Here is a 57671-nt window from a genome sequence, read left to right on the forward strand (position 1 = left end):
GCAACTCCAGTCAACAGCACCACGAGTGCTGTCATCACACCGCCAGATTTGATGCCCCCAGCGAATCTCGCCATCAACCGGCAAACCCGCCGATTTCCGGGTGAACACCCAACCATTGTAGCCAGCAGGGCACACTAGCCGCAGAGGATCATTATCCTCTTTCAGCGTCAACTCCACGCGAATGCCACCAGGAGCCGACACGGAGATTGCCCTGCCGCCGGCGAAAGGCAGAATGCGCATGGAAACCTTCCCTTTTCTGAACGAGGCTTGGCCATGCTCCGGGTAAGGTTCAATTCGAGTTCCCACTGCCAGAGGGTTCATAAAGCTGTGCTCAAGCATCTGCCCGGATGCAAAATCATAGAGATAGAAAAAGCCGCTTCCCATCAGCTTCAAATCCACCAGAGCCATACCAAACACCCACCCGGGACCGGTGACACTCACAAACTGGAACTGGTTAAACCGCCAGCGCCGGGCGAACCCGGAGCGAGGTTTATCCATTACCGTGCGCAGGTCGTAATCCAGATAGTTTATTTCTTCGACTGGCTGGCTCAGTATGCCGGGTGCAAAGCGCCCCTTGGCATCAATCAGTTTCTTTGTCGTCATAATTGTCGTCAGATCAGGCCAATTTATCGAACTGCTTCACCGGGCAGTAACCTGGTTCACAATCCCCTGCTTCGGGCCCATACTGCCCGCCACCTCGTGATAGACTCTGCCCAATTTTTTCAAGGAAGTGTAGCTTATGAACAAGACCGAAGCCCACGGCTTTAAAGACTGGGCCTCAGTCATCAGCGGTGCAATCTTTGCCCTGCTGGTTTCTGCAATGGCGACCACTACTGTTAGCGCGGCGCTACCGGGAGAAGACAGCGACGTATGGAGCTTGCGCAAGGAATCCGGCGATATCCACATCTACACCATGCGCCAGAGCGATTCCAGCTTTCAGGCATTCAAAGCCGAAGCCCTGATTGATGCCCCGATCGAATCCATTATGGCCGTGATGCAGAACCCCGCATCCTGCATGGAGTGGTTGCTTAACTGCACGGAATCCTATGCTGTGGGCAAAGGTAACTTTCATGAGCGTTACGTCTACTCAGTAAACGACCTGCCTTGGCCGGTAACCGATCGTGACTATGTCCTTAGCGTTCACACACAGGGGAGCAAAGCTTCTGGTGAGATCGTTATGCAAATGAGCGCTGTGCCAGAGATGCGTGCAGAGGTTAGTAATCGCGTAAGGGTTGATCTATCCAACACCCGGTACCGGTTGATTCCCGAGAACGGTAAAACCCGAATGATCTGGCTGCAACATACTGATCCAAAGGGCGCCCTGCCTGGTTGGCTGGTTAACACCCTCCTCGTTGATATACCGGTAAGTTCCCTGGAAGAGCTAGAGCGGGTAGCAAGCAAAGAGCGCTATCAGGGCTTTAGCCTGATCTATGACGAAAGCGGCCAACTGGTTGATGTAAGGCAAACCAGCGGCAACTGAAAAGGTGACGGGCTGGGCGCGAAACGCTAAGCTCTGGTGAAAGGACTTCACAAAGCAGAGATCACTCAATGACAGTGCTCGCACACGAAATAATGACGCCTAGCATCAAGGCGGTGCCACAATCCTGGACAATGGATCGCCTGGCCAGATTCCTGACCGACAATGAAATCACGGGCAGCCCTGTTACGGATGAATCCGGTGAAATTATTGGCATCGCCACCTTAAAGGACATTGCGGAGTTTCGCTGGAACGCCAAGCGGTCTGAGTCCAGTGATGAACTCACCGCTGAAGAACATCAGGAAGCCCGCCGCCTGCGCATGGTGCTTTTTGAGGAGATGGGCAAAGTGCCGGTAGAAGTGCGGGATATCATGACCCCCATTGTATTATCGGTTGATGAAACAACACCGGTGCGCGACATAGCCAATATTATGATGAAAGAGCATCTACACCGGATTTTTGTCACCAAAGACGCCAGGATAACCGGCATCGTAACCACTTATGATATGCTGAAAATCGTCTCGAATGAGGAGCTTACGCAACGCTGTGCCAGTAACAGCTGAACCACCACAGAGGTAGCGCCCCCTATGCCCAGAACACCGGAAAGTGCACCGCAAGCCCGAAGAACCATGTACGTCCTCGACACCAACGTCCTGATCCACGATCCCAACGCCCTCCTCAATTTTGAAGAACACGATGTCATCATCCCGATGACCGTTCTTGAAGAACTCGACGGCCTTAAATCCGGCAAACAAAGTGTCGCTGCCGACTGTCGCCAGGCAATCCGCACCATTGACCGCCTGCTTGGGGATGCCAGCCCGAAAGAGATAGAAAAAGGTGTGCCCATTGTAAGAGCCAAAATGGCTAAACCCTTGGGCACCCTCTCCATACTGATGAGCACCGAGCATGCCAGTGGCCACTCATTACCCGAGCACCTGAACGACAACAAGATTATCAACACCCTTGCCGCGCTTCAGCAACGGCACAAGTCCCGGGATATCATTCTCGTCAGCAAAGACATCAACATGCGGTTGAAGGCCCGTGGCTTTGGTGTTGAAGCCCAGGACTACCAGAATGACCAGTTGGTTGATGACATCGACCTGCTCCCAAAGGGCTACATGGAGTTTCCGAACTCATTCTGGGACACCATTGCCAAAGTAGAAACCTTGCAGCGAGACGGGCTAACCGAACACATCCTCAAGCGGGAAGGTGAGCTGGCCAAACTGAACATCAACGAGTTCGTTCTTGATGAGCAGGGGTTTATAGGCCGGGTGGTCAACATTACCGACACCCAGGTGGTGATCCGGGATCTGCACCAGCACGACTTGATGAACGAAGAAGTCTGGGGCCTGGTGCCACGGGATATTTATCAGGCCATGGCGCTGCACCTGCTGCTCGATCCTGATATCCACCTGGTGAACCTCACCGGTTCAGCCGGCTCCGGTAAAACCATTCTTGCGCTGGCCGCCTGCATCGAAATGACGGTGGCCAGCAAGCTTTATAAACGGATTATTGCCACCCGCTCAACACAAGGCCTGGATGAAGACATTGGCTTCCTGCCCGGTACCGAAGCGGAAAAAATGGAGCCCTGGCTGGGCGCCATTGTGGACAACCTGGAAGCGCTGCACGAAGACGATGAGAACATGACCGCCAGTGTGGACTACATTCTCAGCAAGGTTCCTCTGCACTTCAAATCCATGAACTACATTCGTGGCCGCAGTTTCCAGCACAGCCTGATCATTATTGATGAGTCCCAGAACCTGACTCCGCATCAGATCAAGACCATCATTACCCGTGCAGGTAATGGCTCCAAAGTGATCTGCCTGGGCAACCTGGCACAGATTGACACACCATACCTGAGCGCTTTGAGCTCCGGCCTGACCTACATGACCGAACGCTTCAAAACCTTCAGCCACGGTGGGCACATTCACTTGCAAGGAGTGCCACGCTCACTGCTGGCAGAATTTGCAGAAGCCAACCTGTAAGCGCCTCCCTACCTACACCTTTAGTCCAAGATCTGTGCCGGAATGGCCTCGTTTCGGCACAGATTAGATACACTGCCCCTCACGCCATCCAGGATGTACTCAAACTGCATCCATCCGCGATGGTCTATACTTCGAAACACACCGCTACTCAAACAAATTAGGCAGGTAGGCATCGATGAGCTCTATTATATTGATGGTACTCGGGCTTGGGGGCATGGCACTGGGATTTTTCGTTTACTCGAAATTTCTCGCACACGTTGTTTTCAAACTGAGCGACAGCTTTAAAACCCCGGCTGAAGAATTTGAAGACGGCATCGACTTTGTCCCCACCAATAAATTTGTTCTCTGGGGCCACCACTTCACATCCGTAGCAGGCGCTGCACCCATTGTTGGGCCAGCAATTGCCGTTATCTGGGGCTGGCTGCCCGCCTTTTTGTGGGTCACCCTGGGCACCATCTTCTTCGCAGGCGTTCACGATTTTGGCGCCATCTGGGCCAGTGTACGAAACAAGGCCAAGTCAGTAGGCACCCTCACTGGCGAAGTGGTTGGCGGCCGTGCCAGGGCCATCTTCTCCATTGTGATTTTCCTGGTTCTGCTGATGGTGAACGCGGTATTTGGCGTTGTTATCGCCAAACTGCTGATCAACAACCCTGGCGCAGTCGTTCCTGTTTGGGGCGCCATAGCCGTGGCTCTGGTGATTGGCCAGGCCATCTACCGGGCAAAAATGAGCCTGCCACTGGTTTCAATTGTTGGCGTGATTGCGCTGTATTTCCTGATTTACATTGGCCCTTCCATGCCGGTGTCACTCCCCGACTCCGTTGCCGGGCTGTCACCCAGTGCAGCCTGGATCATTATCCTGTTTGTGTATGCAGCCATCGCATCGCTGTTGCCTGTGTGGGTACTGCTCCAGCCCCGGGATTACATTAACGGCCTGCAGTTGTTCGTAGGGCTGGCTGCACTCTACGCCGCCGTACTGATCGCAAACCCCACTGTGGTCGCGCCCATGATCAACGTTGATGTACCGGCAGGCACACCCTCAATGATTCCGCTACTGTTCGTAACCATTGCCTGTGGTGCTATTTCCGGCTTTCACGGCCTGGTTGCCTCCGGCACCACATCCAAACAACTGGCCAAGGAATCCGACGCCCGTTTTGTGGGCTACTTTGGTGCAACCGGTGAAGGCGCACTGGCGTTGGCCGCCATTATTGCCGCCACAGCCGGCTTTGCTTCCCTCGCGGACTGGCAGGCCATGTATCACTCCTTTGGCCAAGGCGGCGTGCTGGCATTTGTAAACGGCGGTGCAACCATCCTGAGCGCCGGTACCGGCCTCGACATGGCTGTTGCTGCCACCATGCTGACCGTTATGGCTGCCCTCTTTGCAGGCACCACCATGGATACCGGCCTGCGCTTGCAGCGCTATATTTTCCAGGAGTGGGGTGAGATCTATAACATCAAGTGGATGGCCAAGCCATTACCGGCCACACTGCTGTCTGTGGGTACTTGCCTGGCTTTGGCTTTCGGCGCGGGTGGCGCGGATGGCTCCGGCGGACTACTCATATGGCCGCTATTTGGCACCACCAACCAGCTTCTGGCAGGCCTGACCCTTCTGGTTGTCACCGTTATGCTGGTGCGCAAAGGTTCGCCCACGTTCTACACCCTGGCACCATTGGTGTTTGTACTCGCCATGTCGCTCTTTGCCTTGCTGATTCAGCTCAAAGGCTTCTACGACAAGGCAGACTGGTTCCTGTTCACCATGGACCTGGTGGTTCTTGTGGCTGCCATTTTTGTCACCCTGGAGTGCATTGCCGCCCTGAAGCGGGCCAAGGCAGAAATGCGCCTGTCATCGGCAGGCGACTGAGCACTGCGTGAATAGCTGGCCAGGCCTGGCCTGGCCAGTTTCATATCCCGGGAGTCGTTGATGAAAAAGACACTGTCCCGTTTGAAATATCTTTACCAAAAAGCCAGTCAAGCTGGCGCCGAGTACTACAACGCACCCTACAGAGCGGCCATTGCCCGCGCCCGGCGGGACGAAGACGACCTCTTCATGCTACTGGTGTTCAGTGAAATGATGGGCATCCCCAATCCCGCAGGCTGGTACTGCATGGAGCTGCAACCACTCATGCTCGAGCGGTTCCACGACTGGCATACCCGTATGGGCATGGAGCGCTCACCGCTCGACAACTTCCGCTGCTGTTGAGGAAAAAATGCCGCAAGCTCACAACCTGAATATTCTGGAACTTATTACCAGCCGCAAACTTATCATGGTGGGTGGCAAAGGCGGGGTAGGCAAAACCACCACGGCCTCCGCTATTGCAGTTGCTGCGGCTAATCAGGGGCGTCGGGTATTATTGATCTCCACAGACCCGGCCCACAGCCTTGCAGATGCTTTTGACCGGGCCATTGGAGGCCAGGTAACGCGCATGGCGCCCAACCTGGATGCCCTGGAACTGGACCCGGATACAGAAGCTGAAGCTTACATGGACAGGGTTATGCAGCAGATGCGGCGGTTTGCCGGCCCGGACCAGATCAATGAACTGCAGCGACAACTGAGGCTGGGGGCACAATCCCCGGGCGCCCAGGAAGCGGCCATACTGGAGCGCATGGCCACGCTGATAGAAGACAGCGAAAACAACTACGATCTGTTGATCTTCGACACAGCACCCACGGGCCATACCTTGCGGCTGCTGACCCTGCCGGAAATCATGGCTGCCTGGACCGACGGACTACTGAAGCACAACAAACGATCTGAAAAACTGGGCAAGGCGCTGGCGCACCTCACACCAGGGCGCAGTGTCGACAACCCGCTGAAAAGCCCGGAGGAAAACCCGGTTGAAGGCATGGACCAGCGAGGCCAGGAATTAACCGAAACCTTGCTACGCCGCCAGCGGCTGTTTCAACGCACTCGCCGCCGCCTTAACGATACCAACCACACAGCATTCGTGTTCGTGATGACCCCGGAGAAGCTACCTATTCTTGAAACTGGCAGAGCCATAGAGGCACTAGCCAGTGCCAACATCCCGGTTGCCGGGGTGATCGTGAACCGCATCATGCCGGATACCGCAAACAGTCCCTTTTGGCAGGCCCGTGTTGAACGCCAAAGCCGCCATCTGCAGGAAATCGACGATTTGCTGAAGAATCTGCCACAGAAGCGCCTGCCATTAATGGAAGACGATGTTAGTGGGCTTGAGGCGCTCACTCGCTTTGCCAGTCTTATGACCCCGGTTGTCGGCTCCTCATTACTTACACCCGGTAACGACTGACCTGTTCAGACATATCAGTGGCCAGAGCCTTTAGCCGCTGAGCAGCCATGCCTGCCCGATGCGTCCCCTGAGCGGTCTGCTCTGAGATTGCAACAATCTCATGAACATTCTGGTTAATGGTCTCGGAAACACTGGTCTGTTCTTCAGCGGCGCTGGCAATTTGGGTGTTCATATCATTAATAGTACTGACTGCCTGATTAATCTTTTGCAGAGCACCATTCACCTTGCGCGTCTCTGCAACCGTGGCCTCGCTTCGCTCACTGATCGAGCCGATCAGCTTCACTGCGTTGCCTGCACCGGATTGCAGCCGTTCAATGGTTTCCTGGATTTCCTGCGTACTCTTTTGAGTCCTGCTCGCTAGCGTCCGCACTTCATCTGCCACAACCGCGAATCCTCGACCCGCTTCCCCGGCCCGGGCAGCCTCGATAGCCGCATTCAGGGCAAGCAGGTTAGTCTGATCAGCGATCTCCCGGATCACCTCCAGAACCGAGTCGATCTGGCGGGAGTCTGAGCCGAGCTTCTCAATAACACTCACGCCCTGTTCAACCTGTTCAGACAAGCCGCCGATCACCTCAATGGTCTCATGCACCAAACCCTGCGCATCAGATACCTGAACATTGGCGCGATCTGCTGCATCAGAGGCCTCACTGGCATTATTCGCCACTTCCTGAGCTGCCGCGGTCATCTCATTCATGGCCGTTGCCACTTGGTCACTCTCGGATTTTTGGCGCTCCACACCTTGCTCAGCCTCATCCATTATTTCGCTCAACTCTGTAGAGGCCTCATTCAGGGTGCGGGTAGAAGTGAGAACCTGCTCAACCAAACCATGCACCTGGTCTGCAAAGCTATTGAATGCCGTCGCCAACTGCCCCAACTCATCCTTGCTGCCTGCATCCAATCTGCGGGTCAGATCTCCATCACCGCTGGCGATGTCGTTCATTGCAGATACTGCAGTTTTCAGCGGCCGGATAATACTGCGCACAACAATCAATGCCAGCAAAACGATAACCGCCAGCGCAATCACGGAGGTTGTTATTGAGCCGACAACCGCATTGCTCAATGCATTAGCAACATTGCTGTCCATTGTAGCCACCTGCGCCTCCAGACCATCTATCCAAAACCCCGTGCCAATCATGATATTCCACTCAGGTATCATTTCGGCGTAACCCAGTTTTGGGGCTACCTGCCCGGTGCTCTCGTTTTCCCACTCGTAGGGGACATAGCCTCCTCCGTTACGAGCCACCTGAACGAGCTCACGAATCAGAAATTTTCCGGTGGGGTCTTTAAAGCCCCATAGGTTCTTGCCTTCCAGGGCTGGCTTTACGCCATGCATGACACTTACACCGCTGGTGTCGTAGGCAAACATGTAGCCCGGGCTGCCGGAGTCATCAAACCTGAGCTGGCGCAGAATATTCCAGGCTTGCTCCTTAATTTCAGGGTCATTGGCAGAGCCAGGCTGCTTATAAAGGTGAGCTATCGAGGTGCGGGCAAGCTCAATATAGTTCTTAAGCTCTTGGCGCTTGCTTGCCTCCATATCCGCGGAAAAGCCCGCAACCGCTTCATCGCCTATGCCTTGGGCCTGTTTAAGATTGTAAGTCGTCAGGAATGCTGTGAGCACAATCACTGGTACAAGCGCCAATAAAAGCACCCGTGTCTGAATGGTCAGATTTTTCATAACTAATAAGTCTTGTGTCTGCTGGGAGGAATGGGCGGAAGACTCAACCCGTTATTAAAGGTGGCAGAATGCTACAGAATAACCATCAAAATTATCATTGAGGGTACTGCGTAGTTTGTATCCCCCATGTAAATATTCGTGCGCCTGCGTATCAGCCGCCGGGCTCAATCTTTAAACTGCGCCTTGTCCAGACCGTGCTTCTTCATTTTGTCGTAGAGGGTTTTGCGGGCTACTCCCAACTGCACCATGGTGTCTTTAATGCTCCCCTGACAAGCATTCAAGGCACTGGTCAGCACTGAATGCTCAAAGCTGTCCATCATTTCTGTCAGGGTACGTCGCCCGCTCACATCCGCCTTGGCCGCTGGTTCACTATCATCAAGTGCCGCCGGACCCAGCAGCACATACCGCTCGGCAAGGTTACGCAATTCACGGACATTTCCCGGCCAGCTGTGATGCATAAGCCGCGCAGCCTGGCTCGCATCCAGAGGAATACTCTCCCGGTCGTAACGGGCTGCGGCAATCAGAACAAAGTGATGAAACAGCATGGGAATATCTTCTTTGCGCTCCCGCAAGGGCGGAATATCCACCTTCACCACGTTCAACCGATAGTATAGGTCGGCACGAAAACTCCCTTCATCACTGAGCGCCTTCAGGTCCGCTTTGGTGGCGGCAATAATGCGCACATCCACCTCCTGCACCTGATTGCTGCCCAAGCGCTCCACCTTCTGTTCTTCAAGTACACGCAGCAGCTTGATCTGCAGTGGCATGGGCATACTTTCCACTTCATCCAGAAACAGAGTGCCCCGATGTGCGTGTTCGATCTTACCTATGCGGCGTTTGTCTGCGCCGGTAAAGGCGCCTGCCTCGTGCCCGAACAACTCGCTTTCAATGAGGTTTTCCGGCACGGCTCCGCAGTTGATCGCGACAAAGTTATGAGCGCCCCGCGGGCTGTTCTCGTGAATATAGCGAGCCAGGGCATCCTTACCGGAACCTGTCTCGCCAAACAGCAGGGTGTTGGCAGAAATATCGAGAATCGGCGTGATGGTATCCATCACTTTTTGCATGCTTGGCGTGTCACCAAGGATTCTGGGGCCTGGCCGGGCCAGATGGCGCAACTGGGCCTTGAGCCGACGGTTTTCCAGCGCAAGATTGCGTTTCTCCAGAGCGTGCCGAAGAAGCTCAATCAGTTCATCGTGATTGAAGGGCTTTTCTATAAAATCGTAGGCGCCTTGCTGCATGGCGGAAACTGCCGTGCTGATGTCACCCTGACCGGTCAGAATAATCACCGGAATGGCTTTATCCAGTGCCTGGACGGCGCTTAGCATCTCCAGCCCATCCATTCCCGGCATGTTGTAATCGCACAACACTACACCACTGTAATCCGGCGTAACGGCCTCAAGCCCTGCCTCGGCGCTTTCAAAACATTGCACAGGCAAGTCTTCCAGAGTCAGCGTTTGGGCAATTGATTTCCGTATGTGCGGATCATCATCAACAAAAATTACCGAGGGTTCTGTCATTCCGTTGCCTCCCGTTTTTGCAGTGTAAATTCAAACTCCGCTCCCGGCGCGTCGCTACGATTGCGCCCCGTAAGCCGGCCACCCAAAGCATCCGCAATTTGCCTTGATATTGACAATCCCAGCCCAAGCCCCTGTTTAACAGACTTGGTAGTAAAGAAGGGTTCAAAAATCTGTTCGGTATTTGCTGGCAGCCCGGTTCCGTTATCCCGCACAAGGCAGCGCCAGCACTCTCCCTGCTCCTCAACATCAATTGTAATAACTGGCTGCCCCTGGCTTTCAACAGCCTGAACCGCATTGGCGAGCAAGTTAACCATAACCTGCTCAATCCGGATCAGGTCGCCGTGACATAGCACAGGCTGCTCAGGGCGATTCCACCGGATATCAATACCCACACTGCTTTTCTGCGCCACGATAATCTTCAGGGAGGCATCCACAGACAAGCGAAAATCCACAATGGTTGGTGGCCCTTCAGATTTGCGGGCAAATACCTTGAACTGGCGGGTCAACTCGGCCATTTTGTCGCACAGAAGCACAATTTCACTAAGGTTCTCATCCACCATATCGGCGGCACCTTTTTCCAGAAACCGTCGGCTGTTTCTGGCATAAGTCTGGATTGCAGTAAGTGGCTGGCTCATTTCGTGATTAAGCCCAGCCGACATCTGGCCCAACACCGCCAGCTTGGCGGCCTGAATCAGCTCCTGCTGGGTTTCCCGTAATTCACTCTGGGTGCGCTCACGCTCTCGAATTTCGTCCATGAGTTTGCGATTGGATTGCTCCAGGTCGGCCGTTCGCTCGGCAACGCTAAGCTCCAACTGCTCCCCTCTCAGCGCCAATTCCGCCTCACGACGATAGCGCTCACGTAAATACAGCCATGCCAGCAGAACACCAAAATAGATAGCTATGCCACCCAGCACGAACCCGAGACGGGTCCATACTACCGAACGCGTACTGACCATTACCCGCAACGTCCAGTCCAGCCTCGGCAGCGGTGTTGTAACGCTCAGGTATTCATGGGCACGGCCATCTTCCCGAATGCGCAAGGTCTCGGATGCCCCGGACAAGCCGAAAGGCTTACCCAGATACTGCAGAGATACAGGCCTGAGATCCCGATCCGGGTAGCGTTGGCGAGATGCCTCACCAGGTGCTTGTTCAGCACTGCCAGTAAAGTCGCGATACAACCACTCCGGCTTACTGGCCAGGAAACTGACACCGGCTTCATCCAGCACCACCATTTCGGCCTCACGCACAGAAGCCGGCCTGTGCCATTGGGATTCCAGCTCATGTACCAAAACTTTCACGACCACCACACCCAGTAACTGGCCTTGCTCAGCACGCACCGGATGAGAAAAATACAGCCCCCGAACCCGAGAGGTGGAACCCAGTGCGAAATAGATGGCAGACCTGCCGGATGTTATAGCTTCATAGAAATAGGGGCGAAAACTGAAATTGCGACCAACAAAACTGCCGGCCTGCTGGTAGTTATTGGCAGCAATTGTCAGCCCGGTTGTGTCCATCAAGTACACATCCGAGCTGCCAACGATGGTCGCCATACGCTGCATTTCTTCATTGGCCTGATGAACAACGGCAGGATTGCCTGGTGCGCTCAGGGCTGCCGCAAGCAAAGGATGCTCGGCCATCAACTCCGGAATAGGCAGGTAGCGGTTAAGCTCATTACCCACAAGTTGACGGTAGCGGAACGACTCTTCCAGGCTATCCCGCTCAACCTGCTGGTAACCAGCCCAACCGCCCAACATCCAGGACACAGCAAGGGTGATCACAAATACAACAAATGCGCCTATCCGGTAGGACATATTCCGGCTCCCGCCACACCGTTAGAGGCCGCCAGAGTATCGCCCGCCCCCCTGAGGAACAAAGGCCGGGCGATGAGGCAAACTCAGGCAGCAGCGAGACGACCTTTGCGCTGGCGCTGCATCAAAAACGCCGCCGCCGCAAGGGCAACGCCCACCAGATCGGACACCAATCCCCCTTCAATCATCATCAGGGCGGCACCGATCAGCAATATACGGACGATCCAGGATGCAGTGACATTGCCGAACCAGCCCAGCACACCTCCAGAAAGCAGATACACACCAAAGAGTGCTGTAACCAGTGCCCGTGCAATATCGAACCAGCCTGCCTCCATCAACAGCGCGCCGTTGTAGAAGAACATGAAGGGCACGATAAATGCTGCAATACCAATTCTGAAAGAAGCCACAGAGGTTTCCATTGCATTGGCACCAGAGATACCTGCCGCCGCATAAGACGCCAATGCAACCGGCGGAGTAATGGCCGAAACCACCGCAAAGTAGAACACGAAGAAGTGCGCCGTCAGCGGCTCAATACCCAGCTGTACAAGGCCTGGCGCAACCACTGAGGCAGCGACTGCATAAGCCGCTGTTGTAGGCATTCCCATGCCCAGAAGAATGGAAATAAACATGGCAAAAATCAGCGCCAGCAACTGGCTTGCCTCCGCCACATCGAGCAGCAATACCGAAAAGCGTGCACCGACACCGGTCAGGGAAATAACACCCACAATAACGCCCGCTGCGGCACACACCACAATGATCTGTATGGCCATGTAGGAAGCGGTTTCCAGTGCGTGCAATATCTGCCGAATGCCCATTTTGTTAGGCGAGAACCAACTGACTACGGCCGCAGAAACCATCGCCAGAGTACCGGCACGAATGACAGAGTAGCCCATAAACAGGGCCACTATGAGAATAATAATGGGCAAGAACAGGTAGCACTGCTTCACCATGGTGCGCAGCTTTGGCAGCTCATCTTCCCGCATACCACGCATACCGGTTTTAGCGGCTTCAAAATCCACCATAAAGTACACAGAGGCGAAGTAGAGTATTGCGGGAATAATGGCGGCAATGGCGATTTCGGTATAAGGGATACCGGTAATCTCGGCCATGATGAAGGCACCTGCCCCCATAATCGGTGGCATGATCTGGCCACCGGTAGATGCAGCGGCTTCCACAGCGCCTGCCGATTTTTTGCTGTAACCCACCTTCTTCATCAACGGAATCGTCAGTGATCCTGTGGATACCACGTTACCTGCACTGGTACCGTTGATCATACCCATAAGGCCAGAGGCAAAAATAGACACCTTGGCAGGACCACCCCGCGAGCGCCCGGCGGCTGCAAACGCAAAGTTTACAAAGTAATCACCCACTTTGGACGACTGCAAAAACGCGGCAAAAATAATGAACAGAATAATGTAGGTAGACGACACAGCGGTGGTGGGCCCAAGAATACCGGCATCGGTATATACCTGGCTAAAGAAACGCTGAACAGACAGCCCTGGATAGCCCAAAAAGCCCGGCAGGTATGGCCCGGCAAACACATATACAAGAAACACCAGCCCGATAATCACCAGGGCCAGGCCGGCAACCCGGCGAGTCAGCTCCATAATCAACGCCGTGCCTGCCACAGCGGCAAAGGATATGCCCACCGGAGCAAAGGAGGTGCCCGTAGACATGCGCATGGAGCTGTTATAAGCCACAAGAAAGTATGCTGCGACAGCAATTGAACACACACACAGCACCAGATCCGGCAAACTAAAGCGCGAACGTTCACGCTGATGGAACCAACTCAGCACAATACCTACGCCCGTTACCGCCAATAAAGGCCAGCCAAAATGCCAGGTTTCCAGGTCAACGGGAATTCGCATGGCGCCGTTCTGAACCATCTGCCAGAACGAATAAGTCTGGTATAGCACGTAAAATGCAGGGACTAGCGCTACCGCGCTGATCCACGTTGTCCAACGGTGGCGCGCAGAGCCCTCTTCGGCTGAAACAAAACGGGCACCGGCGAACAAAACAAACCCGATAACAAGCGCACCGGCAATATGCACAATCCGGAACGACCAGGTTTCCAAAGGCGCAATATTCAGCGAATAGAGATGGAAAGAGGAATAGGCAATCGCGAGCAATGTCACAAACTTCAGCATGCCGCCTTCAAACAGCCTGCGATTTGCCTCTACAGGCTCCTTGTCCACATCATGGGCAAGCACGTGGTCTTCGCCCACCTCTATGTCAGAAAAGTCTTTGGGGTGTCGTTCAAGTGTCATCGGGTGTCCTGCCTGAAGGCAAATCGGAGCCGGCAATCTGCCGGCTATTATTCAGGGGCCTTGCGGCCCCCTTTCATTCAGCCATTCAAAACAACAGCGTTATTTGATCTTGCTGGCTTCGATGGTGTAACCGTTCTCGTTGAACCAACGAGCTGCACCGGAATGCCAAGGCAATACGTTGTTCTTGTTGTAGTTCTCGGGAATCGAATTACGAGCTGCCTTGTGGATAGAAACCATCCGCTCGTTCTGCTCCATGGTCAGCTTGGTAATCTCATACACAAAGCTTTCCGGAACATCGCAATTCACCATGGCAAAGTTCCACATGGAAACCACACGCGAGGGCTCATTCAGAGACTGATAAGTGCTTGCCGGAATAATGAATTCAGATACCGGGAAGTTGTCCGTCACCTTCTTGGCTTCTGCATCGGTCATTCCAATAATGTTTACATTGGTTTGAACCTCCAACTGACTAACAGCCGGAATAGGAATACCTGCAGCAAAGGCAACAACATCAATCAGACCATCCTGAAGCTGGCCACCAAGATCCGACCAACTGCCATTACGGCGTTTGAAGTTCACCCCCAGGGTTTCCATCATGCGTGGGAAATAAGTATCGGAGGTTGAGCCAGCGGGGCCGAAACCGATGGTGGCACCGTCGGGGATATCAGAAATGGACTTGATTCCGGAACTGCTCAGCGCCGTTACCGAAAAAGGCGTCTCGTACATGGGGAACATGGCGCATACGTTGTCCATCTTCATGCCGGGCGCCAGCGGGCTGTTGCCCTCCATGGATTCACGAGCCGGGCCCATCGTAGTAAGGCCGAACTTGAGATCACCAGTGTGCACCAGAGCCATGTTCTGCATAGGCCCGCCAGTGATTTCGGCGCCCCCGGAAACGCCCAGGCTCTCTGCAACAAAGTTAGCCCAGCCAGAACCATAGGCGAAATAGGTGCCGCCCTGACTGGCCGTACCCACAGTAAAGTTATCCGGCCAACCGGCCCGATCCTGGGCAACAACGGGACTGGCAACAACAAGAGTAGAGGCGAATGCCGCCGCGATAATGGCTTGGTTCTTCATAGAGACTGCTCCCTGATTCATTTTATTTGTTGGGTGCTCGACGGAGCCCGGTAGGGCTGCGATAACTTATTGAAGATAGCAAATAGTGGGCCATTTAAAAGAAACACATACAAAACAGACGCCCGCAAAACTACTGCACTTAAGCGCCTTGAAAACTGGGTACCATTCCACCCATCCCTGAGCCACATTGGGTGAACTCCCACCACATTCATCAAGAAGGGCGGAATGAAAAATCAGTCTTTGGCGTACCGTTCGACTCTGGATTCATTTATGCTTCTCAAAGAACTTGAAGCCACGTCTTCGCATGTTTTTCGGCTGCGCTTACGCAGCAGGGAAAGTATTTAGAACACAGCGCTACGCGGAGCTAGCATGTTTGTTTCATCGGAGAGAACAGACCTTACCAGCAGGATGACAGGGCAAAGGCAGTTCCTCCGGAATGCGCTATTTTTTGTACTGTCGTTTTGGCTTCTGAATCAGGTAGTCTATCTCTTTGAGGTAGCCGAAGGTGTTAGCATCTTTTACCCGCCCTCCGGGTTTGCAATGCTTTTGATTTATCTTTTTGGAGCCAAGTACCTGCCCGTATTCTTTTTTGCCATACTCGTTGGCGGCCTGCCACAGCGTGATGTTTTCAACTACAACCTCGAAATGCTGATCCCTGACGTGAGAATGTTTTTCATTTACGGCACAGCGGGGTTGATTCTGGCAAAGCTGAATCCCGAAAAGAAAAAACTGAGCGCTACCTTTTACTACACCCTAATGTTAATAATCATCGCAACGGCACTTCTAGCGTCTGCGGTTTTTGTCATGGTCGCAATTGACACAGACAGCACCTTGAGTACACGCTGGCGGGATCAAGTCCCTTTGTTTTTTGTCGGCAATCTGACTGGCGCCTTGACCGCACTTCCGATTTTCACCTTCTACCTATACGTTAAATCCAACGGCTGGAAGCGCTTAAAACTGACCATTACCGATGTGATTCTGAAGCCTGACAAACTAACTGCGTTTCTTATCATTATCTCGCTTTCTTTCTTCGTAGTGTTTCTGGGCAAGTACAGTGAAAACTACTCAAGCTACTATTACCTGATCCTGGTCCCCATCATCTGGACCTCCGTAAAGTGGGGGCTAGGTATTGGGTTGATGTGTGCGTTTATCGGCAACCTGTTCACGCTTTCCTTTTATGTTTTATTTGGCTACTCCTATTACGGGATGCTGGAAGTTTAGTTGATCTTCGCCATGTCGATCATCGCTACAGTGCTCATTGGGTTGGTGCATGAGCAAAAAGATATCTTCTATGAAGAGTCCATTTATGACGAGCTGACAGGGCTCGCCAATATGAGGCTGTTCAAAAAGCTAAGCTCCTCCATGATCGCCAATCCCAGGAGAAATGGAGAGACCGTCGCACTGCTGTTTGTCGACATTGACGGATTCAAAGTACTTAACGACACTTTCGGCCACAAGGCCGGCGATCAAGCGTTTTGTAGTGGTCAAGTGTTTTAGGCCACCGTCTTTTGAGCTTTCCAGTAGGCCTGCTCAGCCACATTCGGCGGCAGTCCTTCGTTATGCTTATGCGGGCGAAGGGCGCTGTAATAACCGATCATGTAGTCCATTATTGACTGCTTCGCCGAGGCAAAACACGGATACCCGGTTTCCGGCACCCACTCTGTTTTCAGGCTCCTGAAGAAGCGCTCTGTTGGGGCGTATCCCAGCAATTTCCCCGGCGACTGAGGCTCTGTTTCATCTGGTACTGCCAGAGCAACTGTCGGAAACCCAGGCTGGTGTACTGGCAGCCCTGATCCGAATGAAACATGACTTCCGACGGCTCTCCGCGTGATTCGTAGGCAATCGTCAAAGCATTTTTTACCAGCTCCGTATTGGGCGATAAAGACATTGCCCAGCCTACCGGTTTACGAGAGAACAAATCGATGACCACCGCCAGATAAGCCCAGTGTGCACCTGTCCAGATATAGGTAATATCGCTTGTCCAAACCTGATTGGGCTCCTTCACATCGAACTCCCGATCCAGAAGGTTCGGGATATCCAGGTGCGGCTGATCCGCTTTCTTGTAAGCGTGACTTGGCGGTTGCGTGCTCGCCAATCCCAACTGCTTCATCCGTCTGCTGGCACGGTAACGGCTCAGCGGCATTCCGGCCTGCGTAACCATTTGGGCAATACTACGAGCGCCAGCCGAACCGTTACTGGCCTCGTGCGCTTCGACAATCTGATCCAGCAGTTCCTGTTCCGTTTCGCAGGGCCTGCTGTCCCGGCTGCGCCAGGCCCGGTAGCTACTGCGATGCACCCCAAACACCTGACACAGATGCTGCACCGCATGGCTCTCTTCAAGTCGCTCGATTATCGAGAATTGCTGAGGGAGTCCGACATCAAGAGAGAGGTAGCCTTTTTTAATATCTCCTTCTCTTCCTCCACCCGCCGCAGCTTGCGCTTCAGTTCCTGAATCTCACGCTGCTCCGGGGTCAGCGCCTCACCTTTCTGTGGAGCCTTGCCGGATCGCTCCGCTCGGAGTCGGCCCACCCAGTACTCCATCGTGGATTTACCGACACCCATTGCCTCACAGGCTGCCTTCAGGGTGTAACCCTGGTCTACCACAAGCTGGGCGGCTTCCAAGCGGAATTCCGGGCTGTATCTTCTATTCTTCGTCATCGTCTGCACCTGACTTTCTGTGTGAGTGATCATACACTCAAAGTCAGGTGGCCAGATTCACTATGCCACTACACTAGAAGAGTTCCGTTTCTAAGCCGCCTGCATGGCGGCGAACTCAAAGCTGCAAGTCTTTTCGGTCGCTACAAATTTCTAAGCCGCCTGCATGGCGGCGAACCACCCTCTTTGACCTGCCGAGCGGTCGCACCTTTTCTAAGCCGCCTGCATGGCGGCGAACTGGTTAATCCAAAAAAACGCTTCCCACTGTAATTTCTAAGCCGCCTGCATGGCGGCGAACCGGGGGGCTTCGTGCCCTGGGTCGGCTGGCAGTTTCTAAGCCGCCTGCATGGCGGCGAACAGGCTATCGAAGAGCAAGCCCGAGCGCAGCAATTTCTAAGCCGCCTGCATGGCGGCGAACTCCAGTTGGTTGATTGGCAGCGGCCTACCATCTTTCTAAGCCGCCTGCATGGCGGCGAACTCCAGTTGGTTGATTGGCAGCGGCCTACCATCTTTCTAAGCCGCCTGCATGGCGGCGAACGCTTCCACAGATCGGCGCAGGCCATCTATTAGTTTCTAAGCCGCCTGCATGGCGGCGAACGGGGCGTGGTTGGCTGGAACGGTATTGGGATCTTTCTAAGCCGCCTGCATGGCGGCGAACGATGCCCCGGCTTCCGTCCTGATTCCGGGGCTTTTCTAAGCCGCCTGCATGGCGGCGAACGCCGGAGAGAAGGCTGCATCGCCCGCCCAACTTTTCTAAGCCGCCTGCATGGCGGCGAACACCCACTCCGGCACTCCGGCGCTAGGTGGGCGTTTCTAAGCCGCCTGCATGGCGGCGAACTAAAGATCGCCCAACTTAAAAGCCAGCAATTCTTTCTAAGCCGCCTGCATGGCGGCGAACGTAGTGGTGGCGATGTGATCGACCGTAAACTTTTTCTAAGCCGCCTGCATGGCGGCGAACATTTTTGCGATCCAGGTTTTGGGCGCCATCTGTTTCTAAGCCGCCTGCATGGCGGCGAACCTTTGCAGTATGCGCAGAAAGACTTGCAGAAATTTCTAAGCCGCCTGCATGGCGGCGAACGATGACGCAGAAATAGTATCACTGAGCAACGGTTTCTAAGCCGCCTGCATGGCGGCGAACGATGGCACAGAGGAAAACTGCAAACACCTGTGTTTCTAAGCCGCCTGCATGGCGGCGAACAAGGGGGCATCATTCTAGAGGGCTCAATAGAATTTCTAAGCCGCCTGCATGGCGGCGAACTGTAAATGCCGTCAGGTATGCAGCTCTCGAAATTTCTAAGCCGCCTGCATGGCGGCGAACGTCCAGGTGATCCTTTATCGATCTGGCAATCTTTTCTAAGCCGCCTGCATGGCGGCGAACCCGGCAGTGCTTTCGCGGCTACTCCTTCGATGTTTCTAAGCCGCCTGCATGGCGGCGAACTGCGCCTGGCTCACTCTTTGCCGCTTCAATCGTTTCTAAGCCGCCTGCATGGCGGCGAACTTGCTGGCTCCACGCCCCGTTGTTTGGTGTTGTTTCTAAGCCGCCTGCATGGCGGCGAACCAAGCGCGGATGGACCAGAACAACGCCCGGTTTTTCTAAGCCGCCTGCATGGCGGCGAACTTATTGCCCGATCCAGATACAACGTGCGGCCTTTTCTAAGCCGCCTGCATGGCGGCGAACGAGGCTGGCAATCGCATGTTCTCCGCCAAAGATTTCTAAGCCGCCTGCATGGCGGCGAACCAGATCATAAACACGACAAACGCAAAGAAGCCTTTCTAAGCCGCCTGCATGGCGGCGAACGCGTATGACCGCTTTTACCGAGGCAGAACCAATTTCTAAGCCGCCTGCATGGCGGCGAACTCCACGCTGGGCATCGTTAAGCAGCCGGACAATTTCTAAGCCGCCTGCATGGCGGCGAACCTGCCATAGCGTAATCGACGGTCGCGCCAAATTTTCTAAGCCGCCTGCATGGCGGCGAACAGGTGCCCGATGGGTGACGATTGCACCGGAGATTTCTAAGCCGCCTGCATGGCGGCGAACCAAAAAGCGGTCGTGCGGGCCGCGCAAACAATTTTCTAAGCCGCCTGCATGGCGGCGAACCGGACGTTTGAAAGAGTGCGGCAAATCATCCATTTCTAAGCCGCCTGCATGGCGGCGAACTCGCAGGCACAAGCGCGGCAATGTCGGTGTTTTTTCTAAGCCGCCTGCATGGCGGCGAACAAATACATAACGAGCAACATATTGAGCCTATATTTCTAAGCCGCCTGCATGGCGGCGAACATGCCGGTTCGGGACATGGGCGAAGCGAAGCGTTTCTAAGCCGCCTGCATGGCGGCGAACTTGATGGGCACGGGCTGGAACAGGACTTGTACTTTCTAAGCCGCCTGCATGGCGGCGAACGTGGCCCGGTTGTGTCGGAAGCATGGCGAAATTTTCTAAGCCGCCTGCATGGCGGCGAACATCTCACTCCACAGAAAGCGCTGTCTTGTAATTTTCTAAGCCGCCTGCATGGCGGCGAACGCCAATCGTCAGGCTGCTGTCGCCCTCAATCTTTTCTAAGCCGCCTGCATGGCGGCGAACTTGATGAAACAACGGCAGTAGACCCGGAGTATTTTCTAAGCCGCCTGCATGGCGGCGAACAGTAGCATCCGAATAAAAAAATAGGTCACATCAAGCAGTTAACAGAAAAAAGCAACTTTACCCCTTCCAAACCGCCTTCATGTATCCCATTGAATTAAAGATATTTTTTTAAAGAGCTGATTTTTAGGTATTTCCTTAAAAGACAGGTAAAGCTACTGGCTTGCCGGGATGACTCAACCCATAACAGGTTAGAAGTCCCTTATGAACTTCAGACTGTTCGCTTTTTTTAATAAACATAGGAAACTTTTGTGCCTGGCCTCCCTCACGTTTTTTCGTTTCCTGGCTCTCAATCCACAGAAAAGGAAGCCCAGAAGCTGGCTCCGGGCGTGTTTTATCCAGTTCGGCCAAGCAATCTTCCAAGGGTTTACCGGACTTGAGCATCCACCGTCGGGCTTTCTCCTGATGGTCTTTTTCTATGCGTGCCGCCCCTTTAGCGTGGTAGCGCATAAAGCTGGCGTAAACCGTGGTTTCCGGAACAGGCTGAATCGATTTCAGGTGTGCATAATCGCTCAACCTGCTCAGGTAGCTTTCTATATTAAGACGTTCCAGCTGTACTCTTTCGGGGGCGAACAGGCGCAGTTTACGGCCTAACGGAAAGCCTTTAGCGCCGTACCCCGGGAACCCAACTGCCACGTGGCTCTGGTTGTCCGCCACTTTATGCTCCACTAACGCAATGTGTATCTGCTGGTAGAGCTTCTGCCAGAGAAAGCCGAGCGATATATCGGCCTCTGGCAGCAGGGTAATCTCCTGATAAACCTGCATGGGGCTCTCCTTATTTGTCGCTTTCGCCGAAAACACCACCCCTTACCAAAACCGCCATTACATAGTGCTGGTCGTTAGTGTTCAGCTCACCGCCCCGGGCCCAGGCGTCGAAGTGCGTATAAAAGTCCTGCTTATCTTTTGGTGTGCGGTAGGCTTTACCTAAATTGGTAACTGCTCCGTAAGGCTCTATAGCAATGGCACCAGCACTTTCTTCCGCACTGTCATATGCAGGGTACCAGGTGTCGATGGAACGCAGAGCATTACCGATCTTCTGGGAGTGCATGGCTGCATGGCCTTTCACTTGGTAGAGCACTTTACTCTTTTTGCTTTTGCCTTTATCCAGCACCAGTTCCTCAGATGGATAAACTTCCTGAGCTTTACCTAGCTGTGAATAGGTGGTGATCTCCAACATCAGGGCAGCGTCACCACTAGCCAGGGCAGCAGCGATTTTTTCTCCTAACTGATTCACTTGGCCATCCTGATCATCAAAGCTTCGGATGCTGTAATTCAGGGCATCAAACGTCCACTGCTGCTCCTGACTCTTGTTCAGCACTTTCACCTGCACTTCAATTTGTTCGGCACCCACTCTGTTACGCCACAAAAAACGGGCGTTGGCGATATTCTGGGCATAGCGCCGGCCAAGCTCCCTGAAGCCCTCCTGCTCAATATAATTACGTGCGGCCTGGTAATAGCTTTGTTTGAACAGTGCGTTGTTACAGGCGGAAGGGTGCTCCACGCCGCCAAGTACCTTGAGCGTAAACTGGTGTTTTAGAGTGTCCTGATCGGTTCCCAGAGCGCAGGCATCCACTGTTTGTAGGTTGGGCTTTTCGACTTCTGCGTTGAGCTTGGCCGGATCATTTTTTACTGCTGTCTTGAGGCGGTTCGAGATGGTGCCCCGAACGGACTTTTCCTGCAGTTCCAGCGCCGTTGCCTCAGATCTGTTGTCCCAGCGGGTGCCGTAAAAATAGCCGTCTGATGGCACCAGTTTTTTCTCGAAGGCCAGTACCGAAGCGGTATCGTTATTTTTAGCCATGTTGTATCTCCTTTTTAATATTATCTTTATTTAGAAACGACCATCGTTGTACGTTTCTGGCTGTGTCTGTTGGCACAAGTACAGGTTGTTTGGCAGATCGGTGTGGTACTGCCAAACAATGTCCTCTAGCGCGCTAATTCTATGCAGCATTCGGAATTCACCCAGGGTAACCACGCTTTCGGCAAAGCGATGGGGCGTATCCGGGTCGCGCTGATTTTTTGCTTGCCCGAGGGGACTGATGCCTTGAAAGCCGGTGGCAACAGGCACTATCCATCCAGGCTTGCTGCCCTCCTGCCCTGTTTTACGCTGGCTATGCCAGCTAACATTGCCTTCCTCATCCTGCTCGCACTGGTGATGCACAGTCAGGTATTCGAGCAATGCATCCAGCGCGTCTGCTCCTTGATCCATAGCGTTCTGCATAAGCTCACGCCGCTCAACAAGTGCAAAACCGGGCATCAGACCAAGCAGCAGCTTGCGGACTTCTTTCTCGTTGCTGTCATCCAATACTGTGAATCTGGGCCGGTTGAGGTGCTGAAGGTCGCCCCCTGCAACTTTCATCGTGATTAACAGTTGCTCTAGCTGCTCGGCGAATTCTGGTTGTTCAATTCGGTCGAGATCCTCTTCTTGGGCACGGCATTCAATCAGAAGGCTTACATCCAGGTGACACCGGGCTTCTTCAATAAACGCTGAGCGTTTGCCATCTTTGTCCAGAGGGTTTGCAGTACCAATGATTGAATGGACGAAGTCGCCGGGCCCTCGATAGGTTTGCAGATCACATTGATGGCTGATCACGCCCGTTGCGGATAGCCCGAGGGTTGGATAACCACCTGCCTTTAGTTTGCGCTCCAATGCGTGAACAAAGCCAAGCCAGGCAGTCATGGCCGGAAAACCAATGGTAAAGGGGCTGGAAAGTGCGTTGGCGTTATGAATTTTGAGGTGGGGCAGCACCAAAATACGGCGGGTGCTCATAGTAGTGCCTCCTTGCTTTGTTCGACGATGCGGTTAAATGCACCAAGTTCGTCATCGCCCAACTGGATCGCGGCCTTGCCCAACACTTTTTCGTAACTGTTGATGAAGTGTCGTGCTACTTCATCAACCAATGTTGTCAGCCACTGCCCCTCTTCCATTCGATCTGGTTCATGCTCAGGGAACAGCCAGATCTTCTGGTAGCCGGGCAGGCTTTCGGGGCGGCTGTGGGGCTGCGCCTCAAACGCTTTACGCACCTGCCACATTTTGAAAATAACCTGGTCAATATATTCCTGAATCCTGTGGTTGCGCCCTTCGCGGATGCGCATGTTATTATGGTCTGCAATTAAAAGGCGGTGGAAGCCTTGAAAGGTTTCCTGGAGTTGCCTGGCATAAAGCGTATCGCCAAAGAAGTTGCGTGTCGGGAGCCGGGTGGCTCTGGGGGAGAGCTCCGGTGGCATGGATAACAACAAGTGGGCTTTGCCCGCATTTTGGTTGTTCAAGACACTGATATTCGCGGGTTTAGTCCCACCAAACCCGATTGTGGTGATGTTATAGATCTCTTTGAAGCCAAGCTCAGAGTGCTTATTTTGTCTCTTCAGGTCGCGCTGCTGCTTGGCTTGCTCTGAAAAACGAATTACGTCTATCCGCTTCCTCAGCTCAAATACATACGCTGAATTTGTCAGCAATGAGAGTTGATGATAGCCCTCCCCGTAAACTGGAAAGAAAATCTGTTTGATTCTGGAGTTAGTCACAACGCCTTCAGAAGTCTTTTTTATAACTAGGAGCTGCCTTCTCAGTTCTGAAACCGAATGTCCTTCAATTGACAACAGTTTCTGGGCCAACTCGCTCTCTTTCTCTATATGATCAAGTAAACGGTAACCGTCGCACATCCGGAGCATGAGGAACTCCTCAACATCCAACTCTCCCGCATTCCCGACAGAATCAATAACATCGCATGCAACGTTGCCCGTTTTGAGAAACCCATCTTTTTCATGCTTGCCCTGAAACAGCACTGGAGTGACGTATGTTCCGTTCTTTTGGTTTTTCTTGCCAACACCAGTGCTGGGGTGGGTAAACTTGCTTGGGTGCGTCGTTAACGCACGACTTTCAATTCTGTGCGCCGCATTAGGTAGCCAATTCTTTAATGCAAACATGCTCTCGCATTCCTGCTCCTTTGATCGCACATCAACCTCTAACATTGCAGTTGTGAGGTTTTTCTTTAGCCAAGCTTCTTTGCGTTCGGCAAAAAAGCCTTCTATCGCTGCATCGACCATGATCTGTTCCTTTTTGTTCTAACTTGAAGCAAGGTTAAGTGCCCTTCACAGGAAACTCAACCACTATATGTTTTTTATTAAAATCCCCGAATTTATGGGAGTTCAAGGTTCAGGCTGGTAACATTATTTACCCGCCAAACAGGCGGCTTAGAAAACTATGTGTTTTTTATTTACTTTACTGCCACGCAGGCAGCACGGTAGCTGGCCTCATGGTCAGCTACCTTAATCCTCCTTAACTAACCCGATCTGGTCGTTATACCGGTAGCGGTCGCCATCATTGTGAAAACTTAAAGTGACTTCTCCCAACTGCTGAGAAGTTTTCGTTAAATCGGTCGAACGGCGCTGGCTTTGTTCCGCCACCAAGGCCTCATAATCCCGTTGTAGCCAGAGCCTGGCGGTGCGCTCCGAGCTGAGAGGCTGGTGTTGAATACCAAACCTTTGCTCAATTCGTACCCAGCCACTGCGCCGATCATAGACCCAGAAGGCGGTTTTGCCTTTCTCATCGATCACCCGATAAAGACTGATGCCACGGGCGCTGTCTCGAAACCGGTTAAGCTGCTGCGGCAAGGCTGTCATCCACCAGTAGTCATCGGTGTAACCCCAGAGGTTTTTAGGGCTTTGTGCCGGTGTATCCGTTTGAATCTTTTCTTCTTTTAGATAGTTGCAGCCCAAAGTACGACCGATTGCATGGTGTTCCAATGCCGCCAACTGGATCTTGGAGTCTCTCAAAATGCGGGGCGCAGCATCTACGCTTCGCATCAATGCTTTTTCATCAATCAAATCCACCAAGTTGCGTGAAAACAACTGCCAAGTTTCATGCTTGCCGCCTGTTTGCTCATAACCTGGCCTGCTGAAGACATTCTTCTTATCTCCCCGATAGCCTTTAAGGTTGTATTGCAGCAGCCCCATATTGGGCACCGTGTTGTCGGGGTCGGCACTGCGGTGACGGCGCACCCGCCCGGCAAGCTGAACGATAGACCGGTATGACGAAGGCTCAACCACCGCCCAATCAAAATCGTGATCCCGGCCTACCTCTTCCACAGGCGTAGCAACCAGCACAAATATCAAGTCCCGACTTGTGCCTGTGTCCAGATGCTGACGGATTACGGGGTTTTGAAAGGCACCTCCGGGCTCGTTGACAGGGATTTTCCGCTTAAGTACCTGATCAAGGTGCTGCTCCTGAGCGTGGCGCAGCAGTAATACTTGCTGGCTGTGGTAGGCCATAACCCGCACTTCAATATCTTCAGGCCATTCTGCATCCAGCAGATACTCCGTTAACTCGACGCAGGGCAGAATGTTGGCGCAGCGCACAACACCGAAAGATACGTTGCGGCCTGAAATGGCATCTTGCTCAGGGTGCTGGTGATGGCGGTTAATGATGTCATTCTGGATAGCGGAGAAAAAAGCCGCCTTAAAGGTCTGGCCTTCAACCGGGGCTGGTAAGGGAACAATGGCGGCCCGGCGTTTCACCGACTCGGTGCGCAGTTTTGCGATGCGCTTCTCTACAAACGCCTGGTGGGCTGCCTGATAGCTAACAATTGCGGTTTCACCTTGGCTGACGGTTGCAAGGTGGGTTTTAAATTCATCTGCCCAACCACAAGCTACCTGACTGTTCTGGTAGCGACTGGCTGCAAACAAGGCCCAACCTTTTTGGTAAGCAGTAAAATACCCAAGCGCAAGATCGGGCGAAATGGTGGCGGAAGAGATCATCACCTTGCGCCCCAACATGCCTGCAAGGTGGATGAGCCGCCCGATTGCCACCAGGTCTTTGCCAGTGAAATCGTCCACCTCATCAATCACCAAGTCCGATGACATCAGGCGCAGGCTGGGCAGTATAAAGCGCCCACCGCGGGTGGTTTCGGTTGCAGCCACGATGTGGTCAATGGTGCATGCAAGAACCGGGGCGTAAAGCAAGGCGCGCTCTTTTTGTCCAGTCAGCACCGTGGTCAGTTCCTCTTCAGGCAATAGATTCTGCCAGCGCTCATCATCAGCAAAGCCAACAACTTGCTCATGTTCGCCCAGCAATGCTTCAACGGACTCTGAGCCAGAATCTTCAGTCTCCAGTGGCTGATCTTCTTTCTCTACTGACGTGTTGGACTCCCGGTGCAGTTCAAGTACTGCCCGGGAACCGATCAGCACAGCCAGTTCTTCGTCGCTCAGGCCGATGCGATCACGATACTCGTCGCCGGTTTGCAGGGTGAGAGTTCTCAACCCCAGCGCGAGGATAAAGCGCAGGCTTTGCTGATCTTCCGACAAGGCCTGCATGATTTTGGCATTGGCCAGAGTTTTGCCCCGCCCGGTACTGGCCATGTTGACGACGAAATAGCCTTTAACCTTGTCGTCGTTTTCTTCACGGTAGCTTTTTATGGCGGTGACAGCTTTATCCTGCCAACCGAACTGCTTTTTGATTTCCGGGGGCATCGTTCTGGCCGGTTTCAGTTTCTCGATGTCTTTTGCCACCGGCGTATCACGTTCAAAATGAGGCAGTATTTTGCAGGCCCGCACCGCCACCTGTGACACTTTCACCAAGTGCTCATCCAGCCGCTGTTTAAATTGCCCCTTTTGAGGGCCTTCAGGGTGGGTGTTCGCAAACAAACCGACACTAACCGGCCAGTTTGCGTCTTGCGACTGCGAGGAATAATAGTGATCACCCAGCATCAGGCACAGGCGGGCATGATGGGCGATGGTTCGCCAACTGCCATCCTTGGTGGCTTGGGTATAAAGTGAAAGATGCTCTTGCAACTGGCGGGCGCGAAAACTGAGTTCTTTTAGCCAGTGTGAAGATGCAGACAGCAAGCCTTCAGGAAAGACAAAGCAGTCCGGTAAGCGTTTTTCAAACTCCATTTTATCAAATTTGTTTTCATAGCCCCATTGCTGGGTAACTCGCTTCAGTAGTTGCTGCGGTGTGTCGTTGGTCGCATCACCAAATGCACTTTTATTTTCAGCCTTGGGCAGGCGATGGTGAGACAGCACCAGCCAGAGAAGCAGGCAGGCGGCGTCAGGCATATCCGCTAGCGGCCTTCGGCTCCCATGCAAGGCTGGCAGCGCATCCAATAGCTGCTGCTCGTTAATGGCCTGACTCAGTAAAGGCGCAAGCCAGCTTTCATCCTGACCGGGATTTTTTCCAGACTTGATCAGTGCCATCAATAGCAAGCTGGAGATCCACTCATGGCGCAGCGGGTCGCCTTGAAACTTATTTTTCGACTGTGGGTTGAGCTTGTCTTGAAACAGTTTGGTTGCCTTGCCCCAGTCGTGGAGCAAGGCGGCAAGCCCGGCAAAGGCTTTAATCAGTGGCAAGTATTTCCAGTTGTGTTCAGCGTCACTGAGAGGCAGATCCAGTTCGGTGCTGTTTACAGGCACGATGCCTTCTGCGTTAAATTTTCGCCGATTGCCAATAATCCATAGCAACTGACTGCGAGCCCGTGAGCGTATCCAGTGACAACTTACAGCGGTGCTTTTACTGGCAGTGTGGCGCAGCATCTTTTGTACTGTTTGCAAACCATCTTCAGTAATCAGGGTTTGCCAGGTGTTGTCCCCAATGCGATTGGCGAAGGCATCCAGTACCCGCCGGGTTCTGGGCAGCGCTTTCTTTTCACATTGGGAGACAAAGATCACCATCATAAATCCGGCTCCTCATTCGCTTCGGGAGTGGATGCCTGCAAGGCGATGGCTTTGACGGTGCCAAACATGAATTCCAGCGCTTTGTGATCGGTGAAGGCTTGTAATACCTGTTGACGAAAATCCTGCTCCGTTGCACCTTCCTTGGCACAGATAAACGCCCAAGGTAATACCAGGGCGTCTTTGATCAGGTCGGCCACATCAAACACCAACGCACCCCGGCGGGTTTTACCGTGCATGACGGCAAAACCATGGGGGATACCCAACACCCACAAACAGCAAGCTGCCAATCCATAAGCTAAATAGTTGCCGTGATTGAGAAAGTTATTGGCCTTATCTACAGACTGGTGTTGCCGGGTGAAACCGCCCTGCCCTGTTGCTTCAGCAGCATATTTGTAGAGTGTTTTGGTCAGTTGCGCTTCGGTGAGCAGAAGGTCTGAGGGTTTCTCTGCTGCATCTGTGCGTGTGTTGAAGGTATCCAGTGCTTTCTGGATCAGATCATCGTGTACACCAAAGCCTTCCAGTTTGAGCTCGCGATCTTTCTGCCAAACCTCCAGCAAAAAACGGATTCGCGCCTGCTGAAATTGCTGCGCCGCTTTAAGGCGATGGCCATCATCGAACCAGAATCCCAACCAACCTTGCAGGTACTCGGTGGGCCGGTATTCACTTTGCGGGGTTAACCATTCGACTTCGTTACCCATATACAGCGGTGTCCCGCCGCCACCGCAAAAACCCACAAGAACGCCTGCCTGCGCCAACATGCGCATGGCTGCCTGAGTAATAAAAGTACCATTGCCCAATAGCAGTACCGTGGTATTGGCAATGGGTATGTTGTAGTAGAGGTTCTCTTTTTCCGCTTCTGTCAGATAAAGCACACGGCCATCTTTTTGCATTACCCGGCAGTATTCCAGATAGTACAAGTTGGCCCTTTTGGAGTGCAGAATTGCTTTCAGGTCTGAGGGGGACAGGTCATCCATTAGCGTTTACCAGCAGTTGTCCACAGCCAACGCAGAGCTCAGCAGGATTCATACAGAATCCAGATAGCTCGCAAGCCAGGGTGTTGGGAGAATTGCAGACAATGTCGTGAGTTTTATAAATGCGATCAAAACGGCTCAAACAACCACCTTCCCTGACAGTTCAAAAACAACCACATAAAAGCCTAGCTATCTATTCACCATTATCCAGTGATGCAGGTCAGTTTACGGTGAACCGACGTTTAGGCCAGAGGGGGGATCTGAATAACTTACCGAAATCAGCAATAATACGGCTCGTCTATTGGGGGGGTGTTGTAGTTTTTGATTGTCAGTCTATTTTTTACTCCATTGGGCAGCCGTCCGAGCGCCTGATGTGTATCAAGTCCATGGACACTCACTCGGTATTCGCAACTTTTATGGCCATTACATGACTGAACCGACCCCAGAGCAGAGTACCACCACCGATAGCATCAGCGACTCCGTCCGTTGGCGTGTTCTTTTGGTATTGCTCATGGCAATTTTCATGTCGCTGATGAGTGTCAGTGTGATTAACGTGGCCCTGGCCTCGATCCAGCAAGGGCTGGATGCCAGCCAGTCTGATATCCAGTGGGTGCTGTCCGGTTATGCACTCACCTTTGGCGTGGTGCTGGTAAGTGCGGGCCGCGCCGGGGATCTGATGGGGCGCGGCGGCTTTTTTATTCTTGGCGTTGCCATATTCACCCTCGCCTCGGTTGCCGCAGGTCTGGCACCGGATGCGGACTGGCTTAACGCGGCGCGTTTTGTTCAGGGTGTTGGTTCGGGGTTCCTGAACCCCCAGGGCATTGGCATGATCCAACAGTATTTCCGGGGCCCTGACCGCGCTCGCGCTTTTGGTTTTTTTGGCACCACAGTGGGTGTATCTGTTGCCATTGGCCCGGTTCTTGGTGGCATTCTGATTCACCTGGGTGGCCCGGAGATTGGCTGGCGCCTGACGTTCCTTATTAACGTTCCGGTAGGCTTGCTAACCATAGCGCTGGCGTTTTTGTGGTTTCCAAGGCCGTTGATACACAAGCCCAAGCTAATGGCACATAAAGGCCTGAGATCGCTGGACCCCATGGGCGCTTTGCGACTGGGTTTGGGTGTTTTGGCCGTGCTCTACCCCTTTGTTGAATCCCGCTCGAACGGGCTGATGTGGCTGCTGCTTCCCGCAGGGCTTCTGCTGTTTTACCTCTGGGTGCATTGGGAGCGCTGGTACACCCGGCGCGGATACAGCCCCATGGTGGATCTTAAAATCTTTGCCACCTCCAGCTACCGTAATGGCAGTGTCATAATGTTTCTGTATTTCTTGGGCATGACCAGTGTCTGGGTACTGATCCCCTTGTACGCACAGCAGGGTGTTGGCTTTTCAGCATTTGAAGCCGGCATGATCGGCATCCCCTCGGCACTGCTCTCTGCCTGGTCCTCCAACTGGGCCGGAAAGCGAGTCAACCACTACGGTCGCAAGGTTGTCATTGGCGGATTGATGTTTGCTGTTTTCGGATTGCTGTCCAGTATCGCGGTGGTGCTATTGCATCAGCATCTGGGCGTGAGTATCTGGTGGTTGCTGTTGTCGCTGGCCTTTTTTGGCCTTGGCCAGGGCTCGGTGATCAGCCCAAACCAAACGCTCACCCTTGCTGAGGTGCCGCTCGCCTATGCAGGCAGCTCCGGAGCCATCATGCAAACAGGGCAACGTATCGGCACCTCTGTAGGGATTGCGATCATTACAGCCATTGTGTTCGCCCTGCGCCCTTACAGCTCATGGCACAGGGCAGTGAGCCTTGGGTTGCTGACGATCACGTTGATCACTCTGCTAGCATTAGCCATGGCTTTTAAGGACTTACGCGACCGGCGCGCGCAGAACTAGCGGTTGGCCGCAACTGCCGCAGCAGGCACTCTAAAGACAGTCAAACAACTCTGAGGCATGTCGTGACACTATCCAGTGATGATGATTTTATTGTAGTGACCACCCCTGAAGCGGCAGTTGATCGCCTTGCCGCCCTGTACGAACAAGCCACAAGCGCACTGCGCTCGGCGCTGCAGCAGTACCTTGTTGACCGCCAGCTTCCGCAGGACTCCCACTGCGCCTTTCGTTATCCCGAACTGCGACTGACTTATCGAGCTCAAGGCGAGGCACCCAGCAGCATACGTGCTTACGCGCGGCTGCAAGAGCCCGGCGTTTACAGCATTACGGTGACTCAGCCAGAGGCCTTCAGGCGTTATCTGGAGAGCCAACTGAACCATATTATGAGGGACTTCACTGTTGTTCTGGAGGTGGGTTGGAGCCAGGTCAACATTCCCTACCCTTATGTTGTTGAGCAAGGCGACGAGCTGGGCTCTTCGGGCATCACTGCCCGCGAACTTTCCCAGGTATTTCCGAGTACCGATTTGTCCGCCACCAGCGATGGCACCGCCGACGGCCTGCACGACTGGCAAGCGCTTGAGCAATTGCCGTTATCCCTGTTTGATGCCGCGCGAACGGATTTTTCATTACGCCGGCTTGTGCATTACACGGGCAGCGACTGGAAGCATGTGCAGCCATGGATATTGCTGACCAACTACCATCGTTATGTTGACCAGTTTATTCGCCATGGGCTGGATATGCTGCAGGGCAACTCACGCTTTCAGAGCATGGTATTGCCCGGAAATGTGGTGATTAAACGGGGTATGCCCGCAGATGAAATGCAGGCGCTTGTGGACTCAGTGGTCTGGCACAGGTTCCAGATGCCAGCCTACCATCTGAAGGCGGCCGAGCCCGGCCAGGGTATTACCTTGGTAAACATTGGCGTGGGGCCTTCCAACGCCAAAAACATTACCGATCACCTCGCTGTAACGCGCCCGCACTGCTGGCTGATGATTGGCCATTGCGGTGGACTGCGGCAGTCGCAGGTCATTGGTGACTATGTGCTGGCCCATGCCTATATGCGCCGCGACGGTATTCTTGACCGGGTACTGCCTCCGAATATTCCTCTACCTGCGTTAGCCGAAGTGCAGCAAGTGTTGCAGCAGGCCGCGGCAGAGATAACCGGAGACGAAGGTGACACCCTCCGGCGCCGACTGCGTACCGGTACGGTATTAACCTACGATGACCGAAACTGGGAACTGCGCTGGGCCCAGGAGCGCTCACAGATCAACCTGGCCCGCGCTATCGCGGTCGACATGGAGAGCGGCACCATCGCTGCGCAGGGTTATCGGTTCCGCGTACCTTACGGCACCTTGCTATGTGTCAGTGACAAGCCACTGCACAGCGAGATCAAGTTACCCGGGGCAGCCGGAGCTTTCTACGAGAGTGCGGTTACCCAACATTTGCATATCGGCATCCGCGCTCTGGAACTGATGCGCAGTGAGCGTTACACACTGCACTCGCGCAAGCTGCGTAGCTTTGACGAGCCACCGTTCCGGTAAATACGAGTCGCGGCTACCAGCGCCCCTGCAGCGTAGCCACAATCCGACGGCCATCGGCTTTATCTCTGTGCTCACAGAGATACAGCCCCTGCCAGGTTCCCAGCGCCAGACGCCCATGGTTAACCGGTAAGGTGAGTGATGGGCCAATAAGAACGTTCTTTATATGAGCCGGCATGTCGTCCGGCCCTTCCAGCACGTGTTCATAGTGAGGCGCCCGCTCGGGCACCATCACGTTGAAGTGGCGCTCCAGATCTCCGCGCACGTCCGGGTCAGCGTTTTCGCTTACCGCCAGCGAAGCCGATGTGTGCTGGATAAACAGGTGCAGCAGCCCCACTTCGCAGTTGGTCATGTCCGGTGCCTGCGCGAGGATTTCATTAGTTACCAGATGAAACCCTCTGGGCAAAGGCGCCAGGTCAACGAATGTCTGATGCCAGATCATGGCAGCTCCTTCGGTTTATTTCTGCAGTTCATCCCATGGGTGCATGGGCACAACTGCTTCACTCACTTCCGTCTCAAATGAGCTGCGGAAGTAATCCATAGCCTTCTCTGCTTCGTTAAGCTCGTCAAATCGGGCTATGTGATAAATGGCTTCACCTTCGTTAACCAACGGCAAATTGTTTACACAAATAACAATGCCTGAGCAAGGTGACACAATCGCCGTTTCGGATTCGCCAAAGGGATCCGCCACCATGGCCAGCTTCTGGCCTTTGCGCACTTTCTGGCCAAGCTTTGCCACCGGCCGCATGATGCCATCAATCTCTGCCCTCACCCATTGGGAGCTAGCCGCAATTTCCGAGCGTTTTTTCAATGTTGCGCGCCCCTTCCGTGGCGGAACCATTTCGAGTTCGCGCATCACTCGCATCACACCTTTTACACCACTACCGATAACCACATCGTCAAAGCGCAAGGCTTCGCCGCCTTCATAGGTAATAACGGGGATATCCAGCGAGTCAGCATAAGCACGCAAACTGCCTTCCCGGAGGCCTGCATCAATAATCACCGGTGCCGCAAATGCTTCCGCCATGCGTGCAGTTTCGGGGTTCTTCAGTTCAGCCCGCACCTGCGGCAGGTTGAAGCGGTGGATAGCGCCCGTGTGTAAATCGATAATATGTGTCACGTGCTCCATTATTTGTGTGCGCAGAAGGTAAGCAATACGACCGCCAAGGGAGCCTCTTTCGCTACCTGGAAAGCAGCGGTTCAGGTCGCGCCTGTCAGGCAGGTAACGGGTACGGTGCACAAATCCAAAGATGTTCACGATGGGCACGGCGATCAAGGTTCCGCGCAAATTGCGAAGCGCCGAATTGGTGAGCACACGGCGCACAATTTCCACACCAGCGATCTCATCACCATGTATGGCGCCACACACCATGAGTACCGGGCCATCGCGGCGCCCATGTACAATTTCCACGGGTATATGCAAAGGCGTGTGGGTATAAAGCTTCGCAATTGGAATTTCCACTTGTTGCCGGGTACCAGGCTTTACCTGCACTCCAGCCATCTCAAAGGGCGCTCGCGCCATCGATTATCCTCTGCCTTTGGTTTTGGTGCGCCAGGGCGCTTGGTTTTTTTCAATCCAGTTCAGAATCATGCCCGCTACGTTTTTGCCGGTAGCGTTTTCTATGCCTTCCAATCCCGGTGAGGAGTTAACTTCCATCACCAGCGGCCCACGGCTTGAACGCAGCAAATCCACACCCGCCACGTTCAGGCCCATGGCTTTTGCGGCGGTAATGGCCGTTTTGCGCTCCTCCGGCGTGATACGAACCAAAGAGGCACTGCCCCCACGATGCAAATTGGAGCGGAACTCACCCTCGGCACCCTGGCGCTTCATAGCGGCAATAACCTTGTCGCCAATCACGAAGCAGCGAATATCTGCACCGCCAGCTTCCTTGATAAACTCTTGCACAAGGATGTCGGCCTTGAGGCCCATGAAGGCTTCAATCACACTTTCCGCCGCGGTGCGGGTTTCCGCCAGCACAACACCAATACCCTGAGTGCCCTGCAAAAGTTTGATCACCACGGGCGCACCACCCACCATTTTCAGCAGTTCGGGCACGTTGTCCGGCTTGTTGGCAAAACCGGTTATGGGCATACCCACGCCTTTACGGGCCAGCAGCTGAAGAGAGCGCAACTTGTCTCGCGAACGAGTGATGGCAACCGACTCGTTCACCGGGAAGGTTCCCATCATTTCAAACTGGCGCAGAACCGCTGTGCCATAGAAGGTAACGGATGCCCCGATTCGGGGAATAATCACGTCGAAATTTTCCAGCACTTCTTCGTGATAGTGAATTTTCGGGTTGGCAGATGTGATGTTCATGGAACAGTGCAGGCAATCAATCACCTTCACTTCATGGCCACGGTTAACGCCTTCTTCCACCAGACGACGGGTTGAATACAAATGCCGGTTACGGGACAGAACTGCAATTTTCATTTTTCAGGCCTTAAAGCCGGTTCCCCGGCGAGATAGGAAGCTTCAGGATATATCATGGATCGGCCCTCCATCGCGGTGCGTCCAATCAGCATACGAAACCGCATGGTATCCCGGTTCGTGAGCGTCATTTCAACGGGCCAGCTTTGGCCACCAATCACCAATGTAGTTTCAATCACCAGTCGCAGCTCTTTATGGCCGCCGGAATCCGTTACTTCACGCTCATCAAGCACACGAGCGTCGCATTCCACAACCTGGTGCATATCGTTCTGAACCGGGTGCACCCAAAACCGCACTCGACGCTCGCCATCCTGTGTGTAGGGCTCCGTCCGAAAAGTATGGAGGCACGAGGTGCGCGCACCCGTATCCACTTTTGCCTTGATGCGGTTAATATCCAGATCAGGTAGCGCCACCCACTCCCGCCACCCCAGGCTGATTTTATTTTCAGCAGGTATCGGCTCCACGGTTTTGAGGGCTTCAACTGTCTTTTTGGACATCCAATTGTTCCTTTTCAGTGACTTTTTCCGGCGCCATTAATTGCACCCGGAACGGCTCGGAGTGGCTGCCAGCATAGATGCTGGTATGAGGGAAGGGTATCTCTATACCCGCCTTATCCAGCGTTTTCTTTATAGCAACGAGCATACCGCTTTTACCTTCAAGCACCTTGTCTTTGGGTACCCAGAAAGAAAACTGCAAATCTATCGAGGACGGGCCAAATGCGGTAACCAGCACCAGGGCTTTGGGCTCCTCCAGACAAACAGGATTCTTTTCTGCCAGCTCCAGAAGTAGCTTTTCTACCTTCTCAGCATCTTCAGCATAGGCAATACCCACCTGAAGGTCGATTCTGCGAATAGGGAAACGTGAGCGGTTAACAACAGGTGTCTTGATCAAGGTTTCATTGGGAATACGCACATAAAGGTTATCCCGGGTGCGCAGTTTTACACTCAGCATATCGATTCCCACCACTTCACCCATGGTTTTTTCCACCTCAATGAAATCGCCAATTTCAAAGGGCTTTTCAACAAGCAGGAACAAACCGCTGATCATGTTTGAGGCAGACGTTTGCGATGCAAAACCAATGGCCACAGTCAGAATACCGGCCGCGCCCAATACCACATCCAGCGAGAACCCAGCCTCCCTGAGCGCCGCAACGCCAAACAATAAAAAGATAACGTAGAACACCAGCCGCCGAACCATAACGGTGTGGTGCCGGGAAGTGCGCTTGGCCATCACCTTTGACACACTGCGCGCTGCCAACGATGCGAGAACAATACCCAGCAACATCAAAAAGCCAGCGCTGATCCACTGCCCCCAAGCTATATCGGTAAACACACTCATTGCCCCTGTTTTCAGCTCTTCAGTCACAGCTGTTACCCCGTTGAATGCGCATCAGCCAAACACCCGATCAATAGCTCGTACCAGCCGCCCTTTGGCTGGTTTCTCCCGGGCTGGAGCCACTTTCACGCACGGCCCGGCCGCCACGAGCAAAGCTTCATCCACATGCAGACTTGCAGAGTTCATATCCGTTGCCACTTCCACTACCACACCGGGTGTCCATAACTGGCCTCGCTCATTCAGATGCAATGACAGCAATGGCGTAGGCAAGCTGAAGCGCTCCAATACCAAAGGCTCTGTTCTGCGGTTAATGATGGTAACCGGAGTAGTTGCTCGCCACGGCCGTTTCGGCAAGGCATCCAACACCAACCGACCAAAACTTGACGACGAATAGCACAGTTCACCTTCCATCGTATTCCTGCCCACCCAGGTAAATGAGGGTGCCGCCAGCGGTACTTCAGTAAGGAGAGTCTGGCTCGCGCCGGCGCATATTTTCATCCAGACAACGGTTCCCACGTAAATAGTACAGCGTGCGCCGCCAGGGATGGTTAGCGGATGATAGGGGCGAATGACGGTTGGAAGGTTAGCCACCGCAGGTATAAAAGTGACCACTGACGAATCTCCTTGCCTGATAAATCGCTGCAGAGATACGCTTGTTTGCGGCAGTTGGTGGCCTATGGATTCTGTCCAGCCCACCGGGTCAGTCTCGGGCGCCCGGGTTTCAGACCGTACTTGCCACTCCTGATCCAGAAGTGTGACCCACAGCCGAACGTGCCCAAGCTTGTGATGCTGGGTTTGGCCAGAGGCCAGCTCATAAGGCTGAGCCCATACGCCGTCGCGCCGGCTGTCAGTTTGTGTGCTCATGAACGCTACAATTCTCCCACAAATACGACCACGAAAGTTGTGACGACTATAATCCAATCAGGGGCCTCGGGCGAATATCTAACTAAGTGATTTTATTGCCTCAGTGCGATGTAATTACCCCTACTCTAAATGCTGGAACCCGAAACGGAATAACCCATGACACAACTGGTATGGTTCAGGAACGACCTGCGAATTGCCGACAACCCAGCCCTTACCGCTGCCTGCAAAGACTCTGGCAAAACGGAAGGCCATTCAAACGTTCGCGCCTGCTTCATCCTCACACCGGTTCAATGGCAGGAACACGACTGGTCGCCTGCACGGGTACAGTTTGTTGTTGCACATGCAAACGCACTGGCTGAGGAGCTGGCAAGACTTGGCATACCTCTTGATTTTATTTACGCGGAGCGTTTCTCTGACAGCATTACTGCGCTAGTAGATCACTGCCGTGAACAGGGCGTGCGCCAACTCCACTTCAATGAAGAGTATGGCATCAATGAGCGCAAGCGCGATAAAGCTGTGAAGCAACGCTTTGATGAGCAGGGCATAGCCACCTGCAAGTATCGAGACCAGACCGTCGCGCCAGTAGGCGAAATATTGACCGGCCAGGGTGAACCCTACTCTGTATTCACCCCCTTCTCCCGCCGCTGGCGCACCTGGATTGATGAAACCCAACCGACACTGTACTCGGCCCCCAAGGCACGGGGCGACGCCATACAGCCTGAGCGTATCGCAAGCATTCCCGAGGGCTTTGAAGATGCCCCGCCAGCCTTGGTAGAAACCGGCGAAGACGCCGCGCACTCTCAACTGGAGCGCTTCCTGAGTGAACAGGGCGGCGCGTATAAAGACCAACGAGACTTCCCTGCCCTTGATGGCACCAGCCAGCTCTCCCCTTATTTAGCTAACGGCGTACTATCTGGCCGCCAGTGCCTGATCGCCGCAAAACAGGCACAAGGCATGGGGGGCAATCAGGAAGGCTTCCTGACCTGGATAAACGAAATTGCCTGGCGGGATTTTTATATTCATACGCTGTACCACTGCCCCCGAGTGAGCATGCACCGCGCATTCAAACCAGAAACTGAAGCACTGGAATGGAACGACCCAGGTGAGCACTTCGAGGCATGGAAATCCGGCAACACCGGCATTCCTCTCGTTGATGCCGCCATGCGCCAGCTCAATCAAACCGGCTGGATGCACAACCGCCTGCGCATGGTGACCGCCATGTTCCTGACCAAAAACCTGTTTATCGACTGGCGGCTGGGAGAGGCCTATTTCATGTCAAAACTGGTGGATGGTTTCCTCGCCTCCAACAACGGCGGCTGGCAATGGAGCGCATCTACCGGCACCGATGCCGCGCCCTACTTCCGGGTGTTCAACCCGGTGACTCAGAGTGAGCGTTTTGATCCGAAGGGGGAGTTTATTCGCGAGTGGGTGTCTGAGCTGGCAAAGCTGGATAACAAACGCATCCACGATCCTTCAAAAGGTGGAGTAATACCGGGCGGATACCAAAGGCCAATTGTTGATCTGAAAGAGAGTAGAAAAGAGGCAATAGCGAAGTTTCAGGCGCTGAAAGACTAGACCAGAAAGCCATTGTAGAAGCGGGCGTGTGAACACTCTCCAAAACCGTGCGGAGCCATGGATGGCGGAGCCGAGCGTACAGGGAAGTATTAACAGCGTGTTTTGGAGAGTGTTCACACGCCCGCTTCGGTTAGGCAAGCAAGTTCAAGACTTACTCAGCCCCACAAACCGGACAATCAGGATCCCTTGCAAGCTTCATTTCTCGCCACTGCATTTCCCAAGCATCCAGAATCAGCAGCCTGCCCACAAGCGGTGTACCCACACCTGAAAGCACTTTAATGGCCTCCATCGCTTGAACAGAGCCAATCATGCCAACGAGCGGCGCAATTACACCGGCTTCAGAACAAGTCAGATCTTCATTACCCTGCTCAGGGTATAAACAGTGGTAACAAGGAGATTCGGGATTCCGGCTATCATATACGCTGACCTGGCCTTCTCCGCGAATCGCCGCCCCTGAGATCAATGGAACACCCGCCGCCACACAAGCACGGTTAAGAGCAAACCTCGTGGCAAAATTATCCGAGCAGTCCAAAGCCAGGTTGGCTCCGGCCACTTCTTGTGCAAAACCGTCCAGATCAAGACGACGATTCACCACAGAAATAGACACGGCCGGATTAATACCACGCACTCGAGCGGCCAGCGTCTCTGCTTTGGACTCGCCAATCTGTGCGGTTTCAAACGCTATCTGCCGCTGCAGGTTAGGCAACTCAATAACATCGTCATCTACCAGCGTTAAATGGCCAACACCTGCCGAGCCCAAATAAAGCGCAACCGGGCAACCAAGGCCGCCCGATCCAACGATCACAACGCGGGCAGACTTTAGTGCCTGCTGACCCGCAATATCAAAACGGGGCATCAATATTTGGCGACTGAAACGCAGGAGTTCTTCATCACTGAGCATGGTGTGCTCCATATCGGGGCCATTGCCCCAGTGTCATGCGGTCGTTGCCGCCATAGTCTTTCCGGCTCTCCACCTTAGCAAACCCACGGCTGGCGAGCAGCCCTTGAACAGCTTCAGCCTGATCATATCCGTGTTCCAGAAGCAGCCAACCCCCGGCATTCAGCCAGGCAGGCGCTTCCGCAACGATCAGGCGAATATCATCAAGGCCGTCCGCTCCGGATACCAGCGCAGAGGCAGGCTCAAAGCGAACATCGCCTTCATTCAGATGGTGGTCGCTGGAAGCAATGTAAGGAGGGTTCGAAACAATCAGGTCAAAAGCGCCGGCAGGCAATCCGGCAAACCACCGGCTCTGGAAAACTTCTATCGGCAACTTCAGGTCGCGGGCATTTGCCTGTGCCAATGCCACGGCCTCGCCCATCAGATCGCAGGCGCTGACCACCCACCCCGGCCGCTCACTGGCCAGCGCCAGAGCTATGGCACCAGTGCCGGTACCAAGATCAACCACTCGGGCATCATCCGGTAGGGGCAACTCCAGCGCTTGCTCAACCAGGCATTCGGTATCCGGACGTGGAATAAGAGTGCTCTGACTTACGCTTAGCGGGAGGGACCAGAACTCCTGGTGGCCCAACAGGTAGGCCACTGGCATTCCCTGCACACGCTGGCGCACAAGATCGTCGAATTCAGCTGCGAGGCGGGGCTCGATTTCACGCTCGGGAAAAGCACGAAAGCCAGAACGGCCAACACCCGTTACGTGATCAAGAAGCAACTCGGCATCAAGCCGGGGCGTATCTCCGGCGATGCGGCGCGCTGCATCGCTCAGCAACGCTTCGCAGGTTAGTGAAGGCTTACTAGTCATCGGAAAGCGAGGCCAGAAGCTCCGCCTGATGCTCTTGCTGTAGAGGCACAACCACGGAATCCAGATCCCCGGCAATCACATCATCAAGCTTGTATAGCGTGAGGTTGATGCGATGGTCAGTTACCCGGCCTTGGGGGAAGTTGTAGGTGCGTATACGCTCGGAACGATCCCCGCTGCCAACCAGGCTTTTGCGGGTTTCTGCCATGGATTGCTGGTGGCGCTCAGTTTCGACGTTCTGCAGCCTTGAGGCCAGCAGACTCATAGCCTTGGCACGGTTTTTATGCTGCGAACGCTCTTCCTGGCACTCCACCACTATGCCGCTGGGCAAGTGCGTAATCCGGATGGCCGAGTCGGTTTTGTTTACGTGCTGACCGCCAGCGCCCGAGGCACGGAAGGTGTCCACGCGCAGGTCGCCCTTGTTAATCTCAACGGCTTCAGCCTCATCGGCTTCCGGCATAACTGCAACGGTACAGGCAGAGGTATGAATACGGCCCTGGGATTCGGTTTCCGGCACCCGCTGAACCCGGTGCGCACCCGATTCAAACTTCAGTGCGCCGTAAACAGCGTCGCCGGCAACCCGGGCAATTATTTCCTTGTAACCGCCATGCTCACCTTCATTCTGGCTCAGCACTTCAATCTGCCAGCGGCGACCCTCAGCATAGCGGCTGTACATGCGAAACAGGTCACCGGCAAAAATGGCTGCTTCATCACCACCCGTTCCCGCGCGGATTTCCAGAAACACGTTTTTACCATCGTTTGGATCTTTTGGCAGCATCAGGCGCTGCAGCTCCTGATCCAGCTCTTCGGTTTTCTGCTCGGCAAGCTCAAGTTCTTCTGCGGCCATCTCCCGCATGTCGGCATCGCCGTCTTTCGCCAGTTCTTTTGCCTCATTTATGTCGTCCAGTGAGCGCCTCCACGCCTGAAAGCACTGCACTACAGGCTCAATCTCGGAATACTCCCGCGATAATTCCCGAAATTTGTCCTGTTTGGCGATGGTTGCAGGATCGCTGAGCAAAGCGCTCACCTCCTCGTAGCGTTCGACTAGCTGCTCGAGGCGGGACTGTATGGATGGTTTCATATTTTTTCCGAGGTGGTCGTCGCGTCTACTTCCAACACATCAAGCTGGTGCAGCTCTCTAAGCCATTCAGTCACCTCGGTTCGCCCTTCGGTGGTGGCCTTGCGAACCTGTATCGAAGGTTCGTGCAGGAGTTTGTTTGTAAGGCCTCGCGCCAGGCTGCGCAATGCTGTTTCGGGATCACCGCCATTACGCAGGGCGCGCAGGGCCTTTTCCGTTTCTATGTCTCGCAACAGTTCCGCACGCTGGCGGAACTGTTTCAGTGTGGAGACCGCATCCAGTGCCCGGAGTTGACTGAGAAACTCCTGCACACCGTCAGCAATAAGGTTTTCCGCTTCACGGGCAGCGCCCTCCCGGGTACGGATGTTCTCTTCGATTACCTGGCGCAGGTCATCAACGGTGTAGAGATACACATCCGCCAAAGATGCCACTTCCGGCTCGATATCCCTCGGTACGGCAATATCTACCATAAAGAATGGCCGGTGCTTGCGCTTTTTCAACGAACGCTCCACCGCACCCTTACCAAGAATCGGCAGAGGGCTGGCAGTGGATGAAATAATAATATCTACGTCTGCCAGGTAGTCAGGAATTTCAGAAAGCACAATGCCACGACCACCTCTGGTTTCTGCCAGCGCCTGAGCCCGTTCAAGAGTGCGGTTAGCCACAATAAAGTTTTTAACGCCCGCATCTGCAAGGTGTCGTGCAACCAGCTCGATGGTTTGACCCGCACCGATCAGCAATGCCTTGTTTTTAGACATGTCAGCAAAAATGCGATTCGCCATGCTCACTGCAGCATACGCAACTGAAACAGGGTTTTCGCCAATTGCCGTTTGTGTGCGAACACGCTTTGCTACGGTGAACGTTTGCTCAAACATGCGAGAAAGAAAAGAACCGCTACCGCCGTGTTCCCGGGCCAGCGCATAGGCATCCTTTAATTGGCCAAAAATCTGCGGTTCACCCAGAACCATGGAATCCAATCCGGCAGCAACTCGCATCATATGCCGCACGGCATCCGCGTCGCGGTGGATATACAGAACCTCTTCCAGCTCCGCAGCATCCAGATCGTGAAAGCCCGCCAGCCAGCGCAAAACCAGAGGCGCGCAGTCGTCGTCACCTGCCAGATATAACTCGGTGCGGTTGCAGGTAGAAAGAATGGCAGCCTCGCTGGCGCCTGATGCCGCCCGCAGCTCTGCAAACGCCTCTGACATACGCTCAGGCGTAAACGCGACTCGCTCCCTTAACTCAACGGGGGCGGTGCGGTGATTGATTCCCAGCGTTAGCAATGCCATTTCTTGGTTCTACAATCCTCTACCAATAAACTGTGTGCATGAGCACCACTGTGAATGCATTTTAGCGGTCTGAGCCTTCAGCTGCCACCCATAACCACTAACGCTTCGGGAAGTGCGGACAGGTTGGGCAAGAACAGGAGCTTATGCCATTATAGGGAATCGGCGCACACCGGTCCCGACTCAGCTCAAAAAAGAGAGTGTTCCGGGCTATTCAGGGCGCGTAGTCAATAACTCACAGGAAGTTGCATGTACAAATCCGCACCGCTTTTGGTTACCTGCCTGCTTGGCCTCTCACTGGCAGGTTGCGCCAGCATAACCGGTTCCGGCCACTCATCCGTTGCTGATGAAAAGACTCCCACGCAGGAAGATTCCAGAAAGGCCAGTAGCGAGCCGCCTCTAGAGTACGCAGACTTTGAGCCGGAAACACTGTATTTACTGCTTTCAGCTGAAATCGCAGCGCAGCGGGGTCGGTACGACGTTACTTTGGTCAACTACCTCCGGGCAGCCAAACAGTCCAGAGACACCAATGTGATTGAGCGTGCCATGCGCATTGCGCAGTCGCTCAATGGCGACAACGCGCAGAAGCAGCTCGCAGAACTCTGGCTCGAGATAGACCCAAACAATCTGCAAGCACTTCGAGTCTCTGCCATTCAGGCGGTTAAACGGAATGAGCTCGAATCCGCACTGGGTTACATGGAACAAATCCTGAACCAGGGCGAAGATGCAGACTTCGACAGCCTTGCAGCCATGGCTGGTAACCTGCCACCGGAGCAACAGCAAGAGCTGATTGCTCTCTACAATGAACTGGCAAACCGTCATCCCGGCACGCCTGAGCTGGAGTACAGCATCGCCCTGCTGCTGAAAATTGTCGGCAACCCGCAGGCAGCCCTTAGTCGCCTCGAACCCCTGCTAAAGGAAGAACCCAACTTTCTACCGGCCATCATCCTCAAGGGCGACCTTCTGTACCAGAGCGACAGAGAAACAGAAGCGCTTGAACACCTTATGGTTAACACTCGCCGCTTCCCGGCCAGCCGTCAAATGGGCACCTTGTATGGGCGCATGCTGATCAGTGAAGGGGAGCTGCAAGCCGCCCAGGACGAGTTCAACCGCCTGGTAACACGCTATCCGGACAACCCTGGCCTGCGCTTGTCGCACGCACTTGTCGCACTGGAGAACGGTCAACTGGAGCTGGCGCAAGAAGAGTTGAACCTGCTAGCCGATCAGGGGCACCACACCAGCGAAGCCAACTACTATCTGGGCAGAATAGAGGACGAAGCAGGGAATACGGAACAGGCTATCGGCTATTACCAAAGCGTGGATGAAGGCAACTACTACTTCCCAGCCATTGCGCGCGCCAGTGCCCTGTTAACCGCGGAGGGCAGGCTAAACGAAGCACTGGAAGACATCCGTTCCATGCGCAGCGCCAACCCGGCACAAGCTGAAAATTTCTGGCTACTTGAGGTCAACCTGCTGCTTGACCAAAAACTTCAAGAAGAAGCGATAGAGGCCGCCACCAGCGCACTTGAAGACTACCCGGAAAACCTCCAGATTCGCTACGCCCGAGCCATGCTTTTCGATGCCCTGAGCCAGCCCGAAAAGGCAGAAGGTGATCTCAAGCTGATTATTGAAAACGATCCCGAAAACGCAGTCGCGCTTAATGCGCTTGGCTACATTCTGGCCACCCGCACTGACCGCCTCAGCGAAGCCCGTGGCTATATTGAACAAGCCCTGGAACTGGACCCGGAAAACCCGGCCATTCTCGACAGCATGGGCTGGGTTCTGTTTCAGGAAGGCCAGATTGAGCCCGCACTCGAATATCTATCCCGCGCCTGGGAAGCATTTCCTGACCCGGAAGTTGCTGCCCACTACGGCGAAGCATTGTGGATGAGTGGTGCTGAAGAGCAGGCACAAATAATATGGAAAGAAGCGCTTGAGCAGGACATGCAGCACGATGTGCTGAGGGAAACCATCGATCGGCTGACCAACACTGGTGAGCAGTAATGCGTCAGGCATTTCGCTCATGGGTAGCCATACTGTTTATGGCGGGCCTAAGCGCCTGTAGCACCATCCAGCTGGAGCCACTACCGGAGGGGATGACAGACCAGCCTCCACCCGACTGGCAAGACCGCTCAGCGAAACTGGTGCAGTTTGATCACTGGCAACTATCAGGCAAACTGGCAGTGCGCCAGCCAACAGACAGTGGCACAGCTATCATTAACCACTGGATCCAGGAAGGCGAGGCATACGACCTGGCCCTGTCGTCCTCGTTCCTGGGAATGGGCAGCACACAGCTTAAGGGCGTTCCGGGTTTTATCGAGCTCACCCTCTCCAACGGAGAAACCTACCGCTCCGGAGATCCGGATTCGCTACTGGAGGCAGCCACGGGGTGGCAACTGCCACTTGAAAGCCTGGCTTGGTGGATACGCGGCCTGCCAGCGCCAGCAGGTGATTTCCGCCTACTGTTCGATGCCCGTGGTGAGTTGGCCATAATTCGCCAGGACGGCTGGGAAATACGCTACGATCGCTGGCACGAACTGCAAGACGACACACCCGCCCTACCCGCCAGAATCACAGCACTCAAAGACAGCAAACGCGTGCGGCTTGTTGTCAGCGACTGGCAGGACCTGAACCCGTGACCAGATCAATCACCCTTCCATCCCCAGCCAAACTGAACCTCTTTCTGCACATTGTCGGCCGGCGCGAGGATGGCTATCACGAGCTTGAAACACTGTTTCAATTCCTCGACTACGGCGACGACATTACCCTCCGCCTGACATCTGGGCAGCCAGGAATCCGCCTTGAGAATCCGATCCCCGGCGTTCCGGACGAAGACAACCTGATCATAAGGGCTGCCCGCGCCCTTGCAACAAAGGCGCCAGGCGAGCTACCAGGCGTTAGCATCAGCATTAACAAACGTCTGCCCATGGGCGGGGGCCTCGGCGGAGGGAGTTCTAACGCAGCTACCACTCTGTTGGGGTTAAACCGTCTCTGGGAACTGCAACTGGACCTCGATGAGCTTGCGGAAATCGGTCTTGCCCTCGGCGCAGACGTGCCCGTTTTCGTTCGCGGCCATGCCGCTTTCGGCGAAGGCGTCGGAGAAAAGCTAACTCCTGTTTTCCCGCCAGAAGACTGGTTTTTGGTTCTGAAGCCGGCCTGCGACATCAACACCGGAAAGATATTTTCAGAACAAGGGTTGACAAGGAACACCCCGAAGATGACAATAGCGCCCGCTTTTGAGGGAGACGCCTCGAGGTACCGAAATGACTGTGAAGATGTGGTTAAAAAACTATATCCTGAAGTCAAGCAGAGCATGGACTGGCTCACAAAATTCGGACCTGCAAGATTAACCGGAACCGGGGCTTGCATATTTGGACGTTTCCCTACAGAATCCGCAGCCCGGATCATCTGGGAAAGCAAACCTTCCGGCATCACCGGGTTCGTAGCTAAAGGGGTGAACATATCACCACTCCACCAAAAGCTGACAGAGCTAGAATGATGCCGAAAAAGCACGATACTGGGGTGTCGCCAAGTGGTAAGGCAACGGGTTTTGATCCCGTCATGCGCAGGTTCGAATCCTGCCACCCCAGCCACCTTTCTCCCGCTTCTTCTGACTCAACCTCCGAAAACGAGAAGGATGCCGTCGTGTCCAAATTGATGATTTTCACTGGCAATGCCAACCCCGAGCTTTCTCACGCTATCGCTAAAAAACTCCACATTCCGATGGGAGAAGCCACTGTAGGCTGCTTCAGCGATGGCGAAACTACCGTCGAGATCAACGAAAACGTTCGTGGTCACGACGTATTCATTATCCAGCCCACGTGCTACCCAACCAATGACAACCTGATGGAACTGATCATGATGGCCGACGCCCTGCGCCGCGCCTCTGCATCACGCATCACGGCAGTTATTCCTTATTACGGGTATGCTCGCCAGGATCGCCGGGTACGTTCCAGCCGCGTTGCCATCAGCGCCAAAGTTGTTGCAGACATGATCTCCAGCATCGGCGTCGATCGCGTATTGACGGTAGACCTGCACGCTGACCAGATTCAGGGCTTCTTCGATGTGCCGGTAGATAACATCTACGCCACACCCGTTCTGCTCGATGACATCGAAAAGCAACGGTTCGAGAATTTTGTTGTAGTATCACCAGACGTAGGTGGCGTTGTGCGTGCCCGGGCTATTGCCAAGCTACTGGATGATGCCGACCTGGCCATTATTGACAAGCGTCGCCCCAAGGCCAACGTTTCTCAGGTAATGCACATTATCGGTGATGTTGCAGACAAGACCTGCATCCTTGTGGACGACATTGTCGATACCGCAGGCACCCTGTGCAAAGCTGCAAACGCATTGAAAGAGCGCGGTGCAACCCGTGTGGTGGCTTATATTACCCATCCTGTTCTCTCTGGCCCCGCAATCGAAAACATCAACGCGTCAGTAATTGACGAAGTTGTTGTATGCGACACTATCCCGCTGGGTGACAAAGCGAAGAACTGTGCTAAAATCCGCCCCCTCAGCATGGCCGGACTGCTCGCAGAATCCATTCGTCGCGTAAGCAACGAAGAGTCGATCAGCGCGCTGTTTGAGAACGCCTGAGTAGATTGCTTGCGGTAACACGCTGATATAACGCAAGTTACCGACAGCCTTCATCAAGATACCGAGTCGGGAGCCCCACAAGGCTCCCGACTCTTTTAGTCAGCCGGAAAACCCGGCTTTTCGAAAATATCATCTGTCCAAACGCCTGGTCGCGGGCAGTTCAGATGACGATTGAGGTAAAAACCATGTCTCAGGACTTTGTTATTGAAGCATTTCCTCGTGACGACAAGGGGAAAGGTGCGAGCCGCCGCCTGCGTCGCGAAGAGCGTAAAATCCCAGCCATCATTTACGGTGCTGGCAAAGAAGCTACTCCGATTTCCATCTGGCACAACGAGCTGAAAAAAGCTCTGGAAAACGAAGCCTTCTTCTCTCACATTCTGACCATTGAACTGAATGGCAAGAAAGAAAGCGTCATCATCAAAGACCTTCAGCGGCACCCGTACAAGCTGCTGCTCTCTCACGCCGATTTCCAGCGCGTTGAGAAAGACCAGGAGATTTTTGTTCACGTTCCTCTGCACCTGTTGAACGAAGATACAGCTCCTGCGATCAAGACCTTTGGTGGCGTTGCCTTCCGTCTGATGACCGAAGTTGAGGTAGCTTGTCTGCCGCAAAACCTGCCTGAATTCATCGCCATCGATATGACCGATGTCGAGATGGACCAGGTTATTCACATGAGCGACCTGAAACTGCCAGAAGGCGTTCGTATCCCGGCGCTGCAGCACGGCGCAGAGCACGACCAGGCTGTTGTGTCTGTCAGCAAGCCGAAAGGCGTCAAGTCTGACGATGCCGAAGACGAAGCAGCAGAAGGCGAAGAAGGCGAAGATAAGGAGTAATTACTCCGGAGGCGTTGGCAGATGGCACAGGATATTGTCTTGGTGGTTGGGCTGGGTAACCCCGGTCCGGACTACGAGAATACCCGCCATAATGCCGGCGCCCTCTTCGTTGAAGCACTGGCCCGCGAAGCGGGTCAGTCGCTCCGCCCCGAAAAGAAATACCACGGGCACTATGCCCGCATTCAGTGGCAAGGCCTTGAGCTCCACCTGCTGAATCCCGCTACTTTCATGAATCGCAGCGGCCTTTCTGTAAAAGCACTCGCAGACTTTTTCAAAATCTCTCCCGGTCAGATACTGATTGCTCACGACGAGCTGGATCTCCCTCCCGGCACCGCCAAGCTTAAAAAAGGCGGAGGACACGGTGGCCACAACGGTTTGAGAGACACTATAGCCCATCTGGGCACCAACGAATTTCAAAGACTGCGAATTGGAATCGGCCACCCTGGCGATAGCCGCAAGGTTACCGGTTACGTTCTTGGCCGTTTAGGCAAGCGTGAAACGGAAGACCTGAACGAGGTGTTCAATGAAACCATGCGGGTGTTACCCGATGCAGTTTCTGGCAACCTCGCAGCCGCCATGAACCGCTTACACAGCTTCAAACCAACTACCGCCTGAGTCTGCCAGAGACCACTTCAGGCTAATCTACCAGCCCTGATTTCCCTCACTCGCACCCTTTGGCGTACACCGGTATAATCCGGCCAAACTTTCCAGTACCAGCAGAGGCATTCCATGGGTTTTAACTGCGGCATCGTCGGCCTACCTAACGTCGGCAAATCCACCCTGTTCAACGCACTGACCAAAGCAGGCATTGGCGCGGAAAACTTCCCGTTTTGCACCATTGAGCCTAACGCTGGCGTCGTCGCCATGCCCGACCCCCGGCTCGACAAATTGGCGGAGATCGTTAAGCCCCAGCGCACCGTACCCACAACCATGGAGTTTGTGGACATAGCCGGCCTGGTTGAGGGCGCCTCCAAAGGTGAAGGCCTGGGCAACCAGTTCCTTGCCAACATACGCCAGACCGAAGCCATTGCACACGTAGTACGTTGCTTTGACGACCCCAACGTCATTCACGTCGCCAACAAAATCGATCCGGCGGCTGACATCGAGATCATCAATACCGAGCTTGCCCTGGCCGACATGGACACCGTTGAAAAAGCCATCAAGCGTGTTCAGCGCATTGCTAAAGGCGGCGACAAAGAGGCCAAGGCTCAGATTGAAATCTTTGAACGCCTTCTGCCTGTGTTGAACGAAGGCAAGCCAGTGCGCGGCATGGGGCTGAACAAAGACGAACTCCTGCTGATCCGCGAACTGTGTCTTCTCACAATCAAGCCAACCATGTATATCGCCAACGTGAGCGAAGACGGCTTCGAGAACAACCCGTACCTCGATACAGTGCGTGCAATCGCGGCAGAAGAAAACGCCGTTGTAGTGCCGATCTGCAATAAAATTGAAGCAGAAATCTCAGAACTGGAAGATGACGAAAAGAGTATGTTCCTGGGTGAGATGGGAATGGAAGAGCCAGGTCTTGACCGAGTTATCCGTGCCGGCTACAGCCTGTTAGGCCTGCAGACCTACTTTACGGCAGGTGTGAAGGAAGTACGGGCCTGGACCGTTAGAATCGGCGCTACGGCCCCACAAGCCGCTGCAGTGATTCATACAGACTTTGAGCGAGGCTTTATCCGCGCCGAAATCATCGGCTATGAAGATTTCGTGAAATACAACGGCGAAGCCGGGGCAAAAGAAGCCGGAAAATGGCGCCTGGAGGGCAAGGAATACATTGTTCAGGACGGCGACGTCATTCACTTCCGCTTTAACGTTTAATCCTGGCCGGGCTGTCAAACTGGTGTTTGGCAGCCCTGACACCCAAACGGCTCAACTCTTCTTCCGTTAACGGCCTGCTACTCCCCTCAGCAAGCTGTTCCCCTTCACCTTCGAGGGTGATACTCCCCACAGAAACCCGGTGAAGCGCCAATACCTGATTCCGAAAATGACCAAACATCCGCTTAACCTGGTGGTACTTGCCTTCAACCAGCGTAAGCCTGGCCGTGTGCTCTGACAGTATTTTCAAACTTGCAGGTCGCGTTGTGATGCCTTCATAAGCGAAGTAAATACCTTCCCGAAACGCAGCCACATATTCTTCACTGAGTGGCTTGGAAAGCGTCACCTCATAGGTCTTTTCCAGTTTCGTTTCAGGCAAACTTATCTTTCGCGACCATGCCCCATCGTTGGTCAACAGCACCAACCCCGTCGTATTAAGGTCGAGACGCCCAACAATGTGCAACTCACTCTTCCGAGGGTGTTCAATAAGGTCCAGAACAGTCGAGTGCTCAAGGTCTTTCGTCGCGCTGACAACCCCTCTGGGCTTATTCAGCATCAGGTAAACGGGTTTGCTGTCGTTCAGGCATTGGCCATCCAGTACAACGTGGGTGAACTCAGTCACTCGCTGCTGCACTGAACTGGCCAAACAACCATCCAGAATTATTCGCTTTTGGGCAACCAACAGGCGGGTATCCGAAATCGAGAACTCGCTATTCCGGCTAATATAGCGATCCAACCGGTAAGTCTTCGACTTCACGACAATCCCTTATAAAGGGTTTGCTGAAGGCAGGTTACCGCCCAGCATATTCTCAACCACGGCCGCATTATAGAAAGCTTCAACCGTGTGGATTTTGTCACCTTCAACACGGAACCAGACCGCAAGCCGTACATCGCCAATCGGTTGGAAATGAGTTTGGTAGTCCAGGATTGCAAACACGTGTTCACCGTCAGCACTGAGTTGGCGAACAATCAAGTCCTTCTGGATGGCAGCCATTCCGAACTGGTAGGAAAGCATGTCATCACGATTAAGGAATCGCATGTTTGGCCCCACATATTCAAACCCCTCGGGAGCCAGCAAGCTCTTAGCCTCATCAAAACGCTGAGCCTGGATATAAGCAATAAACTGCGCCACTAGTTCTTTTGGTTGCATAGTTAGGTTCCACTTCTGAGATGAGGTCGTCCGACAATCACCTAATAATACACGTTATTTTGCATATTCACCTGAATCCCGGCCCACAGATAATATTCAGATGTGGTTTTGCACACATAAAACCCTCAGGCCATTGTTTTACAATGCCTAAAACCCAATCCCCTCCCACAAAAAAGCAGTTATTGATCGGGATTTGCCTGTTAGCTCTTGACACTTCGCCTCTGCATACATAACATACGCGCCGCTTCCATTGGTGAAGTGATGGCAAGGTAGCTCAGTTGGTTAGAGCACAGCACTCATAATGCTGGGGTCGGCGGTTCAACTCCGCCCCTTGCTACCAGTATTCGAAAAAGGCCGCGATTAACGTCGCGGCCTTTTTTTATTTCCGGGCAATATAAGCACCCAGCTTCTGTGGAGATTCATCATGAGAACCACTGGCGACAGAATCCGGCAAGCTGTTTCTTTTGAAGTCATCGGGCTGCTCATTTCCGTTCCCCTCGCAGCCTTTGCCTTCGGTTACTCCCTTGAAAAAACCGGCGTGCTCGGCCTTATCGGGGCAACGCTTGCCACCATATGGAACTACATCTTTAACCTGGGCTTTGACCACGCACTCAAGCGGTTTACTGGCTCAACACATAAATCCCTGAAGCATCGCCTCATTCATGCGGTTTGTTTTGAATCAGGCCTGTTGATCGCTTTCCTGCCAATTATCGCCTGGTGGATGGGTATAGGCCTGCTGGAAGCGCTTCTTGTTGACGTCTCTTTTGCACTGTTTTATCTGGTGTATGCCTTCGTTTTTACCTGGTGCTACGACACCATTTTCCCCGATACGGATGCAGAGACGCCTCCCGGTCAGTGAACTCCTGTCCGGGACAGAACATTCAACACAAACACACCAGAGATAATCAGCCCCATACCAACCAGTCCCCAGGCATCCAGCTTTTCTCCGAACACTATCCAGCCCACAGCCGCAATAAGCACGATGCCAAGCCCCGCCCAAATCGCGTAGGCGATACCGACCGGAATCGTGCGCAAAGCCAGCGAAAGCAGATAAAACGCCAACCCGTAGCCGAAAACAACGATTAAAGACGGCGCCAGCCGGGAAAACCCCTCACTCGCTCTAAGCGCAGAGGTGGCCACAACCTCCGCCACTATAGCCACCCCCAGCAGAACCCAACTATTCATCAGCCATACCCTTCACTCTCAATGGTTTATCGCCCTGTCGGGCCTGCATATTATGTTCAGGCATGCCACGATTGCATACCGTTATAAACCCCGCCAAATCTATATGGCATACTGACGCCCTAAACCAACAACGCCAACCATCCATTCGCAAGGAAGTTACTATGAAATTCGAGACGATTGCCCTTCACGCCGGATTCAAAGGCGATCCGACCACAAAAGCCGCAACCACACCGATCTACCAGACTACGTCCTACACGTTCGACGACACCCAGCATGGTGCAGATCTGTTCAACCTGAAGGTTGCCGGCAATATATACACCCGAATCATGAACCCGACCAACTCGGTACTTGAAGAGCGCATGACTGCTCTTGAAGGCGGCGTAGGCTCTCTTGCAGTTGCCTCTGGCATGTCTGCCATCACCTACGCCCTGCAAACCATCTGCCGGGTTGGCAACAACATAGTAAGCACCAGCCAGCTGTATGGCGGCACCTACAACCTGTTTGCACACTCACTGCCGAACCAGGGCATTGAATGCCGTATGGTTGCCCACGACGACTTTGATGCAGTTGAAAAAGCCATTGATGACCAGACCCGCGCACTGTTCTGCGAGTCCATCGGCAACCCTGCTGGCAACGTGGTAGATATTGCACGCTGGGCCGAAATCGCTCACAAACACGGCATTCCTCTGATTGTAGATAATACCGTAGCAACGCCCTATATCTGCCGCCCTTTCGAGCATGGCGCAGATATCGTTGTGCACTCCCTCACCAAGTACATCGGTGGTCACGGCACAACCGTAGCCGGCATTATTGTGGATTCTGGCAAGTTTGACTGGAAGGCCAACGGTGCCAAGTTCCCGATGATGAACGAACCAGACCCCTCCTATCACGGTGTGGTTTACACCGAAGCCTTGGGTGCTGCTGCGTTTATCGGCCGCTGCCGCGTTGTGCCACTGCGCAACACCGGCTCTGCACTTTCCCCATTTAACTCCTTCCTGATCATGCAGGGCTTGGAAACGCTGGGCCTACGCATGGAGCGCCACTGCGAGAACGCTGAGAAGGTTGCCAACTTCTTGCAAAATCACCCTGCTGTTGAATGGGTAAACTACGCTGCGCTGGAAAACAGCCCCTATAAAGCCACCTGCGACAAGATCTGTGGCGGCAAAGCGTCCGGCATTGTGAGCTTCGGCATCAAAGGTGGGCGTGAAGCAGGTGCAAAGTTTATTGATGCGTTGGATCTGATCTACCGTCTGGTGAACATTGGTGATGCCAAGTCACTGGCTTGCCACCCGGCCACCACTACTCACCGCCAGCTAAACGCCGAAGAGCTCAAAAATGCGGGTGTAAGCGAAGACTTGGTGCGCTTATCTATCGGCATTGAGCACATTGATGACATTCTCGCGGATGTTACCCAGGCACTGGAAAAAGCCCAGGCTTAATCAGATTCAACCAAATGCCTCCAACCGGGTACGACGAAAGTCGTGCCCGGTATGCCCTCTTTACACCCCGTGATTGCCCTTACCTGCCTTGTAACTGCCCTGCCAGCGGATTATTCTCTAAGGATACCCAAGCCTTAACCAAGAGTTCGGTTGCAATGAGCGAAAGCGCTAAGCCCCGCGTCACCAGTGGTTCCAAATTCCGTAATGAGCATGGCTTTTCGGCTATCAAAGATGGCCAGAAGCGCTCGGCAAACCAGGAGCCCATGTCAGTTGAGCGCAAGCCCAGCTGGCTGAGAGCCAAAATGCCTGGAGGGGAACGTTTTGAAGCTGTGCGAAAAAACGTCACTGAAAACCGGCTTAGCACTGTATGCCAGGAGTCCCACTGCCCCAACATAGGCGAATGCTGGACCGCCGGCACGGCAACTATCATGGTGATGGGGTCTGTGTGCACTCGCGCCTGTCGCTTCTGTGCTGTAGACACCGGCAACCCCAACGGCTGGCTGGACAAAGACGAGCCGGAAAACACTGCCAAGTCTGTTGAGCTCATGGGCCTGCGTTACATTGTACTGACCTCTGTAGACCGAGACGACCTGGATGATGGAGGTGCTGCCCACTACGCTGCCTGTGTTTCGGCCATCAAAAAACGCACACCGGAAGTCGCTGTAGAGGCGTTAACGCCGGACTTCGATGCGGTAATGACTGATGTAGAGAAGGTACTGGACTCCGGCCTTGAGGTGTTTGCGCAGAACGTAGAAACCGTAGAACGGCTGACACGCCGGGTGCGCGACCCTCGTGCAGGCTATGAGAAGACGCTCAGTGTGCTGGCCCATGCCAAGCAATACCGGCCAGACGTGCTCACCAAAACCAGCCTGATGCTCGGCTTGGGCGAGACCCACGAAGAAATCCTGGCCACCATGGACGACCTGCGTGAGATTGGCGTAGATATCCTGACTCTGGGCCAGTACCTGCGCCCAACGCCAAACCATCTGCCCGTAGAGCGCTATGTGACTCCGGAAGAGTTTAATCAGTACCGAGACATAGGCCTGGAGAAAGGGTTTATGGAAGTACCCTCAGGCCCCATGGTGCGCTCCAGCTACCGGGCCGACAGGGTGTTCGACAAAAACAATCTGGGGCTTGCAGTCCCGGAGGTGCCTGCAGCCTCAAATGCACTGCAGATTCCTGTCAAACACGTCGAATAACGCATTAACCGAAAGAAAGCACTACGCAAGCAATGCACACGGCCTTCTTGCCTTACCTATCGGGAAAGACAAGAAGGCAGCAAGGCTTGTATTACTGACCCTGCTGCATCATCTGGCGCTGCTGCATTTGCTGACGCATTTCCTGCATTTTCTTGTCAAGCTCATCACGCTGCTCTTGAGTGAACACTCTATCCACCTTGGCCTGCATGAGTGCTGAAAGCGTAGCGATCTCACCGGTCACGTCGCCCAAGCTTTCTCCCTGCTCGCGGATAGCAGCTTCATTGTAATCTGCCTTGATCTCAGCCTGCATCTGCTCTTGCAGGGCACGAGCCTCTTCGCGCAAGGAACCGATCTCGCCCTGCATTTTTTCAAGAATGCCACGAATTTCTTTTTGCTGATCCTCGGACAGCCCTACCATCTGGGCCAACTGGTCAACCTGATCCGGCTGCCCACCTGCTTGCTGAGCCAGTACTGGTGCAGAAAGGCTCAATGCCACAAGAGCAGTACCGAACAGTTTTGCGAGCTTCATAAACATCTCCGTTAACAATTTGGTTTGGTTAATCGACTGGTTTCACAGCCTAAAGCATCCCGACCTCGCTTTTCACCCCAACACCCCTTCTTTTTGTACAGGTTGTGAGCCAGGCCCGCTCAAAAGCCGCCACACCAGCGCATTGAAACAAATGTGAAAGTTTGGTCATTCCCCTTCATAATGGCGCCATTCACATACTTACGGAGCGTAACCGATGGCCATTAACTGGTTTCCAGGGCACATGCACAAAGCCCGCAAGGAGATCAAAAAGATCATGCCTCAGATGGACCTCATCATTGAGGTACTGGACGCCCGCATCCCCTTCAGCAGCGAAAACCCTCTGGTGCCCGCCTTGCGCGGCGATACACCGCTGCTAAGAGTCCTTAACAAGCGTGACCTCGCTGACCCGGCAATCACAGCTCAATGGCAAACCTGGCTTGAAAGAGAGCGGGGCGTAAGAACCATCACCCTCACCCACAATCAACGGGGCGAAGCGCTGGATATACTCCGGCTAGCCGGGGAAATGACCCCTAACCACGATCGCCAGATAAGCGCTTTGCGGGTAATGATTCTGGGCATACCCAACGTCGGCAAATCCACGCTGATCAACACCCTCGCGGGCCGTCCGGTTGCCAAAACCGGTAATGAGCCAGCGGTTACCAAGGCACAACAAACCATCAAACTGCCGGATAATATCTTGCTCTACGACACTCCGGGGTTTCTGTGGCCAAAACTCTCACCCGAGGAGTGCGGATACCGGCTGGCAATCACCGGCGCCATACGCAGCTCCGTTCTGGATTTCGAAGACATTGCGATGTTTGAGGCAGACTATCTGCGGGAAGCCTACCCCGAGCTAGTGAAAGCCCGATACGGTTTTGACGAGTTGCCGGCAGATGGCTTGGCACTCATGGACGGTATTGCAAAAAAGCGGCGCTTCCTCGGCCGTGGCGGAGTCCCGGACCTGAACAAAGTCTCTGAAGTGCTGCTCAATGAATTCCGTGCTGGCACGCTAGGGCGGATCTCTCTGGAGACACCGGAAATGGTGGAACGGGAAATGAAAGAAGCTGCAGTTGCAGAAGCCGAAAAGGAAGCAAAACTTGCGGAGAAGAAAGCCACCGCTAAAGCAACCCGCTCCGGCCGCCGGCATTAAGCTAAATATGCATATCCTTAGATTTGATCATTGGCAAACCAGTGCCGGCGTATTAGAGTGAACGTTTGACTTGCATCAATTTGGACGGTTTACCAAAAATGGCTCAAGCAATTAGATTTCGCCAAGCACCCTCGCCTCTCAAGGCATCCTGCCAAGAGTGCAGCCTGAGCAACCTGTGCCTGCCTCTGGCCATTCAGGACAACGATCTGGACAGCCTGGAGGACATAGTGAAGCAGGGGCGCATGTACAATCGTGGCGAGCATATTTTCGATCAAAGCACGCCTTCTCGCTCCTGCTTCGCAGTAAAAAGTGGCTCAGTCAAAACGTCGATTATTACCGAAGGTGGTGAGGAGCAGGTTACAGGCTTCTTCATGCCGGGAGAGCTTGTAGGCCTGGACAGCATGAGCGGTGAATCCTATGCGTGCACTGCCAAAGCGCTGGAGCGTACCAGCGTGTGCGAGTTTCCGATAGACAAACTCGAGGAGCTCACAGGCAAACTGCCGGATTTACAGCACCACATGTACCGCCTGATGAGCCAGGAGATTCAGAACAGCCATCAACTGGCCATGCTGCTTAGCAAGAACACTGCGGAAGAGCGTATTGCTGCACTGCTTCTTTCGCTGTCCAGCCGCTTCCAGCGCAGGCGCATGTCACCCACCAATTTCAGCCTGCCGATGGCACGAAATGATATCGCCAACTTTCTTGGACTAGCCGTTGAAACAGTCAGCCGCGTCTTCACTCGCTTCCAGAACCAGGGCATTATCCGCGCGCGAGGCCGCGAGGTAGAATTACTGGATGTTGAAGCTCTGCAACTGGTCACCCGGGAGTTTTCCCGCCAAAATTGCCAGCAGTAAACGGCTTTTTACCAAAACCGGCTGCCGCTATTTCGTCGGCGTGCCGGCTTCCACCCGAACCCCACCTTCCTTCAACATCGCTAACTCATTAGCCAACCCGGAACGCCAGGGTTGTTGCTTGATCCCAAATGTATTGCGGATTTTGGTACAGATCAGCGTTGTATTAGGCGGCTCAAGAGCACCCCATGGTGG

Annotated in this window: 50 protein-coding genes, 2 tRNA genes, 1 pseudogene and 1 CRISPR repeat array (2 of these 54 only partly in view); of the genes and pseudogenes, 25 read left to right on the plus strand and 28 right to left on the minus strand. The window is 53.9% G+C overall.

Annotated features, from left to right (window positions below):
- Positions 1-603, minus strand: the 5' portion of a protein-coding gene (locus FE848_RS06480) for a DUF2804 domain-containing protein (protein ID WP_200201944.1). It extends 405 nt beyond the left edge of the window; 603 of the gene's 1008 nt are visible here — the first part of the coding sequence; the start codon lies at positions 601-603; the stop codon falls past the left edge of the window.
- 136 nt (positions 604-739) lie between these two features.
- Here FE848_RS06480 and FE848_RS06485 point away from each other — a divergent pair, with 136 nt between their 5' ends.
- From FE848_RS06485 to FE848_RS06510, 6 genes are all read left to right on the plus strand, one after another.
- Positions 740-1480, plus strand: coding sequence for an START domain-containing protein (locus tag FE848_RS06485; protein WP_200201945.1), 741 nt, complete (start codon positions 740-742; stop codon positions 1478-1480).
- 68 nt (positions 1481-1548) lie between these two features.
- Positions 1549-2040 (plus strand): HPP family protein, encoded by a 492-nt coding sequence (locus FE848_RS06490; RefSeq protein ID WP_200201946.1) that lies wholly within the window; start codon positions 1549-1551, stop codon positions 2038-2040.
- A gap of 66 nt (positions 2041-2106) precedes the next feature.
- Positions 2107-3462 (plus strand): PhoH family protein, encoded by a 1356-nt coding sequence (locus FE848_RS06495; RefSeq protein ID WP_200202115.1) that lies wholly within the window; start codon positions 2107-2109, stop codon positions 3460-3462.
- A gap of 175 nt (positions 3463-3637) precedes the next feature.
- Complete coding sequence (locus FE848_RS06500) at positions 3638-5320, plus strand: carbon starvation protein A (protein WP_200201947.1); 1683 nt, start codon at positions 3638-3640, stop codon at positions 5318-5320.
- A 60-nt stretch (positions 5321-5380) separates the two neighbouring features.
- Positions 5381-5659 (plus strand): cory-CC-star protein, encoded by a 279-nt coding sequence (locus FE848_RS06505; RefSeq protein ID WP_200201948.1) that lies wholly within the window; start codon positions 5381-5383, stop codon positions 5657-5659.
- Between the two features lie 7 nt (positions 5660-5666).
- On the plus strand, positions 5667-6722 hold the full coding sequence (locus tag FE848_RS06510; RefSeq protein WP_200201949.1) for an ArsA family ATPase: 1056 nt from the start codon (positions 5667-5669) through the stop codon (positions 6720-6722).
- Here the strand turns inward: FE848_RS06510 and FE848_RS06515 are convergent.
- The 5 genes from FE848_RS06515 to FE848_RS06535 form a co-directional block, all read right to left on the minus strand.
- A complete protein-coding gene (locus FE848_RS06515; RefSeq protein WP_200201950.1) occupies positions 6703-8397 on the minus strand; it encodes a methyl-accepting chemotaxis protein in 1695 nt (564 codons plus the stop codon). The genes FE848_RS06510 and FE848_RS06515 overlap by 20 nt on opposite strands.
- Positions 8398-8561: 164 nt before the next feature.
- On the minus strand, positions 8562-9914 hold the full coding sequence (locus tag FE848_RS06520; protein WP_200201953.1) for a sigma-54-dependent transcriptional regulator: 1353 nt from the start codon (positions 9912-9914) through the stop codon (positions 8562-8564).
- Positions 9911-11725, minus strand: coding sequence for an ATP-binding protein (locus FE848_RS06525; RefSeq protein ID WP_200201955.1), 1815 nt, complete (start codon positions 11723-11725; stop codon positions 9911-9913). Before FE848_RS06525 ends, FE848_RS06520 begins: the two co-directional genes overlap by 4 nt.
- A gap of 83 nt (positions 11726-11808) precedes the next feature.
- Positions 11809-13989, minus strand: coding sequence for a TRAP transporter permease (locus FE848_RS06530; protein ID WP_200201960.1), 2181 nt, complete (start codon positions 13987-13989; stop codon positions 11809-11811).
- A 99-nt stretch (positions 13990-14088) separates the two neighbouring features.
- Positions 14089-15066, minus strand: coding sequence for a TAXI family TRAP transporter solute-binding subunit (locus FE848_RS06535; RefSeq protein ID WP_200201970.1), 978 nt, complete (start codon positions 15064-15066; stop codon positions 14089-14091).
- 369 nt (positions 15067-15435) lie between these two features.
- Here FE848_RS06535 and FE848_RS06540 point away from each other — a divergent pair, with 369 nt between their 5' ends.
- Complete coding sequence (locus FE848_RS06540; protein WP_200201977.1) at positions 15436-16287, plus strand: MASE1 domain-containing protein; 852 nt, start codon at positions 15436-15438, stop codon at positions 16285-16287.
- The gene (locus FE848_RS06545) at positions 16288-16563 is read left to right on the plus strand and encodes a GGDEF domain-containing protein (protein ID WP_200201979.1); all 276 of its coding nucleotides are present in this window, start codon (positions 16288-16290) and stop codon (positions 16561-16563) included.
- Here the strand turns inward: FE848_RS06545 and FE848_RS06550 are convergent.
- The 7 genes and pseudogenes from FE848_RS06550 to cas1f all read right to left on the minus strand — a co-directional run bounded on the left by FE848_RS06550 (position 16560) and on the right by cas1f (position 28992).
- Positions 16560-17724: pseudogene (locus tag FE848_RS06550) on the minus strand (IS3 family transposase). The gene FE848_RS06545 and the pseudogene FE848_RS06550 overlap by 4 nt on opposite strands.
- An 87-nt stretch (positions 17725-17811) precedes the next feature.
- Positions 17812-20359: direct repeats of the CRISPR family, unit length 28 nt; unit sequence TTTCTAAGCCGCCTGCATGGCGGCGAAC.
- A gap of 135 nt (positions 20360-20494) precedes the next feature.
- A complete protein-coding gene (gene cas6f, locus FE848_RS06555; RefSeq protein WP_200201980.1) occupies positions 20495-21121 on the minus strand; it encodes a type I-F CRISPR-associated endoribonuclease Cas6/Csy4 in 627 nt (208 codons plus the stop codon).
- A 10-nt stretch (positions 21122-21131) separates the two neighbouring features.
- Positions 21132-22154, minus strand: a complete 1023-nt coding sequence (gene csy3, locus FE848_RS06560; protein ID WP_200201983.1) for a type I-F CRISPR-associated protein Csy3 — start codon at positions 22152-22154, stop codon at positions 21132-21134.
- 30 nt (positions 22155-22184) lie between these two features.
- The gene (csy2, locus tag FE848_RS06565; protein WP_200201985.1) at positions 22185-23123 is read right to left on the minus strand and encodes a type I-F CRISPR-associated protein Csy2; all 939 of its coding nucleotides are present in this window, start codon (positions 23121-23123) and stop codon (positions 22185-22187) included.
- Positions 23120-24397, minus strand: a complete 1278-nt coding sequence (locus FE848_RS06570; protein ID WP_200201987.1) for a type I-F CRISPR-associated protein Csy1 — start codon at positions 24395-24397, stop codon at positions 23120-23122. Before FE848_RS06570 ends, csy2 begins: the two co-directional genes overlap by 4 nt.
- 222 nt (positions 24398-24619) lie before the next feature.
- Positions 24620-28018: a type I-F CRISPR-associated helicase Cas3f gene (gene cas3f, locus FE848_RS06575; RefSeq protein WP_200201989.1), complete on the minus strand. Its 3399-nt coding sequence runs from the start codon at positions 28016-28018 to the stop codon at positions 24620-24622.
- The gene (gene cas1f / locus FE848_RS06580) at positions 28015-28992 is read right to left on the minus strand and encodes a type I-F CRISPR-associated endonuclease Cas1f (RefSeq protein WP_200201991.1); all 978 of its coding nucleotides are present in this window, start codon (positions 28990-28992) and stop codon (positions 28015-28017) included. Before cas1f ends, cas3f begins: the two co-directional genes overlap by 4 nt.
- A gap of 424 nt (positions 28993-29416) precedes the next feature.
- On the opposite strand from cas1f, the gene FE848_RS06585 reads away from it, so the two are divergent.
- Both FE848_RS06585 and amn read left to right on the plus strand, forming a co-directional pair.
- Positions 29417-30871, plus strand: a complete 1455-nt coding sequence (locus FE848_RS06585) for an MFS transporter (RefSeq protein WP_200201992.1) — start codon at positions 29417-29419, stop codon at positions 30869-30871.
- Between the two features lie 62 nt (positions 30872-30933).
- Entirely contained in the window at positions 30934-32409 is a 1476-nt protein-coding gene (amn, locus tag FE848_RS06590) for an AMP nucleosidase (protein ID WP_200201993.1), read from the plus strand.
- Between the two features lie 13 nt (positions 32410-32422).
- On the opposite strand, the gene FE848_RS06595 is transcribed toward amn, so the two are convergent.
- Genes FE848_RS06595 through FE848_RS06620 form a run of 6 tightly spaced genes read right to left on the minus strand, consistent with a single transcriptional unit; the run spans position 32423 to position 37033 of the window.
- Positions 32423-32848 carry a secondary thiamine-phosphate synthase enzyme YjbQ gene (locus FE848_RS06595; RefSeq protein WP_200201994.1) on the minus strand — a complete coding sequence of 142 codons (426 nt, stop codon included), beginning with the start codon at positions 32846-32848 and terminating at the stop codon, positions 32423-32425.
- A 15-nt stretch (positions 32849-32863) separates the two neighbouring features.
- A complete protein-coding gene (locus FE848_RS06600; protein ID WP_200201995.1) occupies positions 32864-33928 on the minus strand; it encodes a succinylglutamate desuccinylase/aspartoacylase family protein in 1065 nt (354 codons plus the stop codon).
- Positions 33929-33931: 3 nt separating this feature from the next.
- Positions 33932-34837, minus strand: coding sequence for a 30S ribosomal protein S6--L-glutamate ligase (gene rimK, locus FE848_RS06605; protein WP_200201996.1), 906 nt, complete (start codon positions 34835-34837; stop codon positions 33932-33934).
- Entirely contained in the window at positions 34834-35331 is a 498-nt protein-coding gene (locus FE848_RS06610; RefSeq protein WP_200201997.1) for an ATP-dependent zinc protease, read from the minus strand. Before FE848_RS06610 ends, rimK begins: the two co-directional genes overlap by 4 nt.
- The gene (locus FE848_RS06615; protein ID WP_200202116.1) at positions 35312-36172 is read right to left on the minus strand and encodes a mechanosensitive ion channel family protein; all 861 of its coding nucleotides are present in this window, start codon (positions 36170-36172) and stop codon (positions 35312-35314) included. The genes FE848_RS06610 and FE848_RS06615 overlap by 20 nt, the downstream gene beginning before the upstream one ends.
- A 51-nt stretch (positions 36173-36223) precedes the next feature.
- The gene (locus FE848_RS06620) at positions 36224-37033 is read right to left on the minus strand and encodes a hypothetical protein (RefSeq protein ID WP_200201998.1); all 810 of its coding nucleotides are present in this window, start codon (positions 37031-37033) and stop codon (positions 36224-36226) included.
- 156 nt (positions 37034-37189) lie between these two features.
- Between FE848_RS06620 and phrB the strand changes: the two genes are divergently transcribed.
- Complete coding sequence (phrB, locus tag FE848_RS06625; RefSeq protein WP_200201999.1) at positions 37190-38608, plus strand: deoxyribodipyrimidine photo-lyase; 1419 nt, start codon at positions 37190-37192, stop codon at positions 38606-38608.
- A 151-nt stretch (positions 38609-38759) separates the two neighbouring features.
- On the opposite strand, the gene FE848_RS06630 is transcribed toward phrB, so the two are convergent.
- From FE848_RS06630 to hemA, 4 genes are read right to left on the minus strand one after another with little or no spacing between them, the layout of a single operon-like run.
- Positions 38760-39509 (minus strand): molybdopterin-synthase adenylyltransferase MoeB, encoded by a 750-nt coding sequence (locus FE848_RS06630; protein ID WP_200202000.1) that lies wholly within the window; start codon positions 39507-39509, stop codon positions 38760-38762.
- On the minus strand, positions 39499-40365 hold the full coding sequence (gene prmC / locus FE848_RS06635) for a peptide chain release factor N(5)-glutamine methyltransferase (RefSeq protein WP_200202001.1): 867 nt from the start codon (positions 40363-40365) through the stop codon (positions 39499-39501). The genes FE848_RS06630 and prmC overlap by 11 nt, the downstream gene beginning before the upstream one ends.
- Positions 40358-41443, minus strand: a complete 1086-nt coding sequence (gene prfA / locus FE848_RS06640) for a peptide chain release factor 1 (RefSeq protein WP_200202002.1) — start codon at positions 41441-41443, stop codon at positions 40358-40360. The genes prmC and prfA overlap by 8 nt, the downstream gene beginning before the upstream one ends.
- Entirely contained in the window at positions 41440-42729 is a 1290-nt protein-coding gene (gene hemA / locus FE848_RS06645) for a glutamyl-tRNA reductase (protein ID WP_200202003.1), read from the minus strand. Before hemA ends, prfA begins: the two co-directional genes overlap by 4 nt.
- A gap of 246 nt (positions 42730-42975) precedes the next feature.
- Between hemA and FE848_RS06650 the strand changes: the two genes are divergently transcribed.
- The 8 genes from FE848_RS06650 (at position 42976) to ychF (ending at position 49976) form a co-directional block, all read left to right on the plus strand.
- On the plus strand, positions 42976-44730 hold the full coding sequence (locus FE848_RS06650; RefSeq protein ID WP_200202004.1) for a tetratricopeptide repeat protein: 1755 nt from the start codon (positions 42976-42978) through the stop codon (positions 44728-44730).
- Positions 44730-45365, plus strand: a complete 636-nt coding sequence (gene lolB, locus FE848_RS06655; protein ID WP_200202005.1) for a lipoprotein insertase outer membrane protein LolB — start codon at positions 44730-44732, stop codon at positions 45363-45365. The genes FE848_RS06650 and lolB overlap by 1 nt, the downstream gene beginning before the upstream one ends.
- Positions 45362-46225 carry a 4-(cytidine 5'-diphospho)-2-C-methyl-D-erythritol kinase gene (gene ispE / locus FE848_RS06660; RefSeq protein ID WP_200202006.1) on the plus strand — a complete coding sequence of 288 codons (864 nt, stop codon included), beginning with the start codon at positions 45362-45364 and terminating at the stop codon, positions 46223-46225. Before lolB ends, ispE begins: the two co-directional genes overlap by 4 nt.
- Before the next feature lie 19 nt (positions 46226-46244).
- A tRNA-Gln gene (locus FE848_RS06665) sits at positions 46245-46319 on the plus strand.
- Positions 46320-46371: 52 nt separating this feature from the next.
- Positions 46372-47322, plus strand: a complete 951-nt coding sequence (locus tag FE848_RS06670) for a ribose-phosphate pyrophosphokinase (protein WP_200202007.1) — start codon at positions 46372-46374, stop codon at positions 47320-47322.
- A 185-nt stretch (positions 47323-47507) separates the two neighbouring features.
- Positions 47508-48155: a 50S ribosomal protein L25/general stress protein Ctc gene (locus FE848_RS06675; protein WP_200202117.1), complete on the plus strand. Its 648-nt coding sequence runs from the start codon at positions 47508-47510 to the stop codon at positions 48153-48155.
- Positions 48156-48176: 21 nt separating this feature from the next.
- Positions 48177-48770 (plus strand): aminoacyl-tRNA hydrolase, encoded by a 594-nt coding sequence (gene pth / locus FE848_RS06680; RefSeq protein WP_200202008.1) that lies wholly within the window; start codon positions 48177-48179, stop codon positions 48768-48770.
- A gap of 114 nt (positions 48771-48884) precedes the next feature.
- Positions 48885-49976, plus strand: a complete 1092-nt coding sequence (ychF, locus tag FE848_RS06685) for a redox-regulated ATPase YchF (RefSeq protein ID WP_200202009.1) — start codon at positions 48885-48887, stop codon at positions 49974-49976.
- On the opposite strand, the gene FE848_RS06690 is transcribed toward ychF, so the two are convergent.
- Both FE848_RS06690 and FE848_RS06695 read right to left on the minus strand, forming a co-directional pair.
- The gene (locus tag FE848_RS06690; RefSeq protein ID WP_200202010.1) at positions 49966-50730 is read right to left on the minus strand and encodes a pseudouridine synthase; all 765 of its coding nucleotides are present in this window, start codon (positions 50728-50730) and stop codon (positions 49966-49968) included. The two genes, ychF and FE848_RS06690, sit on opposite strands and share 11 nt — an antisense overlap.
- 9 nt (positions 50731-50739) lie before the next feature.
- Positions 50740-51123, minus strand: coding sequence for a nuclear transport factor 2 family protein (locus FE848_RS06695; RefSeq protein ID WP_200202011.1), 384 nt, complete (start codon positions 51121-51123; stop codon positions 50740-50742).
- Positions 51124-51386: 263 nt separating this feature from the next.
- On the opposite strand from FE848_RS06695, the gene FE848_RS06700 reads away from it, so the two are divergent.
- Both FE848_RS06700 and FE848_RS06705 read left to right on the plus strand, forming a co-directional pair.
- Positions 51387-51463 (plus strand) — tRNA-Met (locus tag FE848_RS06700).
- Between the two features lie 84 nt (positions 51464-51547).
- Complete coding sequence (locus tag FE848_RS06705) at positions 51548-51982, plus strand: PACE efflux transporter (RefSeq protein ID WP_200202012.1); 435 nt, start codon at positions 51548-51550, stop codon at positions 51980-51982.
- On the opposite strand, the gene FE848_RS06710 is transcribed toward FE848_RS06705, so the two are convergent.
- A complete protein-coding gene (locus FE848_RS06710; RefSeq protein ID WP_200202013.1) occupies positions 51976-52308 on the minus strand; it encodes a DMT family transporter in 333 nt (110 codons plus the stop codon). The genes FE848_RS06705 and FE848_RS06710 overlap by 7 nt on opposite strands.
- 161 nt (positions 52309-52469) lie before the next feature.
- On the opposite strand from FE848_RS06710, the gene FE848_RS06715 reads away from it, so the two are divergent.
- Together FE848_RS06715 and lipA are read left to right on the plus strand one after the other, a co-directional pair.
- On the plus strand, positions 52470-53747 hold the full coding sequence (locus FE848_RS06715) for an O-acetylhomoserine aminocarboxypropyltransferase/cysteine synthase family protein (protein WP_200202014.1): 1278 nt from the start codon (positions 52470-52472) through the stop codon (positions 53745-53747).
- A 155-nt stretch (positions 53748-53902) separates the two neighbouring features.
- Complete coding sequence (gene lipA, locus FE848_RS06720) at positions 53903-54946, plus strand: lipoyl synthase (RefSeq protein WP_200202015.1); 1044 nt, start codon at positions 53903-53905, stop codon at positions 54944-54946.
- Between the two features lie 91 nt (positions 54947-55037).
- On the opposite strand, the gene FE848_RS06725 is transcribed toward lipA, so the two are convergent.
- Positions 55038-55475, minus strand: a complete 438-nt coding sequence (locus FE848_RS06725) for a Spy/CpxP family protein refolding chaperone (protein ID WP_200202016.1) — start codon at positions 55473-55475, stop codon at positions 55038-55040.
- 214 nt (positions 55476-55689) lie between these two features.
- On the opposite strand from FE848_RS06725, the gene ylqF reads away from it, so the two are divergent.
- Together ylqF and fnr are read left to right on the plus strand one after the other, a co-directional pair.
- Positions 55690-56625 (plus strand): ribosome biogenesis GTPase YlqF, encoded by a 936-nt coding sequence (ylqF, locus tag FE848_RS06730; protein ID WP_200202017.1) that lies wholly within the window; start codon positions 55690-55692, stop codon positions 56623-56625.
- Between the two features lie 98 nt (positions 56626-56723).
- Positions 56724-57479, plus strand: a complete 756-nt coding sequence (fnr, locus tag FE848_RS06735; protein WP_200202018.1) for a fumarate/nitrate reduction transcriptional regulator Fnr — start codon at positions 56724-56726, stop codon at positions 57477-57479.
- Between the two features lie 27 nt (positions 57480-57506).
- Here fnr and FE848_RS06740 read toward each other — a convergent pair whose 3' ends face one another.
- Positions 57507-57671, minus strand: the 3' end of a protein-coding gene (locus FE848_RS06740) for an SDR family oxidoreductase (RefSeq protein ID WP_200202019.1). Its footprint extends 714 nt past the window's final position; the window shows 165 of its 879 coding nt (coding positions 715-879); its start codon lies beyond the right edge, outside the window; the stop codon is at positions 57507-57509.

Source organism: Marinobacter sp. 1-3A (assembly GCF_016597775.1).
GTDB lineage: Bacteria > Pseudomonadota > Gammaproteobacteria > Pseudomonadales > Oleiphilaceae > Marinobacter > Marinobacter xiaoshiensis.

What these genes read in the sequence shown, in the direction of transcription:
- ychF (WP_200202009.1), top strand. Translation starts at nt 48,885, where the DNA reads ATGGGTTTTAACTGCGGCATCGTCGGCCTACCTAACGTCGGCAAATCC.
- csy2 (WP_200201985.1), bottom strand. Translation starts at nt 23,123, where the DNA reads ATGAGCACCCGCCGTATTTTGGTGCTGCCCCACCTCAAAATTCATAAC.
- FE848_RS06505 (WP_200201948.1), top strand. Translation starts at nt 5,381, where the DNA reads ATGAAAAAGACACTGTCCCGTTTGAAATATCTTTACCAAAAAGCCAGT.
- FE848_RS06615 (WP_200202116.1), bottom strand. Translation starts at nt 36,172, where the DNA reads ATGAGTGTGTTTACCGATATAGCTTGGGGGCAGTGGATCAGCGCTGGC.
- FE848_RS06725 (WP_200202016.1), bottom strand. Translation starts at nt 55,475, where the DNA reads ATGAAGCTCGCAAAACTGTTCGGTACTGCTCTTGTGGCATTGAGCCTT.
- ylqF (WP_200202017.1), top strand. Translation starts at nt 55,690, where the DNA reads ATGGCCATTAACTGGTTTCCAGGGCACATGCACAAAGCCCGCAAGGAG.
- phrB (WP_200201999.1), top strand. Translation starts at nt 37,190, where the DNA reads ATGACACAACTGGTATGGTTCAGGAACGACCTGCGAATTGCCGACAAC.
- FE848_RS06620 (WP_200201998.1), bottom strand. Translation starts at nt 37,033, where the DNA reads ATGAGCACACAAACTGACAGCCGGCGCGACGGCGTATGGGCTCAGCCT.
- FE848_RS06510 (WP_200201949.1), top strand. Translation starts at nt 5,667, where the DNA reads ATGCCGCAAGCTCACAACCTGAATATTCTGGAACTTATTACCAGCCGC.
- FE848_RS06630 (WP_200202000.1), bottom strand. Translation starts at nt 39,509, where the DNA reads ATGCTCAGTGATGAAGAACTCCTGCGTTTCAGTCGCCAAATATTGATG.
- rimK (WP_200201996.1), bottom strand. Translation starts at nt 34,837, where the DNA reads ATGAAAATTGCAGTTCTGTCCCGTAACCGGCATTTGTATTCAACCCGT.
- lipA (WP_200202015.1), top strand. Translation starts at nt 53,903, where the DNA reads ATGAGCGAAAGCGCTAAGCCCCGCGTCACCAGTGGTTCCAAATTCCGT.
- FE848_RS06600 (WP_200201995.1), bottom strand. Translation starts at nt 33,928, where the DNA reads ATGGCGCGAGCGCCCTTTGAGATGGCTGGAGTGCAGGTAAAGCCTGGT.
- FE848_RS06530 (WP_200201960.1), bottom strand. Translation starts at nt 13,989, where the DNA reads ATGACACTTGAACGACACCCCAAAGACTTTTCTGACATAGAGGTGGGC.
- FE848_RS06595 (WP_200201994.1), bottom strand. Translation starts at nt 32,848, where the DNA reads ATGATCTGGCATCAGACATTCGTTGACCTGGCGCCTTTGCCCAGAGGG.
- cas3f (WP_200201989.1), bottom strand. Translation starts at nt 28,018, where the DNA reads ATGATGGTGATCTTTGTCTCCCAATGTGAAAAGAAAGCGCTGCCCAGA.
- FE848_RS06570 (WP_200201987.1), bottom strand. Translation starts at nt 24,397, where the DNA reads ATGGTCGATGCAGCGATAGAAGGCTTTTTTGCCGAACGCAAAGAAGCT.
- FE848_RS06540 (WP_200201977.1), top strand. Translation starts at nt 15,436, where the DNA reads ATGTTTGTTTCATCGGAGAGAACAGACCTTACCAGCAGGATGACAGGG.
- cas1f (WP_200201991.1), bottom strand. Translation starts at nt 28,992, where the DNA reads ATGGATGACCTGTCCCCCTCAGACCTGAAAGCAATTCTGCACTCCAAA.
- hemA (WP_200202003.1), bottom strand. Translation starts at nt 42,729, where the DNA reads ATGGCATTGCTAACGCTGGGAATCAATCACCGCACCGCCCCCGTTGAG.
- FE848_RS06585 (WP_200201992.1), top strand. Translation starts at nt 29,417, where the DNA reads ATGACTGAACCGACCCCAGAGCAGAGTACCACCACCGATAGCATCAGC.
- FE848_RS06710 (WP_200202013.1), bottom strand. Translation starts at nt 52,308, where the DNA reads ATGAATAGTTGGGTTCTGCTGGGGGTGGCTATAGTGGCGGAGGTTGTG.
- FE848_RS06535 (WP_200201970.1), bottom strand. Translation starts at nt 15,066, where the DNA reads ATGAAGAACCAAGCCATTATCGCGGCGGCATTCGCCTCTACTCTTGTT.
- pth (WP_200202008.1), top strand. Translation starts at nt 48,177, where the DNA reads ATGGCACAGGATATTGTCTTGGTGGTTGGGCTGGGTAACCCCGGTCCG.
- FE848_RS06515 (WP_200201950.1), bottom strand. Translation starts at nt 8,397, where the DNA reads ATGAAAAATCTGACCATTCAGACACGGGTGCTTTTATTGGCGCTTGTA.
- FE848_RS06695 (WP_200202011.1), bottom strand. Translation starts at nt 51,123, where the DNA reads ATGCAACCAAAAGAACTAGTGGCGCAGTTTATTGCTTATATCCAGGCT.
- fnr (WP_200202018.1), top strand. Translation starts at nt 56,724, where the DNA reads ATGGCTCAAGCAATTAGATTTCGCCAAGCACCCTCGCCTCTCAAGGCA.
- FE848_RS06610 (WP_200201997.1), bottom strand. Translation starts at nt 35,331, where the DNA reads ATGTCCAAAAAGACAGTTGAAGCCCTCAAAACCGTGGAGCCGATACCT.
- FE848_RS06495 (WP_200202115.1), top strand. Translation starts at nt 2,107, where the DNA reads ATGTACGTCCTCGACACCAACGTCCTGATCCACGATCCCAACGCCCTC.
- FE848_RS06675 (WP_200202117.1), top strand. Translation starts at nt 47,508, where the DNA reads ATGTCTCAGGACTTTGTTATTGAAGCATTTCCTCGTGACGACAAGGGG.
- FE848_RS06715 (WP_200202014.1), top strand. Translation starts at nt 52,470, where the DNA reads ATGAAATTCGAGACGATTGCCCTTCACGCCGGATTCAAAGGCGATCCG.
- FE848_RS06490 (WP_200201946.1), top strand. Translation starts at nt 1,549, where the DNA reads ATGACAGTGCTCGCACACGAAATAATGACGCCTAGCATCAAGGCGGTG.
- cas6f (WP_200201980.1), bottom strand. Translation starts at nt 21,121, where the DNA reads ATGCAGGTTTATCAGGAGATTACCCTGCTGCCAGAGGCCGATATATCG.
- FE848_RS06525 (WP_200201955.1), bottom strand. Translation starts at nt 11,725, where the DNA reads ATGTCCTACCGGATAGGCGCATTTGTTGTATTTGTGATCACCCTTGCT.
- FE848_RS06520 (WP_200201953.1), bottom strand. Translation starts at nt 9,914, where the DNA reads ATGACAGAACCCTCGGTAATTTTTGTTGATGATGATCCGCACATACGG.
- FE848_RS06500 (WP_200201947.1), top strand. Translation starts at nt 3,638, where the DNA reads ATGAGCTCTATTATATTGATGGTACTCGGGCTTGGGGGCATGGCACTG.
- prmC (WP_200202001.1), bottom strand. Translation starts at nt 40,365, where the DNA reads ATGACTAGTAAGCCTTCACTAACCTGCGAAGCGTTGCTGAGCGATGCA.
- FE848_RS06485 (WP_200201945.1), top strand. Translation starts at nt 740, where the DNA reads ATGAACAAGACCGAAGCCCACGGCTTTAAAGACTGGGCCTCAGTCATC.
- csy3 (WP_200201983.1), bottom strand. Translation starts at nt 22,154, where the DNA reads ATGGCTAAAAATAACGATACCGCTTCGGTACTGGCCTTCGAGAAAAAA.
- prfA (WP_200202002.1), bottom strand. Translation starts at nt 41,443, where the DNA reads ATGAAACCATCCATACAGTCCCGCCTCGAGCAGCTAGTCGAACGCTAC.
- lolB (WP_200202005.1), top strand. Translation starts at nt 44,730, where the DNA reads ATGCGTCAGGCATTTCGCTCATGGGTAGCCATACTGTTTATGGCGGGC.
- FE848_RS06705 (WP_200202012.1), top strand. Translation starts at nt 51,548, where the DNA reads ATGAGAACCACTGGCGACAGAATCCGGCAAGCTGTTTCTTTTGAAGTC.
- FE848_RS06650 (WP_200202004.1), top strand. Translation starts at nt 42,976, where the DNA reads ATGTACAAATCCGCACCGCTTTTGGTTACCTGCCTGCTTGGCCTCTCA.